Raw genomic sequence first — 57,671 nt, 5'->3', positions numbered from 1 at the left:
TGGCGCGCCACACAATCGACGGCCTGCTGGGACCAGCCCAGCGGCCGTCGCCGTAAGCGAGGTCAGATCGGATCGGCCGGAATGCCGCGATAGGAGTGGATGATGAAGCGGGTGCCGCCCACCGAGTAGTCGCCGCCACTGGAGGCCTCGATCGCGAACATCTCGACCAGCTCCTTCCACGCCTGACGCTCGCCCGTGGTGGGAATGGCTCGATTGGCGTTCCAGTCGTCGAAGCAGATGACCGCGCCGATCGAGATCATGCCGCGCTCGAACAGCGGAACGAGCGCATCGATGGTCGACTGGTAGAGGTCGCCGTCGAAATGGATCATCGCAAAGCGCGTCTCGGGCGGTAGCGTCTTGACCGTGTCGGCGAACCATCCCTCGTACAGTTGGAAGCGGTGCGGCGGAATGATCTTCCCGATCAGGGCGCGCAGCTGCGGCGCAGCCAGCACCTTGCAGCCACCCTTGGCCCATGCACCGGAAATGACGTGCGGAGCGACCTGATCGATCGGGGAGGTGATTTCGGGCAGGCCTTCGAAGCTGTCGAACAGGCGCAGAATACGGAACGGATTTTCACCCGAGGCGCTCTTGCTCAGCGGCTGCCGCTGCAGGTCGAACACCATCGAGGTGGCGATCGCCCGCGCGCTGAATCCTCCCATCGTGCCGAATTCGGCGATATCGCCAATCACGTGAGAGCTGTTGATGTATTGGACGCACAGGGTGAGCGTCTTGGCAATTTCCTGTGCGGGCAGGATCAGCACGTCGGCATAGGTGTAGTACAGCCCGGGCGAGGGAAGCTGCCGCGCGCTGTATTTCTCCAGCGCGATGTCCTGGATGAGACGTCCGTCTTCGGAGCCGTCGAAGTCAGGTGCGGCGATTGCAACGGCCGGAGGTCTGTCCTGAGCGCTGGAGCTCCGACCGGCGCCATACGGCCAGGGCAGCGGCGGCTCGAACATGATCGCCCGCTTGACCGAGCGCATCCAATACACAACGTCTGGCGGAAGCGAGGTCGCGAGCGCATTCTTCAACGGTTGCAGCATTCAAATTCTCCAACGCGGCACTGTTCGATCACCGCAAAACGGCGTTGAGGGATGACGCAGACGAGATGCTGCGCCGAAGAAAGGTCGTCGGCGGCGACGCCGAACACGTGGTGTCAGCTTGCGACCTATGTCGGGATGCCGACGCAAGCGGTCGTCGGTCAGCGCCGATCGATGGGCTGTGTGCCATAGGCCGGGCTCGGTGGATCCGACGCTCGTGACGCGGGCCATGTGCAGGCATCGCCTGGAACGGGACGAACATCCGAAATCTCCGAGCGATCCCGCTCATGGTCCATCCAGAGGTCGACAGCGACGGATGCGACGACTGTTCTGCCAGGCGCAAGCTCATCCACCGCCCCTGGCTTAGCTGTCCTACGTCCGCGACGCAAGCAGGCGGCCCTGCGTCAATAGAGGCTGGCTGCCCCGCGTCCTTCGGAGATCGGATCGTAGGCGTCTGCGGCGCGTTCCTTGGGAAGCTTGACGAAGAACGGGTCTGCCGGCCAGTGGTTCATGCCGACGACCATGATCGTCATGTCCTCGTCGGGCATGCGAGGCATGAACACCAGATCGATGGCCGAGCGCGTCTTGTGCGATGGCGGGCTGCCGCGATGCATGAGGCGCGTCGCATCGAACACCAGCAGATCGCCGGTCTTGCCGAGCACGGTATGTTCGCGGTGGTTGGCGTCCCGATATTGGAACGGACCGGTCTGCTCGTCCACATCGCAGAGGTAGAGCACGCCGCGGATGACGCCGGCCGGGCAGCCGTCGCTGTGCCATTCCTGCGGGCCGACGCCTTCCGTCAGATGCGGCTTTGAACGCACCAGCCTGACGTTGGCGACCTTGGCCGGACAGCCGAGCACGCCCCGGAAAAAGGACTCGAAATCGCCGCCGCTGAACAGCGCGTGGAGGTAGTCGACGAGCGCCGCCGATGGCATGCCGGTCTGCAGATCCTGCGTGTACGGGGCCACGTCGTTGCCTGCCCAGTCCCACGCCGAATGCCGGTTGCTCACGTCGCGGTCAAAGCTCTCGGTCTCCCGGAAATGGGCGGCCTTTTCCGGGTTCGTGCTGATGACCGTGACGCCGTTCTGCTGAAAGGCGACGATCTTGTCGGCGAGTTGGCTCGGCGTTTTCTGCGGATCGAACTTCGGCGCATGAGCGGTGCACATCGCCGGGGCCGCGTTGGCAGCGGGCAGCAGCGTCAGACGACGCGGCTGAGCCGTGCCGTTGCCGCCCCAGGATGCGGGATTGAAGTGCCCGGTCAGGCGGTCCGCCGTGTCGGCGCGCACCAGGCGATAGCCGAGGGCGCTGAGCGCCTGGTTGATGCCGCCCTTGAGCCGCTGCTTGGCGGTGCTGATCATCGATGTGACGGCCATGACGTCCTCATGCTGCGTTTGACTTGGCGGGCCGGAACGGATCCAGACCGCATGCCATCCGATAATAGAGTTCATAACGCGGATGATTGGCGACGAGCCCGCGGCTGTCGATCGCGTCATCGATCAGGGTCTCGAGCAGGAGGCGGGCGCCCTTGGGCGGGAGATGCACCCCATCGAAATCGAACTCCGGACGCAGCAGATCGCCTTCCGTCAGGTCGGACCAGCGGTCGACCATGAACAGGTTCACCGATCGCACCTTCTGTGCCAGCTTCCAGTTGAAGGCCTGAACCAGCTTGGTCCGCACCGAGACGGGGCAGTCGTACTTCTGCAGCTCGCGGATGCGCGCTTCCTGCCGGGTCGGAGGCACCACGCTCTGGACGTAGACCCGCTTGAAGCCGGCCTGGACCAACTGGTCGAGGCCGGCAATGAAGGGGCCGAGACGAGCCTCTATCGCTTCGTCGATGATGTCCCAGGGCACCAGCGGCTTGTCGAGCAGAGGCAGCGTGGTCGCGAACGGGGGAACGAAATCGTGGCTGTCCTTGAGAAGCTGCAGGATCGGGCCGCGAACGTCGATCTCGCCGACGGTGATCATGATCAGCGGCGGCCGCACGGCCTGGCCGACGGCCTTGGCGATGGAAAAATCGACCTCATCCATCGACAAATGCGTCGCACGACCGTTGCGGACCAGGCCCTCATATTCGAGGAAGGCGATGAAGTCTGGATGAAACTCGCCGGTGGCGGGATTGTAGAACTCCCGGGCCGTGGCGCCTGGAATGTACTTGGTGCGGGCCATCACCCACGCGCCGGTCCAGCGCTCCCGGAACACCATGTTCCGATAGGGCAGGGAATGGCTGTCGCCGACGATATAGACCGGCAGAACCGTTTCGAGTTCGGTATCCACGCTGATAGTTCCCCTCACGTCACAGAATGGCCCGTCGCCGCTGGTCCTTAGCTTTTCCGGCTGGCGGCCAGCGCCCGATAGAACTCGTCCTCGTCGCAGACGATCTGCGGCTCGACGGACGGAGCCGTCGGTCGCTTGCCTGCACCGTCGCCCGCCGATCGCGCCGTGGCGCCAGCACTCTCGGCCGTGAAATGGGCGAAGAACAGGTTCATCGCCCGCGCGACGCCTTCCGGCGTGACCGACCGGGCATCGTCGGCGAAATAGGTGCCGGCATTCTTCGCATTGGTGATGATCTCGTAGGACGCGAAATAGTGCACGTTGTCGTAGCGCCGGACCATCTCCTCGGCGGCGACGCGCAGCACGCTCTTCGAATAGGTCGTCGCCTGCATCACGTGGCGGGACTCCATGGTGGCGGCGAGCGGCACCGGCGAGACCGTCAGGATGATCTGCAGCCGCGGATTGGCGGCCGACATCAGGTTGATCGCCTCGGCGAGATAGCCGGTGGTCTCCGTGACCGAGAGATTGTGGAATGCGTATCTGGCGTCGTCATAGTCGCCGGCGCTGCCGCAGCCGGGGCAGGTCGGGTACACGGTGCCGTCGAGCTTGGAAACCCAGCTTTCCGTGAGGCCGAGCGTGAAAATGAACACGTCGGCCGTTTCGATGAGCTTGCGGACTGCGCGCAAATGCTGCTTGAGATCGGCCTCGGCCTCGATCATCGAGACGAAGCCCCTCGGCGTGATCCGCGGACGCAGGAGATCGAAGACCCGGCCGTCGGGATCGGTCCAGAACTGATCGGCCGGCTGAAAGCCGCCGAACGCACGCTGCAACAGCTGCAGCAGCTGCAGCGTGCTGTAGATGTTGCCGTAGCGGGCGGAAAAGATGCCGTAGCCGAAGCGCTCCTCCTGCTCGGGCGAAAGATATCCCGGTGGGCTTTCGGTCACGTAGTAGTTGTAGCCGCGCGCCTTCAGGGCACGCGAAATGTGCTGCGCGAAGCAGCTGCCGGCCGACGCGATGCGTTGATCCGGACCAAACCGCAGTCGCGCGGTCAGATGAGGATCGAGCTCCGAGGTGCTGCGCTCGGCGACGGCCTGGCGCCAGAAGCTGCTTGCGGGCAGCGTGGTGTAGGGACAGCTCATGCATTCACCTTCCGGCAGCACGGCCCAGCGAGACGCAACGACGAGCGCGCGCGCATGGTGCTCACGCCCTCGGCTTCATGCCGCGATAGGAATGGATGATGAACTTGGTGCCCTGGATCGAGTAGTCGCCGGAGTGGCTGGCCACGATCTTGAAGCGGCTGACGAGGTCGGCCCAGGCCTTGCGCTCGCCGGCCTCGGGGTCCGCCTCGTTGCAGTTCCAGTCGTCGAAGCAGAGCACGGCGCCCTTGGAGATGAAGCCGCGCTCGAAGCACGGCACCAGCGCATCCATGGTCGACGAGTAGAGGTCGCCGTCGAAATGGATCAGCGCGAGCCGCGTGTCGTCGGGCAGCTGCTTGACCGTATCGGCGAACCAGCCCTCGTAGATCTGCACCCGGCTTGGTGGAATGATCGCCTCCACCATGGTCCGCAGCTCAGCGGCGCTCAGAATCCGGCAGCCGCCCTTGGACCAGGTGCCGGATTTCACGTGCTGCGATTCGAGGTCGACCTTCGCCGTGATCTCCGGCAATCCCTCGAAGCTGTCGAACAGCCGCAGCTTGCGCAGCGGCTGGTTCGGCTGATAGCGCGTATCGAACACCATCGCATTGGCCAGGGTCCGGGCCGTGAACCCGCCCATCGTGCCGAATTCGGCGATGTCGCCCTTGACGTCGGCGCTGTTGATGTACATCGCGCTCAAGGTCAGGGTGCGCGCGATCTCCTTGGCAGGCAGGATCAGGACGTCGTCGATGTCGAAGAACAGGTACGGCGCGCTGATCTTGTGCGCATCGAGCCGTTCCAGCGCCTCGGTCTGTCGCGTCCGCGGCTCGGGCACCTCGGGCAAGACTTCGGCGACCGGCGCAGGGGCCGGTTCAGGCTCGGGTTCGGGCTCCGGCGCCGCGGCCGCCTGCGGCCGTTCCGGCGGGGGCTGCCCCATCAGCGCGCGCTTGATCGAGCGCAGCTTGAACAGGGTCTGGGGCGGCAGGCCTTCGGCGATCGCCACCTTCAATGACTTGGTCATGACAGCCCCGTTCCCTGCGCTCTCGATGTTGGCTGCCATTTTATAGATACATTTTGCCAAGATCGCAAAAGCGGCATGCAGGCTCTGCACTCGTTTTGCGTGGGTGTTCGGCCCTAGCGTTCGAGCCGGCTGAGAATCAGCGGCGCCAAATGCTCTCGGGCCAGCCAGACCGAGGCGTGCGGCCGCAGATGGGCGGTATCGTTGGTGATGAGGCCATCGCGCCGGTCGTCGCCGAGATAGGTGAGGCATCCGTCGGAATTGCAGAAGGGCTGCATCTGGTCGACATACTCGAACGGCTCTTCAGCGCGCAATTGCGCCTCGAATTGCCGGCCGAGGGCGTGAAGACTCTCGTCGAGACGCCCCGGAATGCGCCGGGGCGTGTACGACCAGAACTCGTCGAGAATGATGCGGTGCAGGTCGTAGCGCCAATGCGGACGCTGGCCCAGCACGAGCACGTGCTTGACACCGTGCTGCCTGATCAGTGTCGCATAGGCGCGGACATAGCCGATGTCGTAGGAATTGTACGATGCCATCAGCACGATGTCGGGCGGATCGGCCTTGATCCGCTCGAGGGCGAAATGGTTCGCCTTGTGACAATGGTCGCTCTCGATCAACTCCTCCGAGAAGGGCTGGACCCGGCAACCGGAGCTGTAGAGCAGCAACAGGGAGACGCTTTCGGGCAGCACCTGCTTCAAGCCATGGTACAGATCCGCGCCGTTGGAATCGCCGAGGATCAGCACGCTGCGTGGCGTGTGCCGTGTGTAGCAGACCGGGTCGACGGGACGCGGCGCTCTCGTTGGCGTCGGGCTGTCGAAGCTGTAGAAGTTGCACGGCAGCTGGTTGATCAGCCTGGCTTCGTCGATCGTGCGTTGCGATCCGCGGTCGAAGAACTGGGCATAGACGCTCTTCTCGTCGGGAAAGCGTTGGGGAAACCCGTCCCTGACGAGGATGATCGCGCCGCACGCGGCGATCGCCAGCATGGCCGCGCACAGCGGTGGGGCGACCCTGCGCTCCCGCCGTTCCATCCTGATCGGCCGCTCGACGAATTGGTACGTCAGCCAGGCGAGGCCAACGGCGCCGGCGACCAGCGCGCCGCGCACGGCAGCCGACGTCTCGTGGTGGAGAATGTCCTTGGCGAACGCCAGCAGCGGCCAGTGCCACAGATACAGCGGGTAGCTGATTGTGCCGATGAAGACCATGAGCCGCGTCGACAGCAGGCGGCGGTTCACCCAGCCCTCCGGGCCGCCAAAGATGATCAGGCCCGCGCCCGCCACCGGCATGAGCGCCCACCAGCCGGGAAAGGCATCGCGCACGCTGATGAGAAAGACCGCGGCCAGGACCAGAACGAGGCCGAGCGCGCCGGCCGCCTGCCGTGCGAAAGCGTCTGCGCTGAAAGGCCCGGTTCTCGGGCGGCCGACGCTCGGATTTTCTGGCCGGGCAAAACGGCTTGGCCAGGCAAAACTGGCCTGGGCGAGCAGGGCCCCCGCGGCCAGCTCCCAGAAACGGGAGGCGGGCGAGAAGAACGCCGCCACCTGGTTCGTGGCCGTGATCTTGATGCCATAGGCCAACGAAGCGGCGAAGATGGCTGCAAACACCATGAAAAGGTTCAGTCGCATGCGCCAGGCGATGGCGATCAGCGCCGGCCAGATCAGATAGAACTGCTCCTCAATGGCCAGCGACCACAGATGCAGCAGGACCTTGGTGTCGGAGGCGACGTCGAAATAATTGGCCTCTCGCCACAGCGCGAAATTGGTCAGGAACGCGGCCCCCGCGAGCGCGTGCTTGCCGAGCCTGCGGAAGTCCTCCGGCCACAGCACCAGCCATCCGGCGACGAGGCAGACCGCGGTGACCAGGAGCAGCGCCGGAAACAGCCGCCGCACCCGTCGCGCATAGAAGGTCACGAAGCTGAAGCGATCGCGCGCGACCTCGTCGAGAATGATCGAGGTGATCAGAAATCCGGAGATCACGAAGAAGACGTCGACACCAACGAAACCGCTCGGGAATGCCGCCGGGAAGGCGTGATAGCCCACGACCGACAGCACCGCGACCGCGCGAAGCCCGTCGATATCGGGCCTGTAGCCGCGAAGGCGAGACGTCGCTCGTGCGCTCTCGTCGTTGGCCGCGAGGGGCGAATGCATGGGGCGAGCTCGAATGGCCTCTGCGGTCAGGCGCGACACCGCGCTGATGCAGCCTAGCCTGCGATCACGTTCGGTTCAAATTTTCGTTGTTCTTCGTGATGAGGCGCGCCGGTTGGTCCGGCTGCGCGTCCGCGCCGAATTCGAGCGTTTTCTCAACGAGATGACTTCTGTCCAGATCGGTGCCGAAAGATATTTCTGTTTCGTTTTTGCAGAAAATGTGGTTCTCTCGGCCATCCCGCCCCGTGCAGAGGGACGTACGCGTCGTCACGATACGTGGGGGTGGGCTGCGATGGACGCGGCGGCTGTGCCAGACGAGCGCAGCCGGTGCGGACGGAGAAGTCGTGTGGTCCTGGCCTCTCGACGCTGAGGTCAAGTCCGTGGTCGTTGCTTATGGGCACGCGCGGGCGATGGGGGCAAAAGAGCCCGATCCCCAGGGAGAGCACGAAGGACACCGTAAAACTATCGCGCGGGGAAGGCCGGGTCTGTCCGGCTGTACCTGTGGTACCTGCCGCCTGCATTCTTTTGAGCAGGCGGGCCACGGGCCTCAGCCGAGGTCCGGCCTTCCTCGCGCCCTCTCGTTCCGAGAGGGCGGTGACCGGAGCATCACTCGGACGCCGATGCGTCGCGAGAGCGTCTGTCGACGCCTTCAGTCAAGCTCATTCGAAGAAGATGAACTCGTGGTCGCCGGTGTAGCCGGAGCGCTTAAACTCGAAGGCCCATTCCTCGGGGGTGTGGAAGATGCGGCAGGTGAGCTGCCAGTACATCAGGTTCACCTTCTCGCGCTCGTTGCGGTAGCCTTCGACGCAAAGATACTTCGCGCCGCGGCTGACGCGCTCCATCTCGCGCAAGGCGGCGTCGAGATCGTAGTTGTAAAGGTTGTGCAGCGTGTTGATCGAGATGACGAGATCGAAATGCTTGTCGGGGTAGGGCAGCTTGGCGGCGGAGCCGACCTGGCAGAACGGCTTCACGCTCTCCATCGTGTGCTCGACGCCATAGGAGGAGATGTCGATGCCGGCGACTTCGAGGTCCGGAATCGCCTCACGGAAATCGTGGAGAATAAAACCCTTGCCGGAGCCGACGTCGAGCACGCGCATACCCGGCTTGATGCCGTAGGTCTCGATCATCGCATCGGCGACCTTGCGCCAGCGGCCGTCATATTTGTAGCCGCCATAGCCGGTCTCGCGGCTGCCGTCCCAGTAGTCGTAGTCGAACTTGATCGCCATCTCAGCGACATCGGCCTTGTCGCGCTGGGTGACGCGCGCAAGGTAGTCGCGCTTGGTCGATTTGTGGACGAGACTGACGAACTCGCGATAGGCCATGAAGATCTCCGGGCGTTACGATTGTCGGTTAATCGGATGTGGCGCCGATCAGGCCGAGCTGCGCCTCGGCCTTGGCGAGCTGCGCGGCGCAGCGCTGCGCCCAGGCGCCGGTGTCGGCGAAGGCGCGGCGGGTGGCGCCGAGCGGCAGGAAGTCGTTGAGGATGATGCAGGTCCATTTGACCTGATAGGCATCGATCAAGAGACGGCAGCGCGCGACGCTGGCGGCGTCGAGCCCGAGGCCCTCCGTCAAACGGTCGATGAAGTGCTCGTGCACGGCCAGCGGCACCGGCACCTCCGGCTGGCAGAAGAAATCGGAGACGAGCTTGGCCGGATCGTCGCGGCCGGCATATTCGAAGTCGAGGAAGGTGAGCTTGCCTGCGTCGTCGATCAGCGCGTTGTGGAAGCCAAAATCGGATGGCGAGAGGCAGACCTGAGCGGCGGGGATGGCGGCCTCGAAGGCAAGCCCTTCAGCCGCAGCGCCGCGCAAAATGTTGACCTTCACGTCGGCCCATTCCGGCTGCAGCCGCTCCGCCACAAACTGCCGGGCCGCCGCGACATGCGGCACATCGGCATCGAGCATCGCGAGCCGGGCCACGCGGCGCTCGACGGTGGCGAGGTGCTCGGCGAGCGAAAAGCAGGCCTCCGATCCCGGCGCCAGGGCAGGGCGGGGCGGCGCGTTCACGGCGAGCACGAAGTCGATCGCGGCATCGACGTGAGCCGGCGCCAGTTCGAGCGGGGTCAGCTTGCGTCCTTCGACGAAGCTGTAGAGGCCGGCCTGCTCAGCGCGATCGCACGCGAGTGGCTCCGGCACGACGCGGACGCCGTGCGACCAGGCGTGGCTGATGAAGCTCCACTCGGCGCCGAGGCGGTCGCGGGTGTCGCGTGCGTCGGTGAAGTAGCGCTTGAGGACCAGCGGGCCATCGGCGGTGTCGAGGCGGAAGACTTGGTTGTTGCGGCCGCCGGCGAGCCGCGTCAGCCCCGTCGGGGTTGCCTTGCCGGCCTGCGCGGTGAGACGCTGCGCCAACGCCAGCAGGGCGGCGTCCGCGCTGGCCTCAGCCGCGGTCACGGACGACATCCGCCGCGATCTCGGCCCAGGACGCGCGCCGTTCGTAGGGCACGGCCTTGGCCGCGAACTGGTTCTCCGGGTCGAACAGCACCTTGCGCATGCCCTCGGGGAATCCGCTCATCCCCAGGATCTCCGGCAGATCGTCGACGAACACCTCGCAGGCCAGCGCGTACGCACGGGCGACCTTCTCGTCCTTGGTCAGCTCGAAGAACACCCGGTCCGGCGCGATCTGGCCGGGGGCCTCGCCCATCAGGCCGCGATCGGTCAGGAAGCCGCGCGCGGCGGCATGCATGTCGTGTTTCGGTCCGAGAATGGGGTGCTTGGTCTTATGGCTGACGATGAACAGGTCGTGGCCGGCGCCGCGGGCGGCCGTGACGAACTCGGAAAACCCAGGATAGGGCGACACCAGGTCCATGCGGGCGCCGTAGACGTAGCCCTGCAGCTCGGTGAAATCGTCCTTGCGCCCGGAGCCATTGAGATGGTCGCGGACGCTGTTCTTGTCGCGGCCGAGATCGGCCGGGATCAGGCCGCGCTCCAGCGCGGCCGCATGAAACACGCCGTCATAGCAGGCGATCGTGTTGTCGAAGTCGATCCCGATCCGCATGGCCAGAACTTAAGCCAGCGACATGTCGATCAGCGGACGGCCGACCTTGCCGGCGGCGAGGTCTTGCAGCGCCTGATCGGCCTGGGCGAGGCTGTAGGGCTTCGACAGCAGGTCCCGCACCGGGAAGCGGCCGGAGCTCAGCAGCCGGCCGTAGCGCCCGTAGTCGCGGTCCGGCACGCTGTCGCCGCCCCAGGTGCCGAGCAGGCTCTTGCCCTGGTTGAAGACGCCGGGATTCAGCGTCAGCGCCGCGCCATGCTTGGCGTTGCCGATCACGACCGCGCGGCCGCCCTGCTGCCGTGTGGCGTTGACGGCCTGATCCATCACGCCGGGGATGCCGGAGGATTCGACAGCGAGATCAACGCCCTGCGGCACGATCTTCTTGATCTCGGCCAGCACGTCGGAGGCCGCATCGATCACATGCGTCGCGCCGTAGATCTGCGCCAGCGCGCGGCGCGTCGGATTCGGGTCGATGCCGATCACCGGCATCGCGCCCGCCAAGGCCGCCGCCATCAGCGCATTCAAGCCGATGCCGCCGGTGCCGAACACGGCGACCGCGTCGCCCGGCTGCACCTTCAGAACGTTGTAGACCGCGCCCATGCCGGTCGGCGCGGCGCAGCCGAGCAGCACCGCGACATCCATCGGCAGGTCGGGCGGCAGCAGGGTCAGGCGGTTCTCGCTGACGACCGAATGGCGCTGGAAGGTGGTGACGCCGCCGGCGTTGACCTTCTTGCCGTCCCAGTCATAGACCGCGCCGCCGGCCTCGATGCCCGTGCCCTTGATCCAGGACAGCACGACCTTGTCGCCGACCTTGACCTTGGTGACGGCGCTGCCGGTCTCGATGACCGTGCCGGTGCCCTCGTGTCCCAGGCAGTGCGGCACCCATTTGTCCTCGCCCTTGTCGCCGCGCCACTCCATGACCTGGGTGCCGCAGGCGCCGGAATAGGCGATCTCGACCAGCACCTGGCCCGGCTTCAGGGCAGGGGTCTCGATCTCGGCGAGCACGAGCGGCTGGCCGGTCTGGACCAGGAGGGCAGCTTGGGTCTTCATGTGATGTCTCAGCTCAAGGCGTGGATGATCTTGTCCGCGATCTGGTGGCCGGTCAGGCCGAGCACCTCGCGGGCATATTCCTGTTCACCGGATTTCTTGAAGAACGCATCCGGCGTCCCGAAGCGCAGAAATTTCTTCGCCTGCGTCTCGCTGTCGACGAGCCACTCGGAGACCGCGGCGCCGAAGCCGCCGATCAGCGAATGCTCCTCGATGGTCGCGACCAGCTTGAAGCGGCTGAAGGCCTGCTTGAGCTTGTCCTCATCCAGCGGCTTCACGGTGTGGAAGCTGACGACCTCGGCGGAGATGCCCTTCTCCTTCAACTTGTGTGCGGCTTCAATGGCTTCCGGCAGCATGTTGCCGGTGGAGAGCAGGCACACGTCACTGCCTTCCTCGATCGTGATCGCCTTGCCGATCTTGAAATCCGCGATGGGGCCCTTGTGAACGACCGGCTCACCCTTCTTGCCCATGCGGATGTAGACCGGGCGGTCCTGCTGCATCGCCGCGCGCAGCGCGCCGCGCACCTCGAAGGCGTCGCCCGGGCAGATCACGACCATGTTCGGGATCGAGCGCAGGAACGAGATGTCCTCGCAGGCGTGATGGGTGGGCCCAAGGCCGGAATAGGCGAGGCCGGCGCCGACCGCGACGATCGTCACCGGCGCCTCGTGGTAGCAGACGTCGGTGCGGATCTGCTCCAGGCAGCGCGTCGTCACGAACGGGGTGATCGTATAGGCGACCGGGCGCAGGCCGTTCATGGCCATGCCGGCGGCGACGCCCATCATGTTGGCTTCGGCGACGCCGCAGTTGAAGAAGCGGCTCGGGTGCTTGTCCTTGAACTTGTCGAACAGCCGGTTGCCGATGTCGCCCGAGAGCATGACGACGCGAGAGTCCTCGTTGCCGAGCTTGGTCAGTTCGTCCGCGAACGCGTTTCTCATGACAGGCCGAGCTCCTTGAACGACTTGACGACTTCCTCAGCTGTGGGGGCGCGATAGTGCCAGTTGTTGTCGTCCTCCATGAACGACACGCCCTTGCCCTTCACGGTGTGGGCGATCAGCGCCACCGGCTTGCCCGAGCCGTTCGGGATGTTCTGCATGGCATCGGCCAGTGCGCCGACGTCATGGCCGTCGATCTCATGCGCATCCCAGCCGAAGGCGGCCCATTTGTCGCGCAGCGGCGCCAGCATCAGGGTCTCGTTGGAGCGCGCGGTCGCCTGCCACTTGTTGTAGTCGACGACGACGCAGACGTTCTCCAGCTTCTGGGCGGCGGCGAACATCGCGGCCTCCCACACCGAGCCCTCGTTGTTCTCGCCGTCGGAGAGCAGGGCGAACACGCGGTAGGTCTCACCCTTGATGCGGCCGGCCAGCGCCATGCCGCAGCCGAGCGGCAGGCCGTGGCCGAGCGAGCCGGTGGCGGCCTCGACGCCGGGCAGCAGGTTCGCCGGCGGATGCTCGGCGAGCCGGCCGCCGTCCTGGCAGTAGGTGTCCAATTCCTCGATCGGGAAGTAGCCCTTCATGGCGAGCGTCGCGAACAGCGCCGCGGCGGCGTGGCCCTTCGACAGGATGAAGCGGTCGCGCAGCGGATCGGTCGGGTTCTTGGGGTCGATGTTCAGGACGTGCCAGTAGGCCGCCGTCATCGCATCGGCGCAGGACAGCGACGAGGCGAGATGCGCGGCCTGGGCCTTGTGCGACATCTCGATGATCTTGCCGCGCAGCTTCGCGGCCTGTGCCTTCAGGGCGGCCACGTCGGGCTTGGCCGCGGTGTTCCGGACTGCCACGTTCATCGTGCTCTCCAGTCGCGCCTCCCGGGGAGGCGCAGGGCGCGCTTCCAGAGGAAGCGCTGTGATCAATCAGGGTTTATGCTCGTACTTGGTCGGCAGCTTGGCCATGGCATCCTCGAAGCGCCGCGCCCAGGCGATGACGTCGTCGATGCCCTGTTCCAGCGAGAAGGTGTCGCGCCAGCCGAGCTCGGTGCGCAGCTTGAAGCTGTCGAGCGTGTAGGCGGTGTCCTTGCCGGGCCGCTCGGGGCCGATCTCGACGCAGTCCTCGAAGTTCTTGCCGAGGCGCGCGAGGATCATCTCGACCAGGGTGCGGATCGACACCAGCTCGTAGCCGGAGATGTGGTAGGTCTCGCCGAGCTTGCCGCTGCGGCCGATCTTCACGGTCGCATCCGACACGTCGGTCATGTGGATGAACACGCGCACCGACTTGCCCCCGCCGTCGAGGCGCAGCTTCTGCCCGGTCATCGCGGCGACGATGGTGCGCGGCACGATGCGGTAGAGCTGCTGGCCCGGGCCGTAGACGTTGGCGGCGCGGGTGAACACGACAGGGAACTGGTAGTTGGCGAAATAGGTCCGCAGGCTCATGTCGCCGGCCGCGCGCGACACCGCATAGGGCGTCGACGGGTTGAAGGCTGCGTCCTCGCGCACCCAACCCTCGGTCGAGCCGTAGACTTCCGGCGTGGTCACGTGAACGTAGCGGTCGAGGCCGTCATAGTTGCGCAGGATGTCGTGCAGGCGGACGGCGGAGACGACGTTGGTCATCATCCAGTGGTCCGGATACAGCCAGCTCTCGCCGACCATACTCTGGGCGGCGAAGTTCACCACATGCGTCGGCCGCTCGGCGGCGAGCAGCGCCTTCAGCGCGTCGAGATCGTGATTGAGGTCGACGCGCTTGAAGCGCACGCTGCCGGGGCGCTTCTGCCACTTGTAGGGCAGGAAGGCGTCATGCGGCTCGTCGGAGCGGCTGGTCGCGATCACGTCGTGACCGGCCGCGGCCAGGAAATCGACGAAGGTTGCGCCCGAGAAGGAGTTCGAGCCGAGGATCAGGTACTTTTCGTTCGCAGCCATCGTCCCTGTCCGTCAGACCTCGCGCGTCGTGATGATGTCGCCGCGCTGGGCGTACAGCCACTGCATGATCATGTGGCCGATCACCATCTGCGCGTCCTCGGCGATCTGCATGTCGTCGACCGCGAAATGGATCGGCACGTCGGCGAGCGCCTTGGCCTTGCCGCCGGAAAAGCCGAGCACGGCATAGCTGGTCATGCCGATCTTCTTGCCCTCTTCGAGCGCCTTCAGAATGTTCGGCGAGTTGCCCGAGCCCGAGAAGGTGATCAGCACGTCGCCCTTGCGCGCGAGCACCGCGAGCTGCAGCGAGAACACCTGGTCGTAGCCTTCGTCATTGGCAAGGCAGGTGATCACCGACGGGTTGGACGACAGCGAATGCACGCGCAGGCCGGAGCCGGGCGTCTTCGACAGCGCGTACAGGAAATCGTTGGCGAGGTGGTTGGCGTTGCCGCCGCTGCCGCCATTGCCGCAGAAGAACACCTGACGTCCCGTCTGCCAGCAGTCGCGCAAATCGTAGGCGAGCTTCTCGACCGGAGCCCAGTCGAAATCCTTCAGCACGGTGCTGAAGCGGCTGGTGTAGTCGGCAAAGAGGCTGCCGGGGGTCTTGAAGGCCAGGACGTTCATTTCACGACCTCCTTCTCCATCCATTTCAGATTGTACCAGCGGTCGTCATTCTTCAGCTGGCCTTGCGAGTACATGCCGATGATTTCCTTGATCGCGTCCTCTACCGTCTTCTTCGGACGGAAGCCGGTCGCGAGCAGGCGATCGGAGTTGACGCGATAGCTGCGCGGATCGTTCGAGGGCGTCACGATGACCTCTGCCGGCACGTGCTTGGTGACCATATTGGCGATGTCGAGGATCGAGATGTTCTCGAAACCCGCATTATAGACACCGGTGTGTTCGGGATGATCGAGCAGGAAGAGATAGAGATCGGTGATGTCGTCGATATGAATGTTCGGCCGGGTCTGGTCGCCGCCGAACACCGTGATGCGGCCGTTCATCAGCGCCTGCATCGTCAGCATGTTGACGGAGACGTCTAGCCGCTGGCGCGGGGAGTAGCCGCAGACAGTGGCGGGGCGCACGATCTGCACCACCATGTCATCCTTGTAGGACAGCACGATGCGCTCGCCGCACATCTTGGTCTTGTTGTATTCCGAGATCGGCAGCAGCTCGAGATCCTCGGTGACCTGCTCCTCTTCCTTCACACCGTAGACGCTGCCGGAGGAGGCGTAGATGAAGCGCTTGATGCCGTGGCGATAGGCGCGGTCGGCGAGCTGCATCGTGGCGAGACAGGAGATCTCCCAGGTCAGCTTCGGATCGAGGTCGCCGCAGGGATCATTGGCGACGCTGGAGAGATGGATGATGGCGTCGACGCCGGTCAGGTCGATCGCGTCGGGATTGCGTACGTCGCCCTGGACCACGGTGAGATCAGGATGCGGCTCGAGGAAGTTGCCGAACCACATGATGTCGAACGCGACGACCTTGTGGCCGGCCTTCAGGAGCTTCGGCACGAGCACGCTGCCCTTGTAGCCGCACGCTCCGGTCACGAATACTTTCATCTGAGCAATCCCCGTGGCTCGCCTGTCGTCTCGCCAGCTGGCGTGTCGCGCGCACATTTATACAAATTGGCGGGGCAAGGCGACCAGCCCAGCGGCGAAAATCGCCCGTCAAGCGTCCCCGCCACGGCGCGGTTCGTGCTTAAACTCCAAATGCGCCCGGCGCAAGCTTTCCGGGTTGCCGATATCCCGATGATAACCGCTGGTTTCCACGCACAAAATCCGTCCCAAATAGTTGGGGATGATTTCGGTGGAGAGATCGACGACCGGCTTTCCGAGCGCCGCGATGTCGGCAATGACGGCGGGATCGAATACGTAGACCGCGCCATTGGCGAGGTTCCCAGGCGGATTTTTGACCTTCTCGTGGAAGGCGGTCACCCTGTGCTGATCATCCAGTTCGAGAATCCCGCACGAGCTCGGATCGTCGGTCCGGAAGGCAAGCATCGTCATGATGCAGCCGTTGGGCCGGTTGCGATGGGCGGAAAGCAGCCCTGCGACGTCGAAATCGGTCAGGTTGTCGGCATGGGCGACCATGAAGGGCTGGTCGCCAAACCAGGCGCGGTTGGCCAGCACGGTGCCGCCGGTGCCGAGCAGTTCATCTTCGTGAACGAGATCGATGCGGTCGCGCCAGCGCGATTGCGCGACGTGCGCCTGCACCTGCTCGGCAAGCCAGTGCGTGTTCAGCAGCGCCCGCTCGATGCCACCTTCGAAGACGAGATCGAGCCAGTAGTCCAGCAGGGGCCGGTCGTGCACACGCACCAGGCATTTCGGCGTCGTATTGGTCAGCGGACGCAGCCGGCTTCCGATCCCAGCCGCGAGCAGAAGGGCACGCATGACGGCATCCTACTCCTGGCTGAAGCCGGTTTCGTCGATCTCCCGCACCAGTTCGGCCGTGGTCAGCGGCAGATTGCCGACGCGCGAGACCTGGAGCGCGGCCGCCAGCGAGCCGAGATAGGAGGCCTGCCAGATGTCGGCGCCCGCGCGCAGGCCCATCGAGCAGGCCATGAAAAAGCTGTCGCCGGCACCGGAGACATCCTTCGGCGACGGGTTGAATGCGGGCAGGCGGTCCGAGGTGAAGACGCCTTCGGCCATGGTGTTGATCAGCGCGCCTTCGGCGCCGAGCGTGATCACCAGGTTCTTGGTGCGGGCGCGTTCGACCAGCCGCTCGCTGATCACGGCGAGGCCCGAGATGAAGTCGTTCAGCGCGACGCGGGCCTCGCGCTCGGTCGGCGTCAGCAGGGTCATGCCCTTGAAGCGGGAGACGTCGCCGGTCTGCGAGGACACCTGGCTGTCGGCCGCCATCATCACGCCTTGGGCGCGGGCGCGATCGGCAATTGCGTCCACAAGATCCTGCGGCAGGCAGCCGTAGTTGAAACAGGAGAACAGCAGCAGATCGCAGCTCTTCAGGGCGCGCTCGACCGAGGTCAGCATCTGCCGCTGCAGGTCGGCGTCAGAGGCGTGCTGACGCAGATGGTTGACGCGCAGCAGCGTCTTGTTGAGCGCGCGAAACCGCTGCTTGCGCGTGGTCGGCCGGCTCTGGTCGGTGAAGGCGTTGAAGTTGACGCCGTGCTGCTCCAGCGTGTTGCGGGCGAACCGCGCGGCTTCATCGTCGCCGACCAGCGTGAAGAACTTCACGTCTGCGCCGAGGCCGTGCGCATGGGCGGCCACCGCGCCGGCGCCGCCGACGAAGGTGCGGGTCATCAGCGGCGTCACGACGATGGTCGGGTCCTCCTGGGACATACCGACGGCGTCGCAGGTGACATATTCGTCGATGATGAGATCGCCGATCACGGCCACCCGCATGCCGGCGAGCTTGCGGAGCAGGTCCTTCAGATTCGAGATCTCGAAGCCGTGCCGCTTGGGGAATTCCTGCGGCTTGCGGACGGTCGAGATGTCGATGTTGGCGTCGCGTTCCAGCAGCGAGAGGGACGCAAAGCGCAACTCACCGGACGAGAAGATCAGGCGTCCGCCATAGGCGTCGACGGCCTCCTGCTCGGGATTGGCGCGGTCCTCGAACTCCTTGCCCTTGACGACGACCGTCGGCTTCAGGTGCGAAATGAAGTCCGATGCGTTCGTCTCCAAGCGCACGGCATGGTGCACAAACGCGATCGAACGCACGTTTTCCAGCCGCATGTCCTGCGCCAGCGTCACGCCGGGCGTGGAATCCGGGTTTACGCCGACGACGAGGACGTCGGCCTGCTCGGCGGCGAACTTCAAAAGCCGTAAATGTCCGGGGTGTACGACGTTGAAGTTGCCTGACACGAACGCGACGGTCTGCCCGGCCTCACAGGAGGCGCGAATATTCTGACAGGCCAGATCCATCTGACTCATATCGATCACCTGATCCAAGAAATACGCCTCCGGCTCGATCGTGCTGAGGTGGTATGGTCGGTCACCGCGCCGGCAGCTCGGCCGAATCGCAGACCCATAAGCGCTTCGACGATTGGGGGCTTCGGCTTTGGAGAACCGGTTGCGGCATGGTTCGCTTCAATCGTCGGCGTTGATTTCATTGCGAAAAGTCAATGCATTCTCATGGTCGGCTCAGATGAACACCGTGCGAGCCTGCCTCTCAGCTCACCTCTTTATCAGCTGTGCGCAGCAGCACAAACCCCTCTGAGCTGAACAAGGGTTGCGGAACTTGAATGGTGCAAAGGCTGCTGTTTGGGACATGCTCACGGTGTACGCATGCGGTGCAGGTCCGCCAATGTAGTTGTGGCGAGCTTGCCCGCGCCTCGTGCGGGTAAATCTTTGGGCCGGACCGGGCGCTTGAGTTCATGGCTGCCAGTCTGTATCGCTCGTGTGTGGCGAGTAAGGTGCGCAGCCGGTCCGAGTCGACAGTTGAGAGACGAATCATGTTGAGACGGGCCGAGTGGATGCCCGAAAGTGCGGCCTCGAAAGGTGCCCTGCGCAAATACGTCGTGGTCGTCGGAAGCTTGGTCCTCGGCGCTCTGACGCTCGCAGCCGCCTTCATGCTTCTTTTCGATGCTCAGACATTGCCTGACCACTTCTCCCAGATCGAGCGGGCAGGGGATCGAAACTGGTATCGTGATTTCGGGGGGCAGCACATTCCGCAAATCCAGGATCAGGACATCTTCTACAGCAACATCGGCTCGTCGATTGCCGCCGCCCGGGCTGCCGACGTCGTTTTTCTCGGGCCCTCCTTCGTCAGCTACGCCATCGACCGGCAGACCTTGCAAGCGTCGGACCAGCTCGACCGATTGAAGCTGTACAACATGGCTTTCGTCGGAATCCGCGGTGGCGAGTTCTCCCGCCGGGTGATCGCGCGCTGGAACGTACGGCCTCGGCTCTGGGTCATCAACGTCGACGATCAGTTCGCCCATTTCTTCAGCAGCGACTTGAACGTCACTCTAGGGCCCCAGAAGGTCCCGGTGGCAGCGGTTTCGCGCGACCGGTTGCGCGGCTATCTCACCGTCATCGGACGCAATCTGCGGTGGCGCCTCGAGGACGTCGTCGCGGCGGCTCGCACGGGGCATTTCTCCGACAGCGGACTCTATCGCAACGTTACGAATGGCGACATGGCTCTCGACGTCAACCCGAGCTATGTGGCGCCAAACAACATGCCGATGCGATCCGCACGCGATCAGGCCTGTGACACCAGCGCCGAGATCGTCGGCTATGCCAAGGCCTTCTTGAAGGAGATAGGCGGCCGGGTCGTCTTCATGCTGGTCCCGCATAGCCAGTCCTGCGCGCGCCAGGCCGAGCAACTGGCGAGAGCGCTCGGCGTCGAGCTGATTGCCCCGCCGTTCGACGGCCTGACGACGCTCGATGGCGGAGGCCACCTCGACAAGAAGGGGGCGGAGAAGTTTACCGGCTATCTTGCCGCCGAGATCGTCAAAACGAGCGCCTTCAAGGACGTATTCTTGTCGAGTTCAGCTGGAAAATAGATCCCGCCGTCGGCGCTGTCAGTGATACAAATCGAACTGCTCTCCCTTGGCCCGGTCCAGGTCGCTCGCCAAGGCATCACGGTCGATCTTGGGAAATTGCGTGCCGAACTCTGGCCGGGCGAGCAGGGCTAGAAAGGTCTTCAGCATGCCGCGTTCCGAGGGGTGTGCGGGATCGAAGAAGTTGTGCTTGTCCTGGGAGATCGGCGTGCGGCTCATGTCGTAGAACTGGATTCCGAGCTTCGAGAATCGCTCGGCCGTCGGCTTGCTGCGGAGCTCGCGCCAAAGTCCCGAATAGGGCCAATATGCTTCGTCCGTGTCGAGGAAGGCCGCGGCACTTTCCAGCAACGGATATTGAACGGCAATCACGGAGAAACCGCGTTCACGCGATAGCCGGGACAAGCGCTCGATCTCGCCCAGTTGGCGTTCGCTCAAATGCGGGGCGCCGGGGAACGAGGACGTCACATATTGAGCGCCGCGGGACAACGTCTCAGCGGCGCTTGCGCGATAGGGCGGCGCCACCATCACGGAGCCGTCGCTGCGAAAGCCGAACCTGCCGCGGATTGCTTCCGTCCCGATCAGCCGGTTCTGGTCGACCGACTCCACCTGCGGAGTCATCGCGGCCGACATGATCGCAGCAGCATCTACGCCCGTCCGAATGGCGAAGTCGGCAACGTCGTGCAGCTTTCGCCGATGCGAATCGAGGCCCTGGACAAAGTCCATCGTGCGCTCCTTCCGCCAGGCCTCGGCGAGGAAATCGCCGAACAGGAAGTAGTCCAGCGCCACGATCACGACGCGCGGCTTTGCTGCCGTCGTCGCGCGATCGACGAAATCGACGACATGGATGAGCGGCCAGGCGGTCAGGCAGGCATTGTAAGCAACGTACGGACGGAAGATCTGCGCACGCGCCTGGCCGCAGCGCGAACTGCCGACCAGCAGCACCTCGGGCTGCACCTGCTTGATTCTTTCAAGCTTGTACGGCGCGTAGTCCTTGAAGGCGCCCAGCCAGACGAGCTTGTCGTCTTGCGATTGCTCTGTGGCGATGGCGGAGAGCGGAACGGTGGCGCCCAGGCGCCACCCGACCCATTCGAGAATGGCGAGCACTGGCAAGAAGAGCGCGGCAAACAGCGCTACAATGATCGCAACGTAACGCGCCACGGCTTCGTACCCGCTCAATGGTATTCTCATGCTTCTAGATGGGGCGAATATGCCCCGCAATCCGTGTTATCACGGGCGGCAAGTATGGCCACGCCGCGGTGCGAAGTCCGGTCTCGAGGTTCCCGAACTCAGCGCCGGGCGATATCCGCGAGGTCGCCAGCGATCCGAGCTGGATCGATATTCGGGAACGCGTCCCGAAAGTCAGGATCGCTCAGCAGATGCAACATCACCTCCGCAGCGCCAGTGTCGGCCAGGTGATAGGCGTCCACGAAGCTGGAATTTTCATCCTTCATCGGCAGGCGCGCCAGATCGAACAGCGGAATCCCGAGCTGGCGCAACCAGTCTCTGGTCTGCGCGGTCGCAAACTCCCGCCAGGCGCCGAACCCGCGAGGGCCGTACTGCTCGCGATCCAGCAGGTCGATGCCGGCGCGAATGAAGGGCAGCTGGATGCCCATCAGCTTGACGCCGCGCGACCTTGCCATCTCGGCAAGCTGCGCGATCGGCTGTTTCAGGGATGACGATAGGCCCGCCGCACGTGGCAGTGTGTCTGCGAGCGTCGCCGCGTTCATGAAGCGTGAACGGGCATCGGCGACATGGCCGGGCGAATAGCGGTATGACCCGTCGTTGCGGAAGCCCTCCTGCTGAACGATGGATTGGGTTCCGACGAAAGCGCTCTGCGTGCCGACGTAGTCCTTGAAGGCGGCCGGGCGGCGCGTTGCCGTCCGTGCGAAATCCAGCAGGCTCGACCTGAGATATGTGAGAGGATGGTCATAGTGCATCTTGCGCGTGATCGCGAACCACTCTTCCCAGCGGTCGGCGAACAGAAAATGATCGAGCGAGAGGATTGCGATCCTGGGGCGCTGTCGTTGCGTGGCGCGCTCGAACAGATCGAGCGTCTGGCCGGTGGTCCAGGCCGTGAACGAAAGATTGTAGAAGCGGTAGGGTGCGAACAGGGCAGCACGAAAGGTGCCGGCGCGCGACGTGCTGATCCAGATGACCTCCGGGCGCTCCTGCTCCAGCCGCGCCAGCTTGAACGCCGCATTGTAGCGCAGATCGAAGGGGAGCAGGATCTGTTCCGGATTGTCGCGTTGGGAATCGGCGAGATCCTGCAGCCGCATCGACGCGCCGAACGGGCGTGCGGCATGAAAGAGACCGATCGGAGGCAGGTAGCCGGCGAGTGCGGAGGCCGCCAGAACCGTGGTGACGTAGCGCCGCGCCGGATTCGGCGGGGGGGACTGACCCGGTTGCCGCTGATCCTTCATTCGGATGCCGTTCGCATCGTGGGCCCGTCGGAGATGAGCGCTAGAGCACCGCGCTGGTCGGCGGTCAGAACTGGAAATACAGGAACTGGGAGGTATCGCCCGCGATGATGTTCATGAGCACGGCGGCAACCAGTGCCACCGACGTGCCGATCGCCCACGTCAGGGAGGGGCGCCATTTCAAGGCAAGAACGCTCCATGGGCGCGGGCTATGATAGGTCTCCAGCCCGACATTCCATCGCTCGAACATCGCATTGACGTTCGGCAATGCTAGGCATGCGGCGTAGCCAACCAGGATCGCGATCATCACTCGGGGATCGACCAGATTGGTCATGGTGATCTTCTCCGGAGAGGACAGGCCGATCATGCCCTTGATGAGCCGGATGGCTGCGTTCGGATTGTCGGCACGAAAGAACACCCAGGCGAGAACCACGGCAAGCTGGGTCAAGAGCAGCGCTGCCGCAGCGTACCAGGCCGTGCCGGCATGACGGGCAAGCGCCGGCCGCGCCTGGACGAACTTGCCCCAGCGGTGGTTGACGATCAGGAACAGCCCGTGAAGGGCGCCCCAGATGACGAAGGTGAACCCCGCCCCATGCCACAGGCCGCCAAGCAGCATCGTGGTGAACAGGTTGGCGTTGCGCCTGTTCTCGCCATGTCGATTGCCGCCGAGCGGGATATAGAGATAGTCACGCAGGAAGCGCGACAGCGAAATGTGCCAGCGCCGCCAGAATTCGACGATGCTCTGCGACTTGTATGGGGAATCGAAATTGAAGGGCAGCCTGATCCCGAACATGATCGATATGCCGATCGCCATGTCGGAGTAGCCGGAGAAGTCGAAGTAGATCTGAAGCGAGTAGGCGAGTGCGCCTCCCCAGGCGTCCATCAGGTGAAGATGGCTTGAATTGGCGGCCTGGAACACCGGACTTGCAACCATCCCGAAGCCGTCGGCAATGAACGACTTCTTGAACAGACCGATCGTCAGAATCGTGAGGCCGACCGCAACGTTCTCGATCGAGATCCGTCTGCTATTCTCCGAGCCGAATTGCGGCATCATCTCGCGATGATGAAGGATGGGGCCTGCGATCAGATGCGGAAAATAGGTGACGAACAGCCCGTATTTGACGAAGCTCCGTTCGCTGGAATAGCCGCCATAGACGTCCGCGAGATAGGCAATCTGCGTGAAAGTAAAGAACGAAATTCCCAGCGGGAGCACGATCGCGAGAAACGGGTATCTCGACGCGGTGAGCGCGTTCAGGATCTGGATGCCAAAGTTCGTGTATTTGTAGAACGCCAGCGCCGCGAGGTTGAGCGTGATCGCTGCTGCGAACAATGCGCTGCGTGCCTTGCCGGTCTGACCGGCGATCAAGAGACCCATCGTGTAATTGAAGACGATCGAGATCAGGATGATCGGAACGAAGTGAAGGTCCCAATAGCCGTAAAACGCCAGCGAGGCGGCCGCGAGCCAGCTGAGGCGAGCCACTGGAGATGCGAAAAACCTTGCCAGCAGGAAATATCCGGCGAAGGTCACCGGCAGGAACAGGAACAGAAACTCAAACTGCGTGAAGAGCATAACGAAGTTTCTTGATGTTGCTGCGTGTAGCGTTGCTTTATCAATGATTGAGGGGGCTGCCAAGTTGGCGAACGCGGCCGGGCCGTGATCTCTCGGGGATTATCCTCTGGAGCGGAGCGGTGGCGATGGAGCCGAGAGGGAATGGAGCCGAGAGGGATGTTTGCCGACCTGTTCGCGCTTTCCGGCCGCGGATCCTTCTGTTATAGGTCCCGGTTATTCGACGGGCTTTCGCGCTCACTTGCGATCCGCCCGTCCGGTGCTCAATGCAGGCGCGGGCGGCGCGCGAAATGACCGAGCTCAGGTTCGTTCCGATGCGATGGCTGCCAATTCCTCGCGCTTTCTCAAGGATGGCCTCGTTGCCGACCGCTGGCGCGCCCGGACCGGGGCGGCGGTGGGTGCCAGCAAGGATTTGACTGCATGTCCTTCGTGAGGAGGCTCCTGGGGCCACGCTCCAGGCGTTTCATCTATTTCGGCTTCCTCATTGTAGGAATGTGCCTCAACGCCTTGCCGCCTCGCCTGGTGTTCCTGATGCTCGTCGTTTGCGACGCCATCGAGCTGAAGGGCCGTGGCCGGCTGTATCAGGCCTATTTTCCTTACGTCACCTCCCGCCTTGCAGAGGATCCGGCGTTTCGCTTTTCGAGCAGGCTCAGCTCCGGTTTCAAGCCGGCCACGGCGCGCGTGCTGCATGGGATCGGCGCATACCGCGAGGCCTGCGCATGGATCCTCGATAACAAGCTGGCAGCCGCGTCTGCCGACGTCGCGTTTGCGTTGCTGAGGTCACTGTTCGAGCTCGGCCAGTTCGAGCAGGCTTATGACGCCGTTTTTGGCATCAGGCAGACGGACCTCGCGCCAACGGCTCACCTCGCTCACCTGATTGCGATGATCGAGATCATCGCCGGCGACGAGGTGGCCGCGTTGCGCAGCATGGAGCTCGCCTGCAATCTCGGTCCGTCGATGCTGCGGCCGCATCAGAACATCGCCTCGCGGTCGCCTTGGCTCTATTCACCCAATCGGTTGGACGTCGCCTGCGGTGCGCCGGGACGCATGTTCGACCTATGCAACTTTGCCGGACAGCGTGTGACCCATGTGGGGCGCGGCGAAGTCGGTCCACGATTGTTCGAGCGTGCGTTGGATGCGCAGGACCGGTTGCGGCAGCAGGGCAGGCCGGACGTCTCCGCAGCGCTTCGGCAACTGCTCGCTGAACTCGATGTTTCGCTGGATGATTTGAAGCTGATCCCCGAGGAATGGTCGACGCAGATCGGTCATCTCGGCATGCTCGACATTCTCCTGCGCATGCAGGAGCTGGGCTGGTGGTCCGGCCAGCCTGTCATGGTGGTCAGGCCGCGACTGATCGCAAACGCCTCGTTCTTCCGATTGTTCGACGGCCGTTGCAAGGTCGTCATCGTCGGCGACATGGTGACGGAGCCGTTGGCGGAGGAACTCCTTTCGCTGCAGAGATGGTACGGCTTGAACTTCAATGCCTTCCGGCTGCCCCAAGGCCCGGTCGTTCCATGGCAGGAGGCTGGTGCGCTTGCGCTCGATGCCTGGAAACGGCAAGGGCGCGGGCATCCGTTGCGCGATGCCTATGACCGGCAATGTACCCGGGATGGAAACGGAAGCGACCCGCTTCGGCTGTTGCGAGAGCGGTTCGGCATGCAGCCGGATGATTGGTATGTCTGCCTGCATACGCGGGATGCCGCACATTATTTCGAGTTCATGGGGACCGGCCAGACCCATCGCAACGCGCCGATCGAGGCGTCCTTGGATGCCATTCGTCTGATCACGGCGCGTGGCGGCTGGGTGATCAAGCTCGGCGGACCGAATTCACCGAAGCTCCCGCCGCTGCAGCGTACGATCGACTATGCGCTCAGCGAGTTCAGATCCGATCTGATGGACATCCATCTGATCCGGCACGCCAGGGCATTCATCGGGACCACGTCCGGACTGACCAACGTGGCGGTCAGCTTCGGCATCCCTTGTGCAATCGTCAATGCGATCACCACCGACGCCCAATTGTGGAACGGGAATGTCCGCTTTGCTCTCAAACCGGTCCGGCTCGCCGACGGCACCATGCTGACGCAGCGTCAGCTGACGAGCACGCCGTGGCGCTGGCGCGTGTTCGATGCCGCCGTGCTCGGCCGGAGCGGGGCGCAACCGGAGAACAATTCCGCGGAGGAGATTCACGACACGGTGGAAGAGGTCTTGGCGATTGCGGATGGTCGCACGGCCGAGTTCGACGGCGATCACGATGCCGAACGATTGCTGTCTCGCTGGAGAGAGGCGCTCGCTTTGCCCTATTATTACGGGACGAGCCGCCCGAGCCTCGGATTCCTGGCGAGGCACGAGAAGGAGTTTCTGCTCGATGCGACGGACGTGAGCTGAGTCATGCGACGGCGTCTCCAAGCTGCGAGGAGGGCCTCATGTGCGGCATAGCGGGCCTGTTGAGACCCGGGGGAGCTGATGAGGGCCGGCTGAGCGGAACCATCGAGCGGATGACGGCTGCGTTGGCCCACCGGGGGCCTGATGCGTCCGGAGCATGGCGTGACGGACGGCACGGCATTGCCCTCGGGCAGCGCCGTCTGGCGGTCCTGGATCTCTCCGAGGCCGGGGCGCAGCCGATGCATAGCGCCTGCGGGCGCTACACGATCACGTTCAACGGTGAGATCTATAATCATCTCGAGGTCCGCGCCGAGCTGGAGAGGCAGGGCGGCGCGCCGAACTGGCGCGGCCATTCCGACACCGAAACGCTGCTCGCCGCGATCCGGCAATGGGGCGTCGCGCCGGCGCTGCAGCGCCTGATCGGCATGTTCGCCTTCGCGCTGTGGGATGCGGAGACGCGGCACCTGATTCTGGCGCGCGATCGCTTCGGCGAGAAGCCGCTGTTCTACGGCTGGAGCGGCGGCGATCTGGTGTTCGGCTCCGAGCTGAAGGCGCTCGCCGCCCATCCCGAATGGGCGCCCTCGCTCGATCGCGCAGCGCTCACCGCATTCATGCGCTACTCCTATGTGCCGGCGCCCGCCACGATCTGGACCGGCATCCGCAAATTGCCGCCGGCTTCGTTCGTGAGCTTCGCCGCCGATGCGGCACGGGAGAACTCGCCAGCGCCGCAGCCCTATTGGTCGCTGCGCGACCGGGTCGTTGCGGCGCAGAGCGATCGCATCAGCAGTGAGACGGAGGCCGTCGCGCGCCTGGAACAGCTGCTGTCGATCGCGGTCAAGCGGCAATGCCTGTCGGACGTGCCGCTCGGTGCGTTCCTGTCCGGCGGCGTCGACTCCTCGACCATCGTGGCGCTGATGCAGGCCCAGGCGGGGCAGCCGGTGCGCACCTTCAGCATCGGCTTCGCGGAGGATGGCTACAACGAGGCCGAGGATGCGCGCCGGGTCGCGCAGCATCTCGGAACCGATCATACCGAGCTCTATGTCGATGCGCGCACGGCAATGGACGTCGTGCCGAAGCTGCCGCGCATCTATGACGAGCCGTTCGCCGACTCCTCGCAGATCCCCACGCATCTGGTGGCGCAGCTTGCACGCCGGCACGTCACCGTCGCGCTGTCGGGCGATGCCGGCGACGAACTGTTCGGCGGCTACAACAGGCATGTCTGGGGCGGCGCTCTGCAGGCGCGTCTCGGACGCCTGCCGATGCCGCTCCGCCGTGCCATCGGCGCCGCGTTCGGCGCCATCGCGCCGGAACCGGCGGATACCATTCTCAGGGCGCTGCAGCCCGTGCTGCCGGCCCGCCTGAAGCTGCGTCATGCCGGCGACCAGGTTGCCAAGCTCGGCCGCATCATTGCCGCCGACGGCTTTGACGGCCTGTATCGGACACTGTGCTCGATCGATCAGGATCCAGCCGGAACGGTCGTGGCGGGGGAGGAGCGTGCGAGCTGGGCCGGAGAGCAGATGCGACAGCTCGCAACGGAGATCGATCCGCTCGACCGGATGACGTTGGCCGATTCCCTGAGCTATCTGAGCGACGACATCCTGCAAAAGGTCGATCGCGCAGCCATGGCCGTGGCGCTGGAGACTCGCGTGCCCTTCCTCGACAAAGACGTTGTGGAGTTCTCGACCAGGGTTCCCGCTGCGATGAAGGTGCGTGATGGCCGCGGCAAATGGCTGGTCCGCCAGGTGCTGTATCGCCATGTGCCCGCCGAGATGATCGACCGTCCGAAGACCGGCTTCAGCGTTCCGCTCGATTCCTGGCTGCGCGGGCCGCTGAGATCATGGGCCGCGGACCTGCTGTCGCCGGCACGGCTGAAGCGGCAGGGTCTGTTCGACCCGGCGCGGGTGACGCGGATGTTCGACGAGCATCAAAGCCGTCGCCACAATCATTCCTACTGGCTGTGGAACGTGCTGATGGCCGAGGCTTGGCACGACGAATGGGCCGGGGCCAGGTAGCTCAGTCTTCGACCGTGGCCGGCACGGCCATGTTGCCTTTGCCCTTTTCGGCGCTGAGGATCCACACCACGCCGCCCATGCCGCCGACGATGAAGTACACCGCGCCGAACAGGATCGAGACCACCGTGCCGTCGGCTGGCGCGAGCCCGGCATAGCCGAACGCCACCATCATCGTCGCTTCGCGCACGCCCCAGCCGGCGATCGAGATCGGCAGCATCGTGATCAGCATGATCGGCGGCGTCAGCAGGAACAATTGCTGGAACGCGGCGGGAGCAGCAATCGCGCGCACGGCGCACCACGCGATCACGACGGCGAGCACGTGGACCGACAGCGACAATACGGCGATCTTGGCCGCCGTGGTCCTGCCGAAGATGACCTTGCTCGCGATGACCGAGCAGGCATAGACGTGGCGCGTCGGCCACCACGCCTTCATCCAGGCCGCCGGAAGATAGCCCACGGTCAGAAAGCCGACACCGGCGGCCAGTGCGGCCGCATCGACCAGCACCAGGGCGAGCCGGCCGTGCTCGTCGGCGATCATGCCGTAGCTCCACGGCAGGCTGGCCACGATGATCAGTGCCAGCGCGATGAAGCCGACGGCGCGGTCCGTCAGGATCGAGTAGCTCGCGGCGCGCCAGCCGGCGCCGGTGCGGCCGATCAGCCACAGCCGGACCGCATCGCCGCCGATCGAGGAGGGCAGGGTCTGGTTGAAGAAGGCGCCGATCATGTTGTAGCGGAACGCCTTGAGGTCGGTCAGCGGCGCGCCGCACAGCGCGGAAATCTCGCGCCAGCGCAGCGCGCCGATGAAGATCTGCAGCAGTGTGATTGCCACCGCCAGCACGATCCAGCCGATATTGATCTGGCTGAGCCGCTCGCGGATGGCCGCAAAGTTGATCCCGCGCAGCGCCAGATACAGCAGGGCGAGCGACACCACGATCCGAAGGAGGAGAATCAAAAACGCACGCATGCGAGGGTCGGCTTCGCTCTTGGTTGAAAGGGCCCAAGCCGAGTGCGAGACGCGCAACTCCCCGTCCTGGCAGGACCGGACCTCGGACAAGGTCCAGGCCGGCACGGCGGCCGACCCCTTGCGGTCCTGATGCCCCGGTGGCTAAACAGTCGCAGGGGTGGCGTCAATGGCCTCCGAAACGACCGGAATATCAATTTATGTCTCATGGCCGGAAGATCGCGGTGATAGGCCTTGGTTACGTCGGCCTGCCGGTCGCCGCAGCGTTCGCGCGTGCAGGCTGCCCGGCGATCGGTTTCGACATCGATGCTGTCAGGGTCGCCGAGCTGAGGGACGGCAGGGACCGCACCTGTGAGGTCGACGCCGCCGATCTCGGGCGCCCCGGCCTGCGCTTCACCAGCGATCCGGGCGACATGCAGGCTGCCGATTTCTTCATCGTCACGGTGCCGACGCCGATCGACAGCGCACGCCGGCCCGATCTGAGCGCCATGCTGGCCGCCACGCGCACCGTGGGCGCCGTGCTGAAGCGCGGCGACATCGTCGTGTATGAGTCCACCGTCTATCCGGGCGCTGTCGAGGAGGATTGCGTTCCGCTGCTGGAGAGCAGCTCGGGACTGAAGGCCGGCGCCGATTTCAACGTCGGCTATTCGCCGGAACGCATCAATCCCGGCGACAAGACGCATCGCTTCGAGACCATCACCAAGGTGGTCTCGGCGCAGAACCAGCAAACGCTCGGGATCGTCGCCGACGTCTATGGTTCGGTGGTCACGGCCGGGATTCACCGCGCGCCGTCGATCAAGGTGGCCGAAGCCGCCAAGGTGATCGAGAACACCCAGCGCGATCTCAACATCGCCTTCATGAACGAGCTGTCGCTGATCTTCCAGGCGCTGGAGATCGACACCGGCGACGTGCTGGCGGCGGCCGCGACCAAGTGGAACTTCCTGCCGTTCACGCCGGGCCTCGTCGGCGGGCACTGCATCGGCGTCGATCCGTATTACCTCACCTACCGCGCCGAGAAGGCAGGCTATCATCCCGAGGTCATTCTGGCGGGGCGGCGCATCAACGACGAGATGGGCCGGCGCATCGCGCGGGAATGCATTCGTGGTCTTCTGAAGCGCAGGGGCCGCAGCGGGATCGTCACCATCCTCGGCATGACCTTCAAGGAGAACGTTCCCGACATCCGCAATTCGCGGGTGATCGACATCATCAGCGAATTGCAGTCGTTCGGCGTCGAGGTGCAGGTCGCCGATCCGCTGGCCGATGCCGCGGCCGTGCACGAGGAATACGGCATCGGCCTGACCGCGATCGAGGCGTTGCGTCCTGCCGACGCCATCGTGCTGGCCGTGTCGCACGATGCGTATCTCGCGGGTGGCTGGTCCTTGGTGCAGGGCCTGCTGCGCGAGGCGAGCGGCCTCGTGCTCGACGTGAAGATGAAGCTCGACCGCGCGAGCAAACCCGCCGCCATCGAACTGTGGCGACCCTGACGGAGCGACCATGGCAGATCATCCCATCCTCGTGACCGGCGCCGCCGGCTTCATCGGATTTCACCTGTCGCAGCGGCTGCTCGCCGAGGGACGCCGGGTCATCGGCATCGACAATCTCAACGCCTACTACGATCCGAAGCTGAAGGAGGCGCGGCTCGACATTCTGAAGGCGCAGCCTGGTTTCACTTTCCACAAGCTCGACCTCGTCGACCGCGCCGGCATCAAGGCGCTGTTCGCCGCGCATCGCTTTCCCGCGGTGGTGCATCTCGCGGCCCAGGCCGGCGTGCGCTATTCGCTGGAAAACCCGCATGCCTATGTCGACGCCAATCTCGAGGGCTTCATCAACGTGCTCGAGGGCTGCCGGCACAATGGCTGCGAGCATCTGCTGTTCGCCTCGTCCTCATCGGTCTATGGCGCCAACACCAAGCTGCCGTTTTCAGTCCGGGACAATGTCGATCATCCGATCAGCCTCTATGCGGCGAGCAAGAAGGCCAACGAGCTGATGGCGCATTCCTACAGCCATCTGTACCGGCTGCCGGCGACCGGCCTGCGCTTCTTCACGGTCTATGGTCCGTGGGGCCGGCCCGACATGGCCATGTTCATCTTTGCCAAAGCCATCCTCGCCGGCCAGCCGGTCAGGCTGTTCAATCATGGCCAGATGCGGCGTGATTTTACCTATGTCGACGACATCGTACAGGCCATCGTCCGGTTAATCGGCCGTCCGCCACAGGGAAACCCTGATTGGGACGGAAACAAGCCCGACCCATCGAGCAGCCGGGCACCATGGCGAATTTACAATATCGGCAACAATCATCCCGAGCAGTTGCTGGACGTGATAGCGCTGCTGGAGAAGGAGTTCGGGCGGCCGGCCATCAGGGAGATGCTGCCGATGCAGCCCGGAGACGTCGAGGCGACCTATGCTGACGTCAGCGATCTCGAGCGCGACATCGGCTTCCGGCCGGCGACGTCGATCGCCGACGGCATCGGACGTTTTGCAGAATGGTATCGCGACTATCATCGGATTTGACGGACTGATTGCATGACCGGACGTATCATTCCCCTCATCATGTGCGGCGGCGCCGGGACGCGGCTGTGGCCGGCATCGCGGGAGGTGCGCCCGAAGCAGTTCCTGCCGCTGTTCGGCGCCCGCTCGACGTTCCAGGACACGCTGCTGCGCGTGTCCGACGCCGATCTGTTCGCGCGGCCGATCATCATCACCAATGCGGCCTACCGCTTCATGGTGCTCGAGCAACTGGCCGAGATCGGCATCGAGGCCGACGTGCTGCTGGAGCCGATGCGGCGTGACTCCGGTCCGGCCATCGCCGCGGGAGCCGCCTTCGCGCAATCGCGCGATCCGGAGGCCGTGGTGCTGGCGCTCGCCGCGGATCACGTGGTGCGCGATACCGCTGCCTTTCTCGTGGCCTGCCGTGCCGGCCTTGCCGCCGCAGAGGCCGGCCGTATCGTGACTTTCGGCGTCAATCCTGAACGCGCCGCCACCGAATACGGCTACATCAGCCCGGGGGCTCCGGTATCGGGAGAGGTTCGGGCTGTCGCGAAATTCGTCGAGAAGCCCGACCAGCCGACGGCCGAGCGCTACATCCGCGAGGGCTATCTCTGGAACAGCGGCAACTTCATGTTCCGCGCGTCCGTCCTGCTCGATGAATATCGCAGGTTCGATACGGCCAGCGTGCAGACGGTGACCGACGCGGTCGCCAAGGCAGGCCGCGACCTCAGCTTCATCATCCTGGACGCCGATGCCTTCGCCGCAGCCAAGCCGATCTCGATCGACTATGCCGTGATGGAGAAGACCGAGCGGGCTGCCGTGGCGCCGGTGTCGTGCGGCTGGTCGGACGTCGGCTCCTGGCACGCGGTCTGGGAGCTGTCTGACAAGGACGGGCAGGGCAATGCCGCGCGCGGCACCGCCGTGTTCGAGGATTCCCGCAACTGCAACGTCGTCACCGACAAGGCGCTGGTCGCGCTCGAAGGCGTCGACGATCTCGTCGTGGTGGCGGCGCAGGATGCCGTACTGGTGTCGCGCCAGCGCGATGCCAACGGCTTGAAGCGGCTGGTGGCCAAGCTCAAGACCGTCGCGCCCGAGGTGACCGAGGCGCACATCAAGGTGCACCGGCCCTGGGGCAGCTATCAGTCGGTCGACAACGGCGAGCGTCATCAGGTCAAGCGCATCATCGTCAAGCCCGGTCAGCGGCTGTCGCTGCAGAAGCACTATCACCGCTCCGAGCACTGGATCGTGGTGCGCGGGGCGGCGCGGGTCACCGTCAACGAGACCGTCAAGACGGTGCACGAGAACGAATCGATCTACATCCCGATGGGCGCGGTGCACCGCCTGGAGAATCCCGGCAAGATCCTGCTGGAGCTGATCGAGGTCCAGACCGGGTCGTATCTCGGCGAGGACGACATCATCCGCATCGAGGACGATTACCGCCGCGAGTAAAGCGGGGGTCTCGCCTCGAATCAGGCGAGCCGTGCTAGACAGCCCCGGACGTCCTCCGCCGGAGAGCATCCTTGTCAAGCACGATCGGATCGCGCGCGTTCCAGAACGCGCGCCTGCAGAAGAAGAACCGCAAGCAGGCCGATGGCCTGCTGCCGAAGGCCGTCGAGGCCTACCGGGCCGGCCGGCATGCCGATGCCCAGGCCATCTGCGGGCAAGTGCTGAGCCTCGTCCCGGATCATTTCGATGCCCTGCATCTTCTCGGCGCCTCCGCGCTCGACAGCGGCCGGCTCGACCTTGCCGAGCAGGCCTTGACCAGCGCCATCGCGGTGGAGCCGCGCAATGCCGAGGCTCTGGCCAATCTCGGCCTCGTCCTGTTCAGCCTGAAGCGCTACGAGGAGGCGCGCGCGGTGCAGGAGCGCGCCATCGCGCTGAAGCCCAATTTCGCCACTGCGCTGACGAGCCTCGGCAACACCTTGATGAACATGCAGCTGTTCGCGCAGGCCATCGAGATGCATGACCGCGCCATCGCGCTGAAGCCGGACTTCGCCGACGCCTATTGCAATCGCGGCATGGCGCAGCTGCTCCTGCTGCGCAACCAGGAGGCCAGCCAGAGCTTCGACCGCGCCTTGGCGCTGGCGCCCCGGCACATGCAGGCGACGTTCGGCAAGGGGCTGGTCAGCGTCAATCTGCGCCACCTGGAACAGGCGCTCGCAGCCTTCAACGCCGCGCTCGCCATGAAGCCGGGGACCGCGGCCATCGTCGCGCAGCGTGGCCGTCTCTACGTGCAGATGGGACGGTTCGAGGAGGCCGAGGTTGATTTCGATGCTGCGCTCGCGACCGACCCCGCGCTGGAAGCGGCGCTGCTCGGCAAGGCGCATGTCTGCGTGCTCACCGAGCGGATCGCGCCGGCGATGCTGGCCTGCAAGCGGGTGCTGGAGCAGAATCCGGCGTCCGAGGTGGCGCTGATCTGGCTCGGCACGTGCCTGGCGAAGCAGGGCGACACGGCCGGCGCCATCCAGCATTTCGACCGCGCCCTCGAGATCAAGCCGGACTTCGAGGATGCCATCCTGAAGAAGATCTTCGCGCTGGACTTCTATCCCGGCGCCGACGTCGCCGTGCATCAGGCCGTCCGGCGCGAATGGTGGGAGCGGATCGGCGCGCACATCCCGCAGCGCCAGCTCGCCGGCATCGATCCCGATCCGGAGCGCCGCATCACGGTCGGCTACGTATCGTCCGACTTCCGCAGCCATTCGGCTGCGCTGACCTTTCTGCCGGTGCTGCGCCACCACGACCACGCCGCTTTCAAGGTCATCTGCTACTCGTGCTCGCCGCTGGTCGATTCCGTCACCGAGCAGTGCAAGGCCGCAGCCGATGGCTGGGTCGATGCCGCTCAGTTGTCCGATGACGAGCTCGCCGATCGCATCCAGGCCGATCAGGTCGATATTCTCGTCGACCTCTCCGGTCATTCGGCCGGCAACCGGCTCACCGTGTTCGCCCGCAAGCCCGCGCCGATCCAGGTCACGGCATGGGGCAATGCGACCGGCACGGGATTGCCGACGATGGACTATTTCTTTGCCGATCCAGTGACGGTGCCCCAGGCGGTGCGGCCGCTGTTCGCCGAGCAGGTCTACGACCTGCCGGCCTTGATCACGACGGATCCGCTGCCCGACGCGCAGCCGACGCCGTTGCCGATGCTGCGCAATGGCTACGTCACCTTCGGCGTCTTCAACCGCGTCGACAAGATCTCCGACGAGGTGCTGACGGTCTGGTCGGCGCTCATGCAGGCTCTGCCCGAGGCCCGCATCGTCATCAAGAACGGCGCGCTCGAGGATGCATTCCTGCGCGACGGGCTGATCGCGCGTTTCGCCGCCTTCGGCATCGGCGAGGGCCGGGTGACCTGTCTCGGCGCATCGATGCGCCACGAGCACATCGCAGCCTTTGCCAATATCGACATATCGCTGGATCCGTTCCCGCAGAATGGCGGCGTCAGCACCTGGGAATCGCTGCAGGCCGGCGTGCCGGTGGTCGCCAAGCTGGGCAACAGCGCGGCATCTCGGGCCGGCGGCGCGATCGTCAAGGCGATCGGGCTCGACGATTGGGTGGCCGACGACGACGAGGGCTATGTGGCGATCGCTTTGAAGCACGCCGGGCAACCGGCCGCACTGGCCCAGCTCCGCGCCGAGCTGCCGGCGCGCGTTGCCGGCTCGGCCGCCGGCAATGTCGTGACCTATACGCGCAAGGTCGAGGAGGGATATCGCCAGTTCTGGCGTCGCTATTGCGCGGCTGGCGGCTGAGTCCTTCGGCCCGGCCGGAAACCGTGCGGCGCGTGAGCGAGCCCGCTTCGTAGATCGACGCGTCAATTCTGGAGGCCGTCTTTGGCAAGCGATGTCGGTTCCCGTGCGTTTCAGAATGCGAGGCTGAACAAGAAGCTCCGCAAGCAGGCGGACGCCCTGATGCCCGCCGCCGTCGCCGCCTATCGCGGCGGACGGCGGGCGGAGGCCCAGGCCGTCTGCGGCCAAATCCTGGCGCTGCTTCCCGAGCATTTCGATGCTTGGCACCTGCTCGGCGTGACGGCGCTCGACGGCGGCCAGATCGATCTCGCCGAGCAGGCGCTCACCAAGGCCGTCGAGATCGAGCCGCGGAATGCCGAGGCGCTCTCCAATCTCGGCCTCGCGCTGTTCAACCGCAAGCGCTTCGACGACGCGCGCAAATGCCAGGAGCGCGCGATCGCGCTGAAATCCAATCTCGTGGTCGCGCAGACCGGCCTCGGCAACAGCCTGATGCGTCTCGGCCTGCCACGCGAGGCGATTGCGGCACATGACCGGGCGATCGCGCTGAAGCCTGACTACGCCGATGCCCATTGCAATCGCGGCATGGCGCTGCTTCCGCTCGGCCGCAACGTTGAGGCCAATGCGAGCTTCGACCGCGCGCTGTCGCTCAACCCGCGCCATATGGAGGCGATGTTCGGCAAGGGGCTCGCCAGCATCAATCTGAATCACGCCGACGACGCGGTCGCGGCGTTCGATGCGGCGCTCGCCGTCAAGCCGGGTGCGGCGCAGGTGCTCGCGCAGCGCGGCCGGCTGCATCAGATGGCCGGGCGGTTCGATCAGGCAAAGGCGGACTACGAGGCGGCGCTGGCCCATGATCCGATGCTGGAGATGGCGCTGCTCGGCAAGGCCCAGCTCGGACATTTCAAGGACGTCGCGCAGTCCGTGGATGCCTGCCGCAAGGTGCTGGAGCAGAACCCGCGTTCCGAGGACGCCTGGCTGTGGCTCGGCGTCTGCTACGCCAAGCAAAGCGAGGTCGCCGCGGCCATCGCACATTTCGATCGTGCCCTGGAGATCAGGCCCGATTTTGCCGAGGCGATGACCGCCAAGATCTTCACGCTCGAATTCATGCCGGATGCCGACTTTGCGCTGCATCAGGCCGCTCGGCGCGAGTGGTGGGAGCGGATCGGCCGTCACATCCCGCAGCGATCGCTGCCGCCGCGCGACCTCGATCCGGAGCGGCGCCTCACCCTTGGCTACGTGTCTTCCGATTTCAGGACTCACTCGGCGGCGCTGACCTATCTGCCCGTGCTGAAGCACGCCGATCGTGAGGCCTTCCGGATCTGCTGCTACGCCTGCTCGCCGGTCCAGGATGCGGTGACCGCCCAGTTCCGCGCCTGCGCCGAAGTCTGGGTCGATGCCTCGCAGATGTCCGACGACGAACTGGCCGACCGCATCGAAGCCGACGGCGTCGACATCCTGGTCGATCTCTCCGGCCATTCCGCCGGCAATCGGCTGCCGCTGTTTGCCCGCAAGCCGGCACCGGTTCAGGTTACGGCGTGGGGCAGCGGCACCGGCACGGGCCTGCCGACGATCGACTATTTCTTCGCCGATCCGGTGACGGTGCCCCAGGCCGCACGCCATCTGTTCGCCGAGCAGGTCTACGATCTGCCTGCGGTCATCACCACGGAAGCGCTGCCGGATGTGCCGCCGACGCCGCTGCCGATGCTGCGCAACGGCCACGTGACCTTCGGCGTGTTCAATCGGCTCGACAAGATCTCCGATCCGGTGCTCGCGCTGTGGTCGCGGCTCATGCAGCAGCTGCCGGACTCCCGCATCGTCATCAAGAGCGGCTCGCTCGATGATCCCTTGCTGCGCGACCGCCTGTTGGCGCGCTTTGCCGCCCATGGCGTCAGCCACGAGCGCATCACTTGTCTCGGCTGGTCGACGCGCGAGCAGCAGATCGCGCAGTTTGCGCAGGTGGACATCTCGCTCGATCCGTTTCCGCAGAATGGCGGGGTCAGCACCTGGGAGTCGCTGCAGGCCGGCGTTCCCGTCATCGCCAAGCTCGGCCTGAGCGCGGCGTCGCGGGCCGCGGGCGCGATCGTCACCGCTGTCGGGCTCGGCGACTGGGTGGCCGAGGACGATGACGGCTACATTGCGATCGCCATCAAGCATGCGCGCCAGCCGGCCGAGCTGTCGAAGCTCCGGGCCGAACTGCCGGCGCGGGTGGCCGCCTCCGCAGCCGGCAATGTCGAGATCTACGCCCGCAAGGTCCAAGAGGGCTATCGCCAGTTCTGGCGCCGTCATTGCGCCAGCCCCGGCTGAGCGTCGGCGGCGGCCCCGGCCGATGCCGCGCGTGAGTTCGTCGCGTTTGTTGAAATCCGCATGCCGCCCCGTGGAGGCAAGTCCTTGGCCAGCAATGTCGGCTCTCGCGCGTTCCAGAACGCCAGGCTCCAGAAGAAGCACCGCAAGCAGGCCGACGAGCTGATGTCGCACGCGGTGGCGTCCTATCGCGCTGGCCGTCCGGCGGAGGCGCAGGCGATCTGCGGCCAGATCCTGGCGCTGTTGCCGGAGCATTTCGATGCCCTGCATCTGCTCGGCGTGGTGGCGCTCGACAGCGGTCAGCTCGACCTCGCCGAGCAGGCCTTGACGAAGGCGGTCGAGATCGAGCCGCGTCACGCCGAGGCGCTCTCCAATCTCGGCCTCGCGCTGTTCAACCACAAGCGCTTCGAGGAGGCGCGCAAGTGCCAGGAGCGGGCGCTCGCGCTGAAGCCGAACCTGCTCGTGGCGATCACGGGCCTCGGCAATACGCTGATGCGCCTGGGCCGGCCGGGGGAGGCGATCGCGGCGCATGACCGGGCGATCGCGCTCAAGCCCGACTACGCCGACGCCTATTGCAATCGCGGCATGGCGCTGCTGCCGCTCGCGCGCAATGCGGAGGCCAATCAGAGCTTCGATCGCGCGCTGTCGCTCAACCCGCGCCACATGGAGGCGATGTTCGGAAAGGGGCTCGCCAGCATCAACCTGCGCCATTCCGACGACGCGCTGGCCGCATTCGATGCCGCGCTCGCGATCCGGCCGCGCGCGGCGCAGGTGCTGGCGCAGCGCGGCCGGCTGCACCAGCAGGCCGGGCGTTTCGACCAGGCGATGCCGGATTTCGAAGCCGCGCTGGCCATCGACCCCCTGCAGGACGTGGCGCTGCTGGGCTTCGCGCAACTGAGCGTCATCAGGGACAACATCGCGCCGGCGATGGAGGCTTGCCGCAAGGTGCTGGAGCAGAACCCGCGGTCGGAGGTCGCCTGGACCTGGCTCGGCGAATGCTTCTGCAAGCAGGGTGATCTCGCCACGGCCATGCAGCACTTCGAGCGGGCGCTCGAGATCAAGCCGGACTTCGGTGATGCGATCACCGCCAAGATCTTCCTGCTCGACTTCATGCCGGACACCGGCTTCGCCCAGCACCAGGCCGTACGCCGGGAATGGTGGACCAGGATCGGCAGCAAGATCACGCGCCGGCCGCCGCCGGTCCGCGACCGCGATCCGGAGCGGCGGCTCACCATCGGCTACGTCTCGTCCGATTTCAGGAATCACTCGGCGGCGCTGGTGTTCCTGCCGGTGCTGCGGCATCACGACCACCAGGCCTTCAAGGTCGTCTGCTACTCCTGCTCGCCGCTTCGGGATGGCATGACCGAGCGCTGCCGTTCCGCCGCCGACATCTGGGTCGACGCCTGGCAGATGTCCGACGAGGAGCTGGCCGATCGCATCGAGTCCGATCAGGTCGACATCCTCGTCGATCTCTCCGGCCATTCCGCCGGCAACCGGCTGCCGGTGTTCGCGCGCAAGCCGGCGCCGGTGCAGGTCACGGCATGGGGCAGCGGCACGGGAACGGGACTTCCGACCATCGACTACTTCTTCGCCGATCCGGTGACCGTCCCTGAGGCCGCGCGTCCGCTGTTTGCCGAGCAGGTCTATGATCTGCCGGCGGTGATCACCACCGACCCCTTGCCGGGATGGCAGCCGACGCCGCTGCCGATGCTGCGCAACGGCCACGTCACCTTCGGCGTGTTCAACCGGATCGACAAGATCTCGGACCCTGCGCTCGCGCTGTGGTCGCGGCTGATGGCTGCGCTGCCGGATGCGCGGATCGTCATCAAGAACGGCGCACTCGACGATTCCTTGGTGCGCAACGCTCTCGTCGCCCGGTTCGTGGCGCATGGTGTCGCCGAGGAGCGCATCACCTGCCTTGGTCTGTCGACGCGCGACCAGCACATTGCGCAGTTCGCCGAGATCGACATGTCGCTCGATCCGTTCCCGCAGAATGGCGGCGTCAGCACCTGGGAATCGCTGCAGGCCGGCGTGCCCGTCATCGCCAAGCTCGGCTTTGGTGCGGCGGCGCGCGCAGCAGCCGCCATCAACACGGCGGTCGGCCTCGCCGCGTTCGTGGCGGCGGACGATGACGGCTACATCGCCATCGCCCTGAAGCATGCGGCGCAGCCTGCGGAGCTGGCGAAGCTGCGCGCTGAGCTGCCGGCGATGGTTGCCGGCTCTGCGGCGGGCAACGTCGAGACCTACACGCGCAAGGTGGAGGAGGGCTACCGCCGCTTCTGGCGCCACGACTGCGCCTCCTCCTGACCTCGGCAGCTACAGCCGCGCAGCGCCGACGATGCGGCCGTCCGGCGCTTCGAGCAGGACCGCAACATCCTCGCCCTCCGGCATCGGCTCGGTCAGGCGCAGCGCGGCGCCGCTCCAATCTGCCAGCGTGCGGACCGATCGCACCACGTTGAGCTCCTCCAGCGTGCGGCCGCCATTCTCGCCGCGGCGGATCGCCGTTTCATGCCGGCGATCGAAGCCGACCAGCACGATGCGGCCGCGCCCTTCACCGGCGCCGACCTCGACGGTGAGCTTGTCGCCTCTGCGTGCGAGCGTCAGGGGCGTCGCGGCGCGCGCGGCCCTGGCGCGCTCGATCGCCGGTGCAATCTCGGCCCTGTTGGAGCCGACATGACTGGTCACGCCGTCGATCACGATCTCCGGCGTGTAGGAGCCGTCGCCGAAGCGGCTGCCGTAGCGGGCCTGACGATCGGTCGCCGCCGGCAATGAGAACGGATCCTTCCAGCCGAGCCGGTCCCAATAGGTCACATGAAAGGCGAGCGGCAGCACGTCGCGCCGCTGGCGCACCAACTCGTTCAAATAGGCATTTGCAGGTGGGCACGACGAGCAGCCTTGCGACGTGAACAGCTCGATCACCACCGGTCGCTCCGCGGCGGCCGCGGCCGACGGCGACCAGGGCGCCAGGGAGGCGAGCAGGATGGCGAAGCGAGACGCGTAGCGAAGCGAGGCGAGGTGTTGGACCATGGGCGTTCTCCCGCGATGTGACATGACCTCCTTCGCAAGTCCGATCCATCGCGTTACCTCCGGGCGCTGCCAACACGCAGGCGTGATGCGGATCATCCGCCGTCCACTGCCTGTCCCAACACGTGAGCAGGGCGCGCGGCACACGCGAAGGCCATGCTGCAGGTCCCTCAAAACACTCCGCTTTTCGTCTGCCTCCGATGTAACTTTCTGAATCAAATCGTGTCCTGAAAAGGGTTTCCGCATTCGCCTCGCTGGAAGTGCCATGCTAGGAGAGCTTCGACCGGCTGATTTGCAGTTCGTTAACTGTTGTGGCCGAACCGTGACATCGATGGGGTCGAGGACATGAGTTCCAAGGGGGCGGGCCACAAGGCCGAACTGAGGCAGGCGCTGCGGGTCGGCGTGATCGGAGCCGGCGTGATGGGCAGCAACCATGCCCGCGTGCTCGCCGGACTGCCCGACGTGCATCTCGTCGGCGTCGTCGATCCGCTGCAGGCGCATCGCACCCGCGTCACCGAGCTCGCCAACTGCCCGACCTTCGAGACGCTCGATCAGCTCGCCGCCGAAGGTGTCGACGCCGTCACCATCGCCGCTCCAACCCATCTGCATCACGAGCTCGCGCTCGCCTGCATCGCCCGCAAAGTTCATCTCCTCGTGGAGAAGCCGATCGCCTCGACGGTCGAGGAGGGCAGGGAGATCGTTTCGGCCGCGCATCGCGCCGGCGTCACCTTGATGATCGGCCATGTCGAGCGCTTCAATCCGGCGGTCGCCGCGATCAAGAAGGCGATCGCCGGCGAGGACCTCCTCTCGATCGCCATCACCCGCGTCGGCCCGTTCCCGCCGCGCATGTCCAATGTCGGCGTCGTCATCGACCTCGCCGTGCACGACATCGACCTGATCCGCTGGTTCACCGAGTCCGATATCATCGAGGTGCAGCCGCAGCTGTCGAGCGCGGTGGCCGAGCGCGAGGACATCGCGCTGCTGCAATTCCGCACCGCCTCCGGCGTGCTCGCGCACATCAACACCAACTGGCTGACGCCGTTCAAGGCGCGCAACGTCACGGTGGCGACGCGCGGCAAGTACATCATGGGCGACCTGCTCACGCGCCAGGTCACCGAGTGCTTCGGCTTCAAGCCGGACGGCAGCTACTCGATGCGCCATCTGCCGGTCGGCCATGACGAGCCGCTGCGCGCCGAGCTGATTGCGTTCCTGCACGCGGTGCGCTCCGGCACCGCGCCGGCCGTCACCGGGGACGAGGGCGTCGCGAGTCTCGCCATCGCCACGCAGTGCCTGGAGACATCGAGCCATCGTCCTGCGGAGACCGCCAAGCTCCGTGCCGCGGGCTAGTCTCGCGTCCGCTCCACCCATTTCCATTTTCGAAACGTTGTAGAGCTCATGAACCAGCATTTGCGTCATCAGCCCATTCCGTTCATCGACACCGCCGCGCAGCGCCAGCGGCTCGGCAAGTCGCTCGACGACGCCGTCGCCCGCGTGCTTCAGCACTGCCAGTTTCTCGGCGGCCCGGAGGTCATCCAGCTCGAGAAGCAGCTGGCTGAGTTCTGCGGCGCCAAATACGCGGTGAGCTGCTCCAGCGGCACCGACGCGCTGCTGATGGTGCTGATGGCCCAGGGCATCGGCCCGGGCGATGCCGTGCTGTGCCCGTCCTTCACCTTCTGCGCCACCGGCGAGGCCGTGGCACTGACCGGCGCGACGCCGGTGTTCGTCGACGTGCTCGAGGACACCTTCAACATCGATCCGGCCTCGCTCCGCCGCGGCATCGCCACCGCCAAGCGGCTCGGCCTGAAGCCGAAGGCCGTGATCCCGGTCGACCTGTTCGGGCAGAGCGCGGACCATGATTCGGTCGCCGCGATCGCCGAAGCCGAGGGCCTGTTCGTGCTCGACGACGCCGCGCAGGGTTTTGGCGCCAGCTACAAGGGCCGACGCATCGGCACGTTTGGGCTGGCGACCGCCACCAGCTTCTATCCGGCCAAGCCGCTCGGCTGCTTCGGCGACGGCGGCGCCATCCTCACCGACGACGCCGGCCTGCTGGAGCGCCTGCGCAGCGTGCGCGCGCATGGCGGCGGCAGCGACAAATACGACAACGTCCGCCTCGGCCTCACGGCGCGCCTCGACACCATCCAGGCCGCGGTGCTGATCGAGAAGCTCAGGATCTTCGAGGACGAGATCGTCGCGCGCAACCAGGTCGCCGAGCGCTACACGGCGGCGCTGGCTGACGTCGTCAAGGTGCCGCGCCTCGTCGAGGGCTGCACCTCGGTCTGGGCGCAATACACCATCCGTCTGCCGCGCGGCGTCGACCGCGACACCTTCGCCGCCGCGCTCAAGGCGCAGGGCATCCCGACCGCGATCTACTATCCGAAGTCGATGCACCAGCAGACGGCGTATCGCATCTTCCCGAGCGCCGATGGCGGCCTGCCGGTCAGCGAACAGCTCTCCGCCGATGTCATCAGCCTGCCGATGCACGCCTATCTGGATGAGGCGACGCAGGCCCGCATCATCGACGTCGTGCGCGGCGCGCTGGCCTGAGCCCTCTCGCACCGTCACGTCGTCGGGCTCGCGTCGTTACGGTGAGTCGCGCGCGCTGAACTGATCTGCCCCACCGGCGGCCCATACATCAGTGTCGTCCCGGCGAACGCCGGGACCCATACCCCCAGGGAGCGGTTTGGGCCACGCTGGTCATTGGCCTTTTGCTCAACACGCCCGCCGCGGCGTATGGATCCCGGATCGGCGCCCGCCGCCGCTTCGCGCCGGCAGGCTTGTCCGGGATGACGGCGGTGGGTGAGGCGTCGTTCAAGTTTTGAACAGCAGAACGTAGGGCGGATTAGTACTACTGCGTCAGAAAAGGGCTTTGCTCCCTCCGTGTCGTTCCGGGGCGCCCGAAGGGCGAGCCCGGAACCCATACCCACAGGCAATAGTGTAAGGCAGGCTGGTTGTGGGCACTTTGTCGCCAAACATCTGTCTGTGGCTATGGATTCCGGGCTCGCCCTTCGGGCGCCCCGGAATGACGACGGATAGCGGGCAGTGTTTCTGACGCAGTAGTACTAATCCGCCCTACGGCAGCGGGGCTCAGTTCCGATTTACATCTCAAACAGCGATCGACATAGGGGCGTGTTCTCGCGGCAAATCATGCCCGAGGCTTGCGATCAGTCCGCCCCTCGCAAACAGCGCAGAGGGCGCAGGGAATGCCGGGTGAAGGCCTCACCCATGGCCCGCCTGCGGAAAAAAATGCAGGCGGCAGGTACCACAGGTTCAGCCGAACATCCGGCATTCCCTGCGCGGTGTCTTCACGCTTATACGCAGTCGCCCTGGTGCGCCGGGCTTGTTGGTCACCATGCCGCGACAATGCTTGCGCATTGCGCTGTTGACACCAGCATCGGGGTGTCAGGCCGCTGCGACTTCACGTCCGCGACAGATCGTTCGTCCGCGCCCTCGTGAGAAGACGCTGCGATCTCTCGCGGCCACCGCATCCCCGCCTCGCGTGTCGTGACGATCGCGCGCAACGCCCCTCCGCGATGAGGCGGGATGAAGGGAGATGATCATGATTTTCGAAAAAACGCAAGAAAATTATTTTTATCGGAAGTTCGCGCATGTTGATGCCGCCGTTCCTGGGGGAGGCGGCGCCACCTAGATGGGTGAGGGCGCGTTGAACTGATCTGCCTCGCTGGCCGCTCCACACACCATTGTCGTCCCGGCGAACGCCGGATCCATACCGCGTGATGTCCGTAGCGGGCAGGCGGCTCGTCCCGCGCGTCCCATCGACGACACGGCGCATGGATCCCGGATCGGCGCCCGCCGCCGCTTTGCGTCGGCAGGCTGGTCCGGGATGACAGCGGAGTATGAGGCATGCAGCGTCTGCCGCATCGACATGACATCAGTCTCGCGCCACACTTTAGCCGCCAGCAGGCTGAACCCACCTTCCCCGCTTCAAACTCTGCGCCCAATCCTCTACAAGCCCCCCATGCTCGGACGCATCTTCACCGTCGGCGGCTATACCTTGCTGTCGCGCCTCACCGGCTTTGCCCGCGATATCATGCTGGCGGCGATTCTTGGCGCTGGGCCAATTGCCGATGCGTTTTTCATCGCGTTCCGGCTGCCGAACCATTTCCGGGCGATCTTCGCCGAGGGCGCGTTCAACGCGGCCTTTGTTCCCGCCTATGCGCATGTCCATGGCGAGAAGGGGCCGGCGTCGGCGAGCCTGTTTGCCGACCGCATCTTCACGCTGCTGCTGGCCTCGCAGGTCGTACTGCTGGTCCTCGCATGGGTGTTCATGCCGCAGGCGATGACCATCCTGGCGCCGGGTTTCACCGATGATCCGGTGCAGCGGGACATGGCGATCACGCTGACGCGGATCACCTTTCCGTATCTGCTGCTGATCACCCTGGTGACGCTGTATGGCGGCATGCTCAACGTGATGCAGCGCTTTGCCAGCGCCGCAGCGGCGTCGATCTTCCTCAATCTGGCGATGATGGTCACGCTGGCGCTCGCGGCGTTCTTTCCGAATGCGGGCCATGCCGCGGCGTGGGGCGTGCTGATCTCCGGTTTCCTGCAGTATTTTCTGCTTGCCGGCGATCTCGCCCGTCATGGCGGCCTGCCGCGCTTTGCGCCGCTCAAGCTCGATGACGACATCCGCGCCTTCTTCAAGGCGCTGGGACCGGCGACACTCGGCTCGATGGGCACGCAGGTCGCGATGTTCGCCGACACCATCATCGCGACGTTCCTGCCCGCAGGTGCGATCTCGGCACTGTATTATGCCGACCGCCTCAATCAGCTGCCGATCGGGGTGATCGGCATCGCCATCGGCACGGTGCTGCTGCCGGAGATGTCGCGGCGGCTGACCGCGGGTGATCATGACGGCGCCATGGAGCAGCAGCGCCGCGCCTTCGAGTTCACGCTGCTGTTCTCGGTGCCGTTCGTCGCCGCCTTCCTCGCGGTGCCCGACGTCATCACGCGCGCGATGTTCGCCCGCGGCGCCTTCACCAAGGGCGATGCCGCCGCGGCCGGTGCGACGCTCGCCGCCTATGCCGTGGGCCTCATTCCCTTCGTGATGATCCGCAGCGCGGTCTCGACCTTCTATGCGCGCAAGGACACGGCGACGCCGGTGAAGGCGTCGCTCACGGGGCTGACCGTCAACGTCCTCCTCAAGGTGCTGCTGATGGGCTCGCTGGCGCAGGTCGGGCTGGCGCTGGCGACGGCCGTCGGCGCCTGGATCAATCTGCTGCTGGTGCTCGGCTTTGCCGTGCACAAGGGCTATCTCCGTTTCGACCGGCGGCTCACCGCATCGCTGCTGAAGTTTGCCGGCACCGGCGTGGTGCTGGCGGCGGCGTTGTGGGCAACGGCCTTCGTGGCGGCGCCGCATCTCGCCGCGCTCGGCCGCATGCAGGACGAGGCCATGCTCGGCGTGCTGATCCTGGTCGGCGCCGTGATCTATGCCGGGGCGATCCTGGTGCTGTTCGGTCCTCGCTGGCTGAAGGCGCTCGTGCGGCGCTGATCCTGCACGCGAACCGAGTCGACGGTTCGCGTGCAGCCATTCCGGCTTGCGCCTGCGAACCACCATCAATATTGTCTGCCGCGGGGAGACATCGACGTGAAGCGACGGCGCGGGACAGCAGCGTGGACGAGGAGGGTGGTCGGCATCGTCGCCGCCTATCTGATCGCGCTGCAGATGGTTCTCGCCGGGGCGATGTCGGCGCAAATGGCCGCGGCTTCCGCCAACGATCTCGGTGTCATCTGCGCCGAGGCGGATGGCGGGGCGGCCCACGACACCGGCGCACCGAACTCAGCCGTCCTGCATAAGAATTTCTGTGCCGTTTGTGCCTTTGCCGCCCATGCCGCGCCAGTGCCGGCAATGGCGGTGGAAACGCTGGTGCGCAGCGCCAGCGAGCTGCGCCTCGGCAGCTTCGCCGCCTGGGCCGCGCGCGATACCCGCCTCCGTGAACCGCGACTGTCGCAAGGACCTCCCGCGAACGCCTGACGTCGGTTTTTCGTCCGGTTTCGTTCGTTCAGAGGTTCATCATGTCCCGTTCCGTAACCGCGCTGTGCGCGGCGACGTGCCTCGTCACGTTGTCTTCCCCTTGTTTCTCTCAAGCCCGCCAAGAGACCAATCTGCCGACGGTCACGGTCGATCCGGCCAAGCGCGCCGCATCGCGTCCGGTCCAGTCCGGCAATGATCGGCCCGCATCGAGGGCGCGCGTGTCCCGGTCGGGGACCGCACCGCAGGCGGCTGCGGCCGGTCCAGCCGGTCCGGCGCCCAGCCTGACCGCGCCGAACACGCAGACCGCAACGCAGCGCATCCAGCAGACGCCGGGCGCGGTCGCCGTCGTGCCCGATACCGCGTTCAGGAATGGCTCGGCGCAGACCATCAAGGATGTGCTCGATTACGTGCCCGGCGTGTTCGCCCAGCCGAAATGGGGCGACGACACCAGGCTGTCGATTCGCGGCTCCGGCCTGTCGCGCAACTTCCATCTGCGCGGCACGCAACTCTATCTCGACGGCATCCCGATCAACACCGCCGACGGCTATGGCGATTTCCAGGAGATCGACCCGACTGCCTATCGTTATGTTGAGGTCTACAAGGGTGCCAATGCGCTGCGCTACGGCGCCAATTCGCTCGGCGGCGCCGTCAACTTCGTCACGCCCACCGGACGCGACGCCTCCGCGTTCGAGAGCCGGCTGGACGGCGGCGCGTTCGGCTTCCTGCGCGGCCAGGCCTCGACCGGCGGCGTCTATGGCGCGGCCGACTACTTCGTCACCGGCTCGGCGTCGCGCGTCGACGGTTATCGCGACCACAGCTGGGGCACGTCCGAGCGCGGCAGCGCCAATGTCGGCTACCAGGTCTCGCCTGATTTCGAGACCCGCTTCTACCTCAACGCCAACTCTGTGCGGCAGCGTATCCCGGGCGAGGTGAGCAAGACCAGCGCGCTCAACTCGCCGCAGACGGCCGCGGCCAACAACGTCCTCAACGACTGGCAGCGCAACATCGACACGGTGCGCGTCGCCAACAAGTCGACGATCCATCTCGACAACACCGATGTCGAGTTCGGCGTGTTCGCCGTCGACCGGCATCTGATGCATCCGATCTTCCAATGGCTCGACTACCGCTATCACGACTATGGCGGCTTCGTGCGCGCGGTGGACGATCGCGAGATCGGCGGCCATCGCAACCGCTTCACCGTCGGGCTGAACATCCAGAACGGCACCACGGATGCCAACCAGTTCGTCAACACCGGCGGCAACAAGGGCATGCAGATGTCCTCGTTGACCCAGAATCCGGAGAACTACACGCTGTATGCCGAGAATGCCTGGTACGCGCTGCCGAGCGTCTCGCTGATCGCCGGTGCGCAGTTCCTGCATGCCGTCCGCAGCCAGCAGGTCAATTTCACGCTCAACGGCGACGCCGCGGGCCGCGCCAGCTATGACCTCGCGAGCCCCAAGATCGGCGTGCTCTGGGATGTCGATCCGAGCTGGCAGGTGTTCGCCAACATCTCGCGCAGCGGCGAGGCGCCGAGCTTCGGCGAGGGCAGGGGCGCACTCGTGCGCTTCTACGACATCAAGGCGCAGACCGCGACCACCTACGAGATCGGCACGCGCGGACGGCGGCCTGACGTCACCTGGGACTTCGCGCTCTACCACGCCGACATCCGCAACGAGCTGCAATGCTTCTACTCGTCGTTCGGCAATTGCAACGTCACCAATGCCGACAAGACGATGCATCAGGGCGTTGAAGCCGGGCTTGGCCTCAGCCTGCTGAAGGGGCTCGCGATGAAGAGCGATGCGCCCGACCGCGTCTGGCTCAACCTCGCCTACACCTACAACGACTTCCGCTACAGCAACGATACGACCTGGGGCAACAACCGCCTGCCGGGCGCACCACCGCACTTCCTGCGCGCGGAGCTGCTGTACAAGCATCCGGCAGGCTTCGCCTTCGGGCCGAACATCGAATGGGTGCCGCAGTCCTATTTCGTCGACAGCGCCAACACGCTCTCCACCGACCCCTATCTGCTGTGGGGCCTGAAGGCGACCTATGACGACGGCAAGCATTTCTCCGCCTATCTCGAGGGCCGCAACCTCGCCAACAAAGCGTACATCGCGACCACCAGCATCATCGATCGCGCGACACCGACGTCGACGCTGTTCAACCCCGGCAATGGCCGCGGCGTCTATGCCGGCCTCCGCTACAAATTGTGAGGAGCTACAGCATGCGTGATCACACCACTCATTCGCGGAGGACCACTCTCGTGAAATCGATCCTGATCGGCCTCGCCGCTCTCTCCGCCGCCGTCGGCAGCGTCCCGGCGCAGGCGCATGTCGTGCTCGACAAGCCGGAGGCGCGCATCGGCAAGACGTTCAAGGCCGTACTCGCGGTGCCGCATGGCTGCGAGGGCGCAGCGACCGTGCGGCTGACCGTGCAGGTGCCGGAAGGCTTGATTGCGATCAAGCCGATGCCGAAGCCGGGCTGGACCATCGACGTCAAGAAGGGCGCTTATGCGCGCGCCTACAAATTCATGCATGGGGCGGACCTCAGCGAAGGCGTGAAGGAGATCAGCTGGAGCGGTCGGCTGGAGGACGGCTTCTACGACGAGTTCACCTTCACGGGATTCGTGGCCGACACGTTCAAGGCGGGCGACGTGCTTCCCATTCCGGCGATCCAGGACTGTGAGAAGGGCACGGCGAAATGGGTCGAGATCGCTGCGCCCGGCCAGGATCCACATGCGCTGAAATATCCTGCTCCGCTGCTGCGGATGACATCCGCCGAGCCGCCGCGCGGTGTCGCCAAGGGTGACATCATCGTGTCCTCGGGCTGGAGCCGCGCGACGCCCGGTGGCGCCAAGGTTGGCGCCGGCTATTTCACCGTCACCAATACGGGCCGCGAGCCGGATCGCCTGATCGCGGCCAGTGCAGATATCGCCGAGACCGTCGAGATCCACGAGATGTCGACGCGCGACGGCGTCATGGTGATGCGGCCGATCGAGGAGGGGCTGCCGATCTCGGCGGGACAGACGGTTGCGCTGACGTCCGGCGGCATCCACCTGATGCTCACCGGCCTCAAGGCGCCGCTGGTCGAGGGCAAGTCGGTCGCGGTGACGCTGCAATTCGAGCGGGCCGGCAAGATGGCCGTGCTGCTCGACGTGCTCGGCGTCGGCGCCCAGGCGCCCGGTGGTCAGCCGGACGGCGCCAAGGCAGAGCACGCGCATCATTGATGGCCCGATGGGGCAGGGGCTCCGGCGCCGGACCGTGCGCCGGAGCGTCCATTGCAATGCAATATCACGTGATCCGGTGCGAGCCGGACGTCGACCCGACGAGAGTTGACCGATCGTGGTCCCCTGCGGCCGATATGCCGTTTGCGCGGGCTGGCGTTCCGCTGCAATATGGCGCCAACATCGCCAAAACGAAGCGGGACGTGAAACCAGATGGCAGCTCCAATCAAGTTCGGTATGGGACAAAGCGTTCTCCGAAAAGAGGATGACGCGCTGATTCGCGGCAAGGGCCGCTATACCGACGATCTCGCGCCATCGGCCGCCCTGCATGCGCTGGTGCTGCGCTCGCCGCATGCCCATGCGAAGTTCACCATCGATGTCGCCGCGGCGCGGCTGCTGCCGGGCGTGGCGCTGATTCTCACCGCCGAGGACACCGCGGAACTCGGCGGCCTGCCGTGCCTGTTCAACCTCGAGACCGATCCGTTCACCGCGCCGCCTTATCCGATTCTCGCCAAGGACGAGGTGCGTCATGTCGGTGACGCCGTCGCCTTCGTGGTCGCCGATACGCTCGACCATGCGCGCGATGCGATCGAGGCGATCAAGGTGGAGTGGACGACGCTGCCGGCCGTCACCGGCGTCGTGAATGCGATCAAGCCCGGCGCGCCGCAGGTGTGGGCCGATCACAAGGACAACGTGCTGTTCGACGTCTCGATCGGCGACAAGTCCGCGACCGAGGCGGCCTTCGCCAAGGCGCATGCGGTGGCCGAGATCCGCATCGTCAATCCGCGCGTCGTCGCGAGCTTCATGGAGACGCGCGCCGCGGTCTGCGAATACGACACCAAGCGCGATCATCTGACGCTCACCGCGGGCAGCCAGGGCAGCCACCGCCTGCGCGACATCCTCTGCCAGAACGTGCTGAAGATCCCGACCGAGAAGATGCGGGTGATCTGCCCGGATGTCGGCGGCGGCTTCGGCACAAAGCTGTTTCCGTACCGGGAATACGCGCTGCTCGCGGTCGCCGCGCAGCGGCTGCGCAAGTCGGTGCGCTGGGCCGCCGACCGCTCCGAGCACTTCATGGGCGACGCGCAGGGTCGCGACAACGTCACCACCGCGAAGATGGCGCTGGCCGAGGACGGCAAGTTCCTCGCGATGGATGTCGACCTGATGGGCGACATGGGCGCCTATCTCTCGACCTTCGCGCCCTACATCCCGCATGGCGGCGCCGGCATGCTGCCGGGCCTCTACGACATCCAGAATTTCCACTGCCGGGTGCGTACGATCTTCACCCACACCGTGCCGGTCGATGCCTATCGCGGCGCCGGCCGTCCCGAGGCGGCCTATGTGGTCGAGCGCCTGGTCGATGCCTGCGCGCGCAAGCTCGACATGTCGGTCGATGCGATCAGGCGCAAGAACTTCATCCCGCCGCGCGCGCTGCCCTACAAGACCGCGACCGGCAAGGTCTACGATTCCGGCGACTTCAACGCGCATCTCAAGCGCGCGATGGAAATCGCCGAGTGGAAGGAGTTTTCCAAGCGCGCCAAGGCCGCCAAGAAGCATGGCCTGATCCGGGGCATCGGGCTTGCGAGCTATGTCGAGGTCTGCGGCACCATGGGCGAGGAGACCGCCAATGTGCGGCTCGACCCCAATGGCGACGTGACGATCCTGATCGGCACGCAGTCGAGCGGGCAGGGCCACCAGACGGCTTACGCCCAGATCGTCGCCGAGCAGTTCGGCCTGCCGCCGGAGCGCGTCCACATCCATCAGGGCGACACGGCGGAGATCGCGACCGGCCTCGGCACCGGCGGCTCGGCCTCGATCCCCTCGGGCGGCGTCAGCGTGCAGCGTGCGACGCATGAGCTCGGCGACAAGCTCAAGCAGATCGCGGCCGAGGCGCTCGAAGCGGGGCTCGGCGATCTTGAGATCGCGGACGGCGTGATCCGCGTCGCCGGCACCGACCGGTCGATCTCCTTCGCCGATCTCGCCAAGCGTCCCGGTGTCGATCCGGCCAAGCTCAACGGCAGCGCCACCTTCGCCAGCGCCGACGGCACCTATCCGAACGGCACCCATGTCGCCGAGATCGAGCTCGATCCGGCCACCGGCATCATCAAGATCGTCAACTACGTGATCGTCGACGATTTCGGCGTGACGCTGAATCCGCTGCTGCTCGCCGGCCAGGTCCATGGCGGCGCGGTGCAGGGCATCGGTCAGGCGCTGATGGAGCAGGTGGTCTACAGCAACTCCGATGCACAGCTCGTCACCGGCAGCTACATGGACTACGCGCTGCCGCGCGCCGCGGATGCGCCGACCTTCACCTTCGAGACCCACAACGTGCCCTGCAAGACCAATCCGATGGGCGTGAAGGGTGCCGGCGAGGCGGGTGCAATCGGCTCGTGTCCGGCGGTGGTCAACGCGATCGTCGAAGCGCTCTGGCGCGAGTACAAGATCGACCACATCGACATGCCGGCGACGCCCGAGCGGGTCTGGATCGCGATCCGGGAGCAGCATCGCCGTCACAGTCTCTGAGTACCTTCCCTCCGGACCTCTCCGATAACCGCCTCAATTCCGGAATAACCCGCCGGTCGAGGGGTTGACCAACCAGGCGCGACCCGTCCAGGTGGGCTGGACGGGATTGTGACAACAAAGGAGCGAATTGATGAAGCGGACTGTCGTGGTAGCAGCAGCGTTGCTGCTGGGGGCCGGCGCCGTGATGGCACAGGAGAACCTGGTCAAGCAGAGCCAGGACACCATGAAGGCGAACGCCAAGAACCTCGGCGGTGTGCTGATCGCCATGGTCAAGGGCGAGAAGCCGTATGATCAGGCCGCCGTCAATGCTGCTCTGGCCGTGCTCGAGGATACCGCCAAGAAGCTGCCGACGATGTATCCGGCGAGCATGAAGGGCGCGAAGTTCGAGGGCGACTACGGCGTGTCGCCGAAGATCTGGGAAGACCAGGCCGGCTTCAAGGCCAAGATCGACAGCTTCGCCAAGGTCGTCACCGAGGCCAAGGCCAAGATCAAGGATCTCGACAGCCTGAAGGCGACTGCGCCCGCGATCGGCAAGGAATGCGGCGGCTGCCACGAGACCTTCCGTCTCAAGAACAGCTGATCTGTCGTGACATCGACGGGGGCGGACGCGGTGGCGCGTTCGCCTCCGTTCGTTTTTGCCGCACTGGCTTCTGGCCCGCGGGTTTGCTCGGCGCGTGCGTCTTGTCGTATCACGGCGCTCGCGGCGGATGACTGCCGGACGCTGATCTTCCTGCCTGTGACGGAGCGACCATGCCCAGACGCCTCCTGCTTGCTTTCTGCGTGCTCGGCGCCGCCGGCCTTGCGGTGTTCTGGTGGTTGACCCAGCCGTCCACGATCGCGCTGGCAGCGACGACGCGGGCGCCCGATCTCGCTAACGGCCAGGAGATGTTCAACATCGGCGGCTGCGCCTCCTGCCATCAGGTGCCGAACCAGCCGGATCGCTTGAAGCTCGGTGGCGGCCTGCCGCTGACGTCGCCGTTCGGCACCTTCTATGCGCCCAACATCTCGCCGGACCCCAATGACGGGATCGGGCGCTGGACCGAGGCGCAGTTCGTCAATGCGGTGGTCAAGGGTGTCTCGCCCGGCGGCAGTCACTATTACCCGGCGTTTCCCTATACCTCCTACGCCGGCGCCAAGGTCGACGACGTCCGTGATCTGTTCGCCTACATGAAGACGCTGCCGCCGGTGGCCGGCAAGTCGCGCGACCACGACATGCCGTTTCCTTTCAACATTCGCCGCACGCTCGGTATTTGGAAGCTTCTGTTCTTCGACGACAAGCCGTTCGTGACGAACGCCTCGCGCTCGGCGGAATGGAATCGCGGCGCCTATCTGGTCAACACGTTCGGCCATTGCGCCGAATGCCACAGCCCGCGCAACCCGCTCGGCGGCATCGTTTCGGCGCAGCGCCTCGCCGGCGGCCCCGATCCGGAAGGTCAGGGCTTCGTGCCGAACATCACCCAGAAGGGCCTGTCGGACTGGAGCGAGAGCGACATCAGCTATTTCCTGGAGACCGGGCAGCTGCCCGACGGCGACAGCGCCGGCGGCTCGATGGCGCGGGTGATCCGCAATACGTCGCAGCTGACGCCCGAGGACCGCAAGGCAATGGCGGTCTATCTGAAATCCTTGCCACCGGTCGAAGGCCCGCCGAAGCCGAAGAAGCCGGCGGGCTGACGAGACGAGCGTTTCCTTCGAACCGGCTGTTTCCGTCTCGGGATCCCGCCATCCCCACCGCCGTCATGCTCCGCGAAAGCGGGGCATCCAGTACTCCGCGGCAGAAGAGATTGACCGAGGTGTCACGGCGTACTGGATCGTCCGCTTTCGCGGACGATGACAGCGAGAGTTAAATGACCAACGTGCCAGGACTCCGGAAACCGTCTTCTAGATCGGCTTGAAGGTGCCGTCGCTCTGAATCACGGTCAGCGAGACCGGCGGCGGGTTCTCCTTGCGCGCATTGCCAAAGCTGACGACCAGGCCGCCGATGTCGAACTGGCCGACCTCGTTGATGATCCGCAGCAGCTCGGCCCGCGTCGGGTTGGGCCCGGTCATCGCCAGAGCGCGCGCCACCAGGCGGCCGGTGATGTAGCCCTCGAGGCCGATGAAGTCTGGTGTCTGGCTCGGATCCAGCGTCTTCATGGCCGCCTGATAGTCGGCGACGATGCGGCGATCCGTGTCCCACGGGAACGGCACCACCTCGGAGACGATGACGCCGCGCCCTTCCGAGCCGAGCTCCTTGGCGAGCGCATTGCCGCCGACGAAGGACACCGCCGAGAAGGTCGGACTGAAGCCCGAGCGATGCGCCATCTTGATGAACTCGGCGCACGGGCCGTAGGTGCCGACCAGGATGACGGCCTCCGGCTCGGCGCGGCGGATCACCTTCAGCGCCGCGCCGACGGCGCGCGTGTTGCGCTCGAACGTGCCCTCGGCGGCGAGCTCCAGCCCGCGCCGGTCGAGATGGGTCTTGACCCCGGCCAGCACGTCGCGGCCGAACGCGTCGTCCTGATAGAAGATGGCGATGCGGGTGAGACGCAGCTCCTCGGTGAGATGCTTGATCGAGGCTTCCGCCTCGGCCGCGTAGCTCGCGCGGATGTTGACGATGTTCTGGAATTCCGGCGCGCGCAGGAATTCGGCGCCGGACACCGGCCCGATGAAGGGCACGTCGTTCGAGGCTGCGATCGGCGCGGTGGCCATCGCGGTCGGGGTGCCGACGGCGCCGATCAGCGCGAACACCTTGTCCTCGTAGATCAGCTTGATGGTCTCGACCACGGAGCGGTCGGGGTCGTAGCCGTCGTTTCGGCTCGCCAGCTTGAGCCGGCGGCCATAGACGCCGCCCTTGGCATTGAGCTCGCTGAACGCGGCCAGCAGACCCTGCCGCGCCGCCTGGCCCAACGCTGCCGACGGCCCTTCCAGGGCTGCGACCTGGCCGAACAGGATCGAGTCGTTGGTCACGCCGAGCTCGTCGGCGCGGGCAGACCCGACCGGGAGCATGCCCGCAACCAGGATGAGAACGATGGAGTTCCGGAAACTTGAGAACCAGTTCATTGCGATCTTCGATTCACGCGTACGCCTGACGAGAACTCAGCCTACACGCGTTGAATGAAGACCTCGCTAAAGACGTATCTCGCGCTTGATCGCGTTTTGGGTGGCCCCGAAAAGCCAGTCGTTAACCAAGCCTCGGTTTCCGGTACTCCACGACTGATCATCTTTGACCGTCCTTAACTTAGCCAGCCGAGCATCGGCGCTCGTGTCGTGAGGGGCAGCCGTTTGGCGGGGGCCATATTGCAGGTTGAAGAGTACAGCGCACCGACGCTGCAGGAACATGATGGTGCTCGCATCGGTGGCGGGCGCGAGAGACTGCGCGCGTCGCTATCGCGATACCGCCTCTATCGTCCTGCGATCATCGCCGCATGCGTCGGCGTGGTGCTGTCGATTGCCGGAACGGTCGCGGTCGGCCGCTGGGAGAACCGGCTGGCGCGGACCGATTTCGAAGGCATTGCCGAAGCGCAGGCGATCCTGGTCCAGAACGGCGTCAACGAATATGTCAGCCGGCTGACGGCGCTGCGAACCCGCTTCGAATCCGCCAACGACGACATCACGCGGAGTGAATACCAGACGTTCAGCGCGCGCCTGTTCGAGGCGCATCGCGGCATGCTGCGTCTGGCCTGGCTGCCGCGGATCAAGCGGAAGGAGCGCGGCGAGTACGAAGCGGCCGCGATCACCGACGGCGTTCCCGCCTTCCGCATCAAGTCCTATCCGGACGGCACGGTGGCGCCGGAGAGCGACGAGTACTACCCGGTCTATTTCTCGACCGAGGCAAAGACCTCGCCGGTCTACGGCCTCGATTACTGGAGCATCCCCGATCATCGCGCCGTGCTGGAGCAGTCGCGCGACTACGACATGATCGGCGCGCTGCGGACCCGCCAGAACCTGATCAATCAGAACGAGCGCAACAACGCCGTGATGATCGGCATCCCCGTCTATGCCAAGGGCACGTCGCGCACCACCGTCGCCGACCGCCGCCGCAATCTCTCCGGCTTCATCGTCGGCGTTTTCGACCTGCCGATGCTGCTGCAGTCGGTGCGTGCGAACAATCCGAACAGCCCGGCGCTGCAGATCAACCTGCTGCCGCCGGAGCGCGTGATCAATGCTTCCGGCGTCGATCCGCAGCGCTGGCCCGCCGACCCCAACATCTGGTCGACCACCTTGCGCATCGGCGATGCCGACTGGGTGTTCCAGGCCGCGCCCGCCGGCGGCGGCCTGATGGCGACGCATAATCGCGCGCTGGCGCTGTACGCCGCGGGCATCGCGACGACGATCTTCCTCGCCGTCTATCTCGCTCTGTCGAGCCGCAACGCGCTGCAGCTGGCGCTCGCCAACCGCCGCGTGCTGGAGCTGGCGCAGACCGATGCGCTGACCGGACTCGCGAATCGCGCCTTCTTCCTCGAGGAGATGGAGCGCATCAACGACGACAAGAACGGCCGCTTCACCGTCTTCCTGCTCGACCTCGACCGCTTCAAGAATGTCAACGACTCGCTCGGCCATGGCGCCGGCGACGAGCTGCTGGTGCAGGTCGCGCAGCGGCTGCGCTCGCAGTTGCGCGACGAGGACGTGCTGGCGCGGCTCGGCGGCGACGAGTTCGCCCTGATCCAGGCCGGCTCCAGCGATCAGCGCGCCGCCGCGATCGAGCTGGCGCAGCGCATCACCAAGCTGATCGCCGAGCCGTTCCAGATCGGCGGCCAGCGCGTCGAGATCGGCACCAGCATCGGCATCTCGCTCGCGCCCCAGCACGGCCGTGACCAGGAGCATCTGCTCAAGAAGGCCGACCTTGCGCTCTACCGTTCGAAATCTGCCGGCCGCAGCTGCTACACGATGTATGACGATGCGATGTCGGCCGAGCTCGAGGCGCGCAACACGCTGGAAGGCGACCTCCGCGACGCCATCGCGCAGTGCCAGTTCGAGGTCCACTACCAGCCGTTCTACGATGCCGAGACGCGCGAGCGCCGCGGCGTCGAGGCGCTGGTGCGCTGGCGTCATCCGGTCAAGGGGCTGGTGCCGCCGGACAAGTTCATCCCGCTTGCGGAATCGACCGGCCTGATCGTGCCGCTCGGCGAGTGG

The 57,671-nt window shown here is 65.4% G+C and carries 43 protein-coding genes (2 of these 43 running past the window's edge); 20 read left to right on the top strand and 23 right to left on the bottom strand.

Features of this window, described 5'->3' with window-relative positions:
• Window positions 1-56, top strand: partial view of an acyltransferase family protein gene (locus QX108_RS09780; protein ID WP_315781455.1) — the final stretch only. The gene continues 1,924 nt to the left of window position 1, outside the view; 56 of the gene's 1,980 nt are visible here — the last part of the coding sequence; the start codon falls outside the window, past its left edge; it ends in the stop codon at window positions 54-56.
• A gap of 6 nt (window positions 57-62) precedes the next feature.
• Here the strand turns inward: QX108_RS09780 and QX108_RS09775 are convergent, their stop codons facing one another.
• From QX108_RS09775 to QX108_RS09695, 17 genes are all read right to left on the bottom strand, one after another.
• Complete coding sequence (locus QX108_RS09775; protein ID WP_315721148.1) at window positions 63-1,040, bottom strand: TylF/MycF/NovP-related O-methyltransferase; 978 nt, start codon at window positions 1,038-1,040, stop codon at window positions 63-65.
• A 401-nt stretch (window positions 1,041-1,441) separates the two neighbouring features.
• On the bottom strand, window positions 1,442-2,530 hold the full coding sequence (locus tag QX108_RS09770; RefSeq protein ID WP_315799401.1) for a hypothetical protein: 1,089 nt from the start codon (window positions 2,528-2,530) through the stop codon (window positions 1,442-1,444).
• Window positions 2,418-3,311: a hypothetical protein gene (locus QX108_RS09765; RefSeq protein ID WP_315721146.1), complete on the bottom strand. Its 894-nt coding sequence runs from the start codon at window positions 3,309-3,311 to the stop codon at window positions 2,418-2,420. Before QX108_RS09765 ends, QX108_RS09770 begins: the two co-directional genes overlap by 113 nt.
• A gap of 47 nt (window positions 3,312-3,358) precedes the next feature.
• Window positions 3,359-4,447 (bottom strand): GSCFA domain-containing protein, encoded by a 1,089-nt coding sequence (locus tag QX108_RS09760; protein ID WP_315781450.1) that lies wholly within the window; start codon window positions 4,445-4,447, stop codon window positions 3,359-3,361.
• A gap of 61 nt (window positions 4,448-4,508) precedes the next feature.
• A complete protein-coding gene (locus QX108_RS09755; RefSeq protein WP_315721144.1) occupies window positions 4,509-5,462 on the bottom strand; it encodes a TylF/MycF/NovP-related O-methyltransferase in 954 nt (317 codons plus the stop codon).
• A gap of 113 nt (window positions 5,463-5,575) precedes the next feature.
• A complete protein-coding gene (locus QX108_RS09750; protein WP_315781447.1) occupies window positions 5,576-7,600 on the bottom strand; it encodes an acyltransferase family protein in 2,025 nt (674 codons plus the stop codon).
• Between the two features lie 656 nt (window positions 7,601-8,256).
• Entirely contained in the window at window positions 8,257-8,919 is a 663-nt protein-coding gene (locus tag QX108_RS09745) for a class I SAM-dependent methyltransferase (protein WP_172112733.1), read from the bottom strand.
• A 28-nt stretch (window positions 8,920-8,947) separates the two neighbouring features.
• Window positions 8,948-9,994, bottom strand: a complete 1,047-nt coding sequence (locus QX108_RS09740) for an aminoglycoside phosphotransferase family protein (RefSeq protein WP_315781444.1) — start codon at window positions 9,992-9,994, stop codon at window positions 8,948-8,950.
• A complete protein-coding gene (locus QX108_RS09735; protein ID WP_315781441.1) occupies window positions 9,972-10,589 on the bottom strand; it encodes a hypothetical protein in 618 nt (205 codons plus the stop codon). Before QX108_RS09735 ends, QX108_RS09740 begins: the two co-directional genes overlap by 23 nt.
• 9 nt (window positions 10,590-10,598) lie before the next feature.
• Window positions 10,599-11,636 (bottom strand): zinc-binding dehydrogenase, encoded by a 1,038-nt coding sequence (locus QX108_RS09730; RefSeq protein WP_006608951.1) that lies wholly within the window; start codon window positions 11,634-11,636, stop codon window positions 10,599-10,601.
• Window positions 11,637-11,644: 8 nt separating this feature from the next.
• Window positions 11,645-12,568, bottom strand: a complete 924-nt coding sequence (locus QX108_RS09725; RefSeq protein WP_008962459.1) for a transketolase family protein — start codon at window positions 12,566-12,568, stop codon at window positions 11,645-11,647.
• Window positions 12,565-13,413: a transketolase gene (locus QX108_RS09720; protein WP_315781429.1), complete on the bottom strand. Its 849-nt coding sequence runs from the start codon at window positions 13,411-13,413 to the stop codon at window positions 12,565-12,567. The genes QX108_RS09725 and QX108_RS09720 overlap by 4 nt, the downstream gene beginning before the upstream one ends.
• Window positions 13,414-13,479: 66 nt before the next feature.
• Window positions 13,480-14,478 carry an NAD-dependent epimerase/dehydratase family protein gene (locus tag QX108_RS09715; RefSeq protein WP_315781426.1) on the bottom strand — a complete coding sequence of 333 codons (999 nt, stop codon included), beginning with the start codon at window positions 14,476-14,478 and terminating at the stop codon, window positions 13,480-13,482.
• A 12-nt stretch (window positions 14,479-14,490) separates the two neighbouring features.
• Complete coding sequence (locus tag QX108_RS09710) at window positions 14,491-15,099, bottom strand: SIS domain-containing protein (protein ID WP_246739260.1); 609 nt, start codon at window positions 15,097-15,099, stop codon at window positions 14,491-14,493.
• Window positions 15,096-16,034 carry an NAD-dependent epimerase/dehydratase family protein gene (locus QX108_RS09705; protein WP_172112740.1) on the bottom strand — a complete coding sequence of 313 codons (939 nt, stop codon included), beginning with the start codon at window positions 16,032-16,034 and terminating at the stop codon, window positions 15,096-15,098. Before QX108_RS09705 ends, QX108_RS09710 begins: the two co-directional genes overlap by 4 nt.
• 108 nt (window positions 16,035-16,142) lie before the next feature.
• Window positions 16,143-16,865 (bottom strand): nucleotidyltransferase family protein, encoded by a 723-nt coding sequence (locus QX108_RS09700; protein ID WP_315781422.1) that lies wholly within the window; start codon window positions 16,863-16,865, stop codon window positions 16,143-16,145.
• A gap of 9 nt (window positions 16,866-16,874) precedes the next feature.
• The gene (locus QX108_RS09695; RefSeq protein WP_409998490.1) at window positions 16,875-18,362 is read right to left on the bottom strand and encodes a PfkB family carbohydrate kinase; all 1,488 of its coding nucleotides are present in this window, start codon (window positions 18,360-18,362) and stop codon (window positions 16,875-16,877) included.
• 443 nt (window positions 18,363-18,805) lie between these two features.
• Here QX108_RS09695 and QX108_RS09690 point away from each other — a divergent pair, with 443 nt between their 5' ends.
• Entirely contained in the window at window positions 18,806-19,936 is a 1,131-nt protein-coding gene (locus QX108_RS09690; RefSeq protein ID WP_315781419.1) for a hypothetical protein, read from the top strand.
• Between the two features lie 18 nt (window positions 19,937-19,954).
• On the opposite strand, the gene QX108_RS09685 is transcribed toward QX108_RS09690, so the two are convergent.
• The 3 genes from QX108_RS09685 to QX108_RS09675 form a co-directional block, all read right to left on the bottom strand.
• Complete coding sequence (locus tag QX108_RS09685; RefSeq protein ID WP_315781416.1) at window positions 19,955-21,109, bottom strand: hypothetical protein; 1,155 nt, start codon at window positions 21,107-21,109, stop codon at window positions 19,955-19,957.
• A gap of 110 nt (window positions 21,110-21,219) precedes the next feature.
• Complete coding sequence (locus QX108_RS09680; RefSeq protein ID WP_315721131.1) at window positions 21,220-22,353, bottom strand: hydrolase; 1,134 nt, start codon at window positions 22,351-22,353, stop codon at window positions 21,220-21,222.
• Between the two features lie 64 nt (window positions 22,354-22,417).
• Window positions 22,418-23,920 carry an MBOAT family protein gene (locus QX108_RS09675; protein WP_315781413.1) on the bottom strand — a complete coding sequence of 501 codons (1,503 nt, stop codon included), beginning with the start codon at window positions 23,918-23,920 and terminating at the stop codon, window positions 22,418-22,420.
• A gap of 417 nt (window positions 23,921-24,337) precedes the next feature.
• Here QX108_RS09675 and QX108_RS09670 point away from each other — a divergent pair, with 417 nt between their 5' ends.
• Together QX108_RS09670 and asnB are read left to right on the top strand one after the other, a co-directional pair.
• A complete protein-coding gene (locus QX108_RS09670; protein ID WP_315721129.1) occupies window positions 24,338-26,302 on the top strand; it encodes a TIGR04372 family glycosyltransferase in 1,965 nt (654 codons plus the stop codon).
• Between the two features lie 38 nt (window positions 26,303-26,340).
• A complete protein-coding gene (gene asnB / locus QX108_RS09665; RefSeq protein ID WP_315781410.1) occupies window positions 26,341-28,311 on the top strand; it encodes an asparagine synthase (glutamine-hydrolyzing) in 1,971 nt (656 codons plus the stop codon).
• A 1-nt stretch (window position 28,312) separates the two neighbouring features.
• Here the strand turns inward: asnB and QX108_RS09660 are convergent, their stop codons facing one another.
• Window positions 28,313-29,275 carry a lysylphosphatidylglycerol synthase transmembrane domain-containing protein gene (locus tag QX108_RS09660; RefSeq protein WP_315721127.1) on the bottom strand — a complete coding sequence of 321 codons (963 nt, stop codon included), beginning with the start codon at window positions 29,273-29,275 and terminating at the stop codon, window positions 28,313-28,315.
• A gap of 197 nt (window positions 29,276-29,472) precedes the next feature.
• Between QX108_RS09660 and QX108_RS09655 the strand changes: the two genes are divergently transcribed.
• The 6 genes from QX108_RS09655 to QX108_RS09630 all read left to right on the top strand — a co-directional run bounded on the left by QX108_RS09655 (window position 29,473) and on the right by QX108_RS09630 (window position 40,107).
• Window positions 29,473-30,756: a nucleotide sugar dehydrogenase gene (locus tag QX108_RS09655; protein ID WP_315721126.1), complete on the top strand. Its 1,284-nt coding sequence runs from the start codon at window positions 29,473-29,475 to the stop codon at window positions 30,754-30,756.
• A 10-nt stretch (window positions 30,757-30,766) separates the two neighbouring features.
• Window positions 30,767-31,783 (top strand): NAD-dependent epimerase, encoded by a 1,017-nt coding sequence (locus QX108_RS09650; protein WP_315721125.1) that lies wholly within the window; start codon window positions 30,767-30,769, stop codon window positions 31,781-31,783.
• Window positions 31,784-31,795: 12 nt separating this feature from the next.
• Window positions 31,796-33,208: a mannose-1-phosphate guanylyltransferase/mannose-6-phosphate isomerase gene (locus QX108_RS09645; protein WP_315781405.1), complete on the top strand. Its 1,413-nt coding sequence runs from the start codon at window positions 31,796-31,798 to the stop codon at window positions 33,206-33,208.
• 71 nt (window positions 33,209-33,279) lie between these two features.
• Window positions 33,280-35,502, top strand: a complete 2,223-nt coding sequence (locus QX108_RS09640; RefSeq protein ID WP_315781402.1) for a tetratricopeptide repeat protein — start codon at window positions 33,280-33,282, stop codon at window positions 35,500-35,502.
• An 81-nt stretch (window positions 35,503-35,583) separates the two neighbouring features.
• Window positions 35,584-37,803: a tetratricopeptide repeat protein gene (locus QX108_RS09635; RefSeq protein ID WP_315781399.1), complete on the top strand. Its 2,220-nt coding sequence runs from the start codon at window positions 35,584-35,586 to the stop codon at window positions 37,801-37,803.
• A gap of 84 nt (window positions 37,804-37,887) precedes the next feature.
• Entirely contained in the window at window positions 37,888-40,107 is a 2,220-nt protein-coding gene (locus tag QX108_RS09630; RefSeq protein ID WP_315782235.1) for a tetratricopeptide repeat protein, read from the top strand.
• 9 nt (window positions 40,108-40,116) lie between these two features.
• Here QX108_RS09630 and QX108_RS09625 read toward each other — a convergent pair whose 3' ends face one another.
• Window positions 40,117-40,827 carry a DUF1223 domain-containing protein gene (locus tag QX108_RS09625; protein ID WP_315781396.1) on the bottom strand — a complete coding sequence of 237 codons (711 nt, stop codon included), beginning with the start codon at window positions 40,825-40,827 and terminating at the stop codon, window positions 40,117-40,119.
• A gap of 342 nt (window positions 40,828-41,169) precedes the next feature.
• Between QX108_RS09625 and QX108_RS09620 the strand changes: the two genes are divergently transcribed.
• The 9 genes from QX108_RS09620 (at window position 41,170) to QX108_RS09580 (ending at window position 54,230) form a co-directional block, all read left to right on the top strand.
• A complete protein-coding gene (locus QX108_RS09620; RefSeq protein WP_172112756.1) occupies window positions 41,170-42,171 on the top strand; it encodes a Gfo/Idh/MocA family protein in 1,002 nt (333 codons plus the stop codon).
• A gap of 48 nt (window positions 42,172-42,219) precedes the next feature.
• Window positions 42,220-43,368 (top strand): DegT/DnrJ/EryC1/StrS family aminotransferase, encoded by a 1,149-nt coding sequence (locus tag QX108_RS09615; RefSeq protein WP_315781393.1) that lies wholly within the window; start codon window positions 42,220-42,222, stop codon window positions 43,366-43,368.
• Between the two features lie 1,432 nt (window positions 43,369-44,800).
• Entirely contained in the window at window positions 44,801-46,330 is a 1,530-nt protein-coding gene (gene murJ / locus QX108_RS09610; RefSeq protein WP_315721118.1) for a murein biosynthesis integral membrane protein MurJ, read from the top strand.
• A gap of 135 nt (window positions 46,331-46,465) precedes the next feature.
• Window positions 46,466-46,813: a DUF2946 family protein gene (locus tag QX108_RS09605; RefSeq protein WP_315779533.1), complete on the top strand. Its 348-nt coding sequence runs from the start codon at window positions 46,466-46,468 to the stop codon at window positions 46,811-46,813.
• Between the two features lie 41 nt (window positions 46,814-46,854).
• Window positions 46,855-49,026, top strand: coding sequence for a TonB-dependent receptor (locus QX108_RS09600; protein WP_315779535.1), 2,172 nt, complete (start codon window positions 46,855-46,857; stop codon window positions 49,024-49,026).
• A gap of 50 nt (window positions 49,027-49,076) precedes the next feature.
• Window positions 49,077-50,039, top strand: a complete 963-nt coding sequence (locus QX108_RS09595; RefSeq protein ID WP_315799400.1) for a DUF1775 domain-containing protein — start codon at window positions 49,077-49,079, stop codon at window positions 50,037-50,039.
• Window positions 50,040-50,249: 210 nt separating this feature from the next.
• Window positions 50,250-52,559, top strand: coding sequence for a xanthine dehydrogenase family protein molybdopterin-binding subunit (locus tag QX108_RS09590; RefSeq protein ID WP_315779539.1), 2,310 nt, complete (start codon window positions 50,250-50,252; stop codon window positions 52,557-52,559).
• A gap of 130 nt (window positions 52,560-52,689) precedes the next feature.
• Window positions 52,690-53,139 carry a cytochrome c gene (locus QX108_RS09585; protein ID WP_315721113.1) on the top strand — a complete coding sequence of 150 codons (450 nt, stop codon included), beginning with the start codon at window positions 52,690-52,692 and terminating at the stop codon, window positions 53,137-53,139.
• A gap of 170 nt (window positions 53,140-53,309) precedes the next feature.
• Entirely contained in the window at window positions 53,310-54,230 is a 921-nt protein-coding gene (locus QX108_RS09580) for a cytochrome c (protein ID WP_315779541.1), read from the top strand.
• A 207-nt stretch (window positions 54,231-54,437) separates the two neighbouring features.
• On the opposite strand, the gene QX108_RS09575 is transcribed toward QX108_RS09580, so the two are convergent.
• Window positions 54,438-55,598 (bottom strand): ABC transporter substrate-binding protein, encoded by a 1,161-nt coding sequence (locus QX108_RS09575; RefSeq protein WP_315721111.1) that lies wholly within the window; start codon window positions 55,596-55,598, stop codon window positions 54,438-54,440.
• Window positions 55,599-55,835: 237 nt separating this feature from the next.
• On the opposite strand from QX108_RS09575, the gene QX108_RS09570 reads away from it, so the two are divergent.
• A protein-coding gene (locus QX108_RS09570) for an EAL domain-containing protein (RefSeq protein ID WP_315721110.1) crosses the window boundary here: on the top strand, window positions 55,836-57,671 show its 5' portion. It continues 672 nt past the right edge of the window; the window shows 1,836 of its 2,508 coding nt (coding positions 1-1,836); it begins with the start codon at window positions 55,836-55,838; its stop codon lies off the right edge, out of view.

It is taken from the genome of Bradyrhizobium sp. SZCCHNR1002, assembly GCF_032381435.1.
Taxonomy (GTDB): Bacteria; Pseudomonadota; Alphaproteobacteria; order Rhizobiales; family Xanthobacteraceae; genus Bradyrhizobium; species Bradyrhizobium aeschynomenes.
This window is presented reverse-complemented; position numbering and strand designations above follow the sequence as displayed.

Excerpts from the sequence above, each read along its gene's own strand:
- QX108_RS09775 (WP_315721148.1), bottom strand. The coding sequence starts at position 1,040 with ATGCTGCAACCGTTGAAGAATGCGCTCGCGACCTCGCTTCCGCCAGAC.
- QX108_RS09770 (WP_315799401.1), bottom strand. The coding sequence starts at position 2,530 with ATGACGCGATCGACAGCCGCGGGCTCGTCGCCAATCATCCGCGTTATG.
- QX108_RS09760 (WP_315781450.1), bottom strand. The coding sequence starts at position 4,447 with ATGAGCTGTCCCTACACCACGCTGCCCGCAAGCAGCTTCTGGCGCCAG.
- QX108_RS09755 (WP_315721144.1), bottom strand. The coding sequence starts at position 5,462 with ATGACCAAGTCATTGAAGGTGGCGATCGCCGAAGGCCTGCCGCCCCAG.
- QX108_RS09750 (WP_315781447.1), bottom strand. The coding sequence starts at position 7,600 with ATGCATTCGCCCCTCGCGGCCAACGACGAGAGCGCACGAGCGACGTCT.
- QX108_RS09745 (WP_172112733.1), bottom strand. The coding sequence starts at position 8,919 with ATGGCCTATCGCGAGTTCGTCAGTCTCGTCCACAAATCGACCAAGCGC.
- QX108_RS09740 (WP_315781444.1), bottom strand. The coding sequence starts at position 9,994 with ATGTCGTCCGTGACCGCGGCTGAGGCCAGCGCGGACGCCGCCCTGCTG.
- QX108_RS09735 (WP_315781441.1), bottom strand. The coding sequence starts at position 10,589 with ATGCGGATCGGGATCGACTTCGACAACACGATCGCCTGCTATGACGGC.
- QX108_RS09730 (WP_006608951.1), bottom strand. The coding sequence starts at position 11,636 with ATGAAGACCCAAGCTGCCCTCCTGGTCCAGACCGGCCAGCCGCTCGTG.
- QX108_RS09725 (WP_008962459.1), bottom strand. The coding sequence starts at position 12,568 with ATGAGAAACGCGTTCGCGGACGAACTGACCAAGCTCGGCAACGAGGAC.
- QX108_RS09720 (WP_315781429.1), bottom strand. The coding sequence starts at position 13,413 with ATGAACGTGGCAGTCCGGAACACCGCGGCCAAGCCCGACGTGGCCGCC.
- QX108_RS09715 (WP_315781426.1), bottom strand. The coding sequence starts at position 14,478 with ATGGCTGCGAACGAAAAGTACCTGATCCTCGGCTCGAACTCCTTCTCG.
- QX108_RS09710 (WP_246739260.1), bottom strand. The coding sequence starts at position 15,099 with ATGAACGTCCTGGCCTTCAAGACCCCCGGCAGCCTCTTTGCCGACTAC.
- QX108_RS09705 (WP_172112740.1), bottom strand. The coding sequence starts at position 16,034 with ATGAAAGTATTCGTGACCGGAGCGTGCGGCTACAAGGGCAGCGTGCTC.
- QX108_RS09700 (WP_315781422.1), bottom strand. The coding sequence starts at position 16,865 with ATGCGTGCCCTTCTGCTCGCGGCTGGGATCGGAAGCCGGCTGCGTCCG.
- QX108_RS09695 (WP_409998490.1), bottom strand. The coding sequence starts at position 18,362 with ATGAGTCAGATGGATCTGGCCTGTCAGAATATTCGCGCCTCCTGTGAG.
- QX108_RS09690 (WP_315781419.1), top strand. The coding sequence starts at position 18,806 with ATGGCTGCCAGTCTGTATCGCTCGTGTGTGGCGAGTAAGGTGCGCAGC.
- QX108_RS09680 (WP_315721131.1), bottom strand. The coding sequence starts at position 22,353 with ATGAAGGATCAGCGGCAACCGGGTCAGTCCCCCCCGCCGAATCCGGCG.
- QX108_RS09675 (WP_315781413.1), bottom strand. The coding sequence starts at position 23,920 with ATGCTCTTCACGCAGTTTGAGTTTCTGTTCCTGTTCCTGCCGGTGACC.
- QX108_RS09670 (WP_315721129.1), top strand. The coding sequence starts at position 24,338 with ATGTCCTTCGTGAGGAGGCTCCTGGGGCCACGCTCCAGGCGTTTCATC.
- asnB (WP_315781410.1), top strand. The coding sequence starts at position 26,341 with ATGTGCGGCATAGCGGGCCTGTTGAGACCCGGGGGAGCTGATGAGGGC.
- QX108_RS09660 (WP_315721127.1), bottom strand. The coding sequence starts at position 29,275 with ATGCGTGCGTTTTTGATTCTCCTCCTTCGGATCGTGGTGTCGCTCGCC.
- QX108_RS09655 (WP_315721126.1), top strand. The coding sequence starts at position 29,473 with ATGTCTCATGGCCGGAAGATCGCGGTGATAGGCCTTGGTTACGTCGGC.
- QX108_RS09650 (WP_315721125.1), top strand. The coding sequence starts at position 30,767 with ATGGCAGATCATCCCATCCTCGTGACCGGCGCCGCCGGCTTCATCGGA.
- QX108_RS09645 (WP_315781405.1), top strand. The coding sequence starts at position 31,796 with ATGACCGGACGTATCATTCCCCTCATCATGTGCGGCGGCGCCGGGACG.
- QX108_RS09625 (WP_315781396.1), bottom strand. The coding sequence starts at position 40,827 with ATGGTCCAACACCTCGCCTCGCTTCGCTACGCGTCTCGCTTCGCCATC.
- QX108_RS09620 (WP_172112756.1), top strand. The coding sequence starts at position 41,170 with ATGAGTTCCAAGGGGGCGGGCCACAAGGCCGAACTGAGGCAGGCGCTG.
- QX108_RS09615 (WP_315781393.1), top strand. The coding sequence starts at position 42,220 with ATGAACCAGCATTTGCGTCATCAGCCCATTCCGTTCATCGACACCGCC.
- murJ (WP_315721118.1), top strand. The coding sequence starts at position 44,801 with ATGCTCGGACGCATCTTCACCGTCGGCGGCTATACCTTGCTGTCGCGC.
- QX108_RS09600 (WP_315779535.1), top strand. The coding sequence starts at position 46,855 with ATGTCCCGTTCCGTAACCGCGCTGTGCGCGGCGACGTGCCTCGTCACG.
- QX108_RS09590 (WP_315779539.1), top strand. The coding sequence starts at position 50,250 with ATGGCAGCTCCAATCAAGTTCGGTATGGGACAAAGCGTTCTCCGAAAA.
- QX108_RS09585 (WP_315721113.1), top strand. The coding sequence starts at position 52,690 with ATGAAGCGGACTGTCGTGGTAGCAGCAGCGTTGCTGCTGGGGGCCGGC.
- QX108_RS09580 (WP_315779541.1), top strand. The coding sequence starts at position 53,310 with ATGCCCAGACGCCTCCTGCTTGCTTTCTGCGTGCTCGGCGCCGCCGGC.
- QX108_RS09575 (WP_315721111.1), bottom strand. The coding sequence starts at position 55,598 with ATGAACTGGTTCTCAAGTTTCCGGAACTCCATCGTTCTCATCCTGGTT.